The following is a 57,671-nucleotide window of genomic DNA, read 5'->3' on the forward strand; positions in this document are numbered from 1 at the left end:
TCGCTTAAAAAGCTAAATTTAAATAGCAATTTTTTATAAATTTTTACTCCAGTTTCATAAAAGTTATAGTTATAAATATAAAGCAAACAAAAATTTAAAATTCGTTATTTTTCCATAAAATTCTATATGTTTTACGAGAAAAAATTTGTATAATAAACCCTTAAAATCTAAACCAAGGAGGATATAGATGAATTTGCGTAGCATCTTAGTCAAGGTCTCAGCGATCATCGCTTTAGTTCTTGCCATTTGTATGGCTTGCTTTGTATTTTTTATATCACATGTCTTAGAGCGTGAGATCAAGGAGGGAGTAGAAACAACTATTCAGCAAAACGTTGCGCTTGCGATGGACACAGTTGAGCTATTTGATGAAGATAACGAAGATAATGCAAAACTATATATGCATGTCTTAAAAGAGGCTTTAGGTAATATAAGAGCCACTAGCCAAACCATAAAAACAGAAAACGACGATGCTGTAGAGCTTATCTCAGATAAAATGGGCGTGCTAAATAACAACCATGAGATATCTGATAAGATCAAAAAGCTAACAAACGGCGGTATCCCAACCATCTTTGCAAAATCAGGCAATGAATTTGCTGCTGTATCTACCTCACTTTTACTAGATGATGGCAGTAGAGCGCTTGGTATGCTAAATAAAACGATCTATCCAAAGATGATGAACAAAGAGACATATGTGGGTGCTTTAAATATTTTTGGTAGAAACTACATGTGTGTTTATGAGCCAGTCGTTCAAAACGGCGAAGTTGTAGCAGTTTTATTTATAGGTTACGACTTTACTGAAGGCCTAGAAGATCTTCAAAAGACAATGGCACAAATGAAGCTAGGCGAGCGTGGCTACTTCTCAATCTTTAATACAAAGACAAATGTCTATGACATCCACCCAAAACTAGCTGGCAAAGCACCAGAAGGTCAGCTAAAAGATATAGTTGATGACATAGTAAAAACTAAAGAAGGTGTCAAACTCATAAATGTTGATGGAGTTGAGAGAGTAGTTGCCTACGAGCCATTTGATAAGCTTAACTGGATCGTGCTTGGCTCAGCTGTTACTGATGACTTTTTAACACCTCAAAAAGTGGTTAGCAAAAACTTCATCATAGCAAGCATTATAGTTACATTGCTTCTTATCATAGTATCTATCTTCTTGCTTAAAAAGCTAGTTGCAAATCCTATCGATAGACTAGGAGCAAATTTAAATGCTATAACATCTGACTTTACTCTTAAAATCCCGATCTACGGCAAAGACGAGATAGCTAAAATAAGTAATGATATAAATAACTTCATAGAGCGCATAAGAGTGCTTATAAGCGACACTAAAAACCTCTCAAGTGAAAACAGTTCAGTTGCTAACGAGCTAAGCTCTACCTCACTTCAAACAGGCAAACGCGTAGAAGAATCAACCCAGATCGTTGAAGAGACAAATCAAAGATGTAAGTCTATGCAAGAAGCTATGAAAGAGTCACTTTCAATTGCTCAAGCTGGCAAAGATGACCTTCAAAAGGCAAGCACTCATATAAAAACAGCTACTGAGGCTATCAGAGCCCTATCATCTCAGATCATAGACTCTGCTAATGTAGAAAATCAAATGGCTGGCAAGATCGAGCAGCTTAGCCGTGATGCTGAGCAGGTTAAATCAGTCCTTGTTGTTATCAACGACATCGCTGATCAGACAAATTTACTTGCACTTAATGCAGCAATAGAAGCAGCAAGAGCTGGCGAGCATGGACGTGGCTTTGCAGTTGTTGCTGATGAAGTTAGACAGCTAGCTGAGAGAACTCAAAAGTCTCTAACAGAGATAAATGCAACCATCAACGTTATCGTTCAAGCGATCAATGATAGCAGCGAGCAAATGGGCATCAACTCTAAACAAATTCAAGAGCTAACCCATGTGGCAAGTGACGTTGAAAAGACTATAAATGATATGAGCGCAACGATGAATAACGCCATAGCGATGTCTGATAAGACTATGCAAGACTACATCGCAACTGGCAAAAATGTAAATGAGATCATGGATGGCATCTCAGAGATCAATCAAATTTCATCTGAAAATGCTAGAAGCGTCGAAGAGATAGCTTCTGCGGCTGAGCATCTAAATAAGATGACAGATGCGCTAAATACTAAACTAAGTGTCTTTAGAACTTAAGTTTTTACCTCTTAAAATTTAAAATTTAATGTTTTTAGGTCTAGCTTTGGCTAGACCTTTTTAAATTTAAACCAGCTAAATTTAGCTAGCCACACTTTTAAAACTATCTTTAAATTTACACTACTCAAATATATTTTTATGCAAAATTTCTTCTAGCACAACCGTGGCGTATGAGCCCTTTTGAAGTGTGAAATTTAAGCTAAAATGAGCGTTTTCTTCGTTGTATTTGTAGCTTGTATTTTCAAGATACGCCCAGTTAAAGCGCCTTGAGCCAGCGATCTTTGAAGTAAGCAAAACTGCCTCAGCGAAAATTTCATCCTCAAGCTCTTTTGCCACGCCGCTTGCCTCATAGGCCTTTGCGCCGACTATGAGACCAAGGCTTGTGATATCACGCCTAGCAAATCTTTGCGCCTCTTGATCTAAATTTTCACACAAAAAGAGCTTGCCAAATGGATAGTGCCCCAAGACCTCTCCTGGCAAAAGCTTAAAAAAGCTCTCCTGCACCTTCATCGCCTTTAGATCATCCTTGCTAAAGTTTTTATAAATTTCGCCTAGCTCACTTAGGCTAAAGTCGCTTACAAACCTTGAAATTTCAACCCTTTTGCTAAGATAGCGGTTAAAAAGTTCGCTTTGATAGGCTGAGATCAAAAAGTCATTTAGCTTTACATTTTTGCTCTTTTTGCCATTTATCGTGCCGTTTTTAAGTAGCTCCAGCCCAGTTGTAGCATTGTCGCCAAATTTGCCAAAACGCTGATAGCCAAAGTAGTTTGCATAGCCCATCTTATCGATGCTGGTAAATGCCTGCTCTAGCTTTTTAGCGCTACTTGGCAGCACCTTTTTTAGGCGGATGAAAAAGCTATTGCCCTTTAGATGTCCGATGCGAAGCTTGTTTTTGTGCACGTTTAGGTTTAAAATTTTCATCTTTTCATGGCTAAAGTTTGCAAGCACGCTCTCAAATTTACGAGGCATCGAAATAAATTGCGTAGTCATGCCTTGCTTGTCCTTTAGCCCAGCATAGCCAAAGTCTCGCATCTTAGCCCCTGTAACCTCGCTTAAGGCGTGCAAAGCGTCGCTTGTCGTCATATCTTTTTTAGAAATTTCAACGATCAAGTGCTCGCCATCACCGCTAAATTCATAAAGTGGTATCTCGCGCACGACAAAATCATCTGAATTTTTAGAAAAATATGCCTCGATGGGCGCATGAGTGAGCGCATAGAGCGGCTTAAAAGTGGTGGCTTCTTGCATTTTGTCTTAACCTTTTGTGTGAAATTTTGGCAAAAATCGTGATCTTTGTCCTAGTTTTTGCGGCAATCCTTTTTATAGCGCTTAAATTTTTAGGGCTAAAGGTAAATAAAACCTCGTACTCCTCGCCACTACTAAGCTCAAATTTGCTTAGTTTTTTTGTAAATTTAGCACCCTTTTTGCTAGCCTTTAAAAGCTTGCCAAGGTCGGTATTTAGCCCGTCCGATATGTCCATGGCAGAATTTAGCAGATGAGCTACTTTGTAAAAAAACTTATCTCTTAAAACGGGTCTTTTAAAGCGTGAGTTTTTAGAAATTTGAGCTAGTCTTAGAAGCGAATTTAGCCCCTTTTGACTGCCGCCAAGCTTGCCAGTAAATGCGACTAGATCGCCAAATTTAGCATTTTTTCTAAGCACAGCCCTGCCCTTTAGCTCGCCGATCACGCTGACGCTTATGTTTAAAATAGGGCTACTTATCGTGTCGCCGCCTATTATCTTTACGCCAAACTCCTCGCACGCCCTATTTATGCCGCTAGTTAGCTCGCTGATCTGCCGGGGCGTGAAGCTTTTTGGCAGGCTAAGTCCAAGAAGAGCAAATTTAGGCTTAGCATTCATCACGATCGTGTCTGAGAAATTTACGATCATCGCCTTGTAGCCGATCTCTGCAAGGCTTAGCCAACCAAGCTTAAAGTGCGAATTTTGCGCAAATATATCCTTGCTAAAGACCATTTTGTCAGCAACCGCCGCGTCATCGCCGATATATTCGTTACTAAAGCATGCAATCGTAAAATTTTCTTTATCCATTGAGCTATTATAATGAAACTCCTTTTAAATTTAGGATAAAATAAGCCCAAAAAAAGGATACAGATGCAAAGAGTTGAGATTTTTAGATTTGATGCGAAAAGAGATGTTTTGGCATATTTTAAGCCCTATTTTTTAAAGATTTCAGACTTTGCAAACTTAAACGAGCTTTTTGCCCACGTAAAGAGCATAGACCCCTATTTTAGCCCATTTGAAGGCTTTGTCAAGGTAAATGGTGTCGTAGTTAGCACCGCCCAACCACTTGCAGATTTAGCTCAAAAACTTGGAGACGAGCTTTGCATCGCCCCGCTTAGCGAAAAAAGAGCGGTTTTAGACCTTGCCATAAATGATGATGATTTTTGGGCGAAATTTGAGCCATTTGCTAGCTTTTGCAAAAGAGCTGACAAAGAGCTTTACGCTAGCTTTAAGCCCTATTTCTATGCTGATTTTGTGAAAGACTATGAGCCAAATTTTGTTGGCGCTGCTGCGATAATGCTAGCTCATCATCTTTACAAAAACGAGAAAAATGATGAAATTTTAAAGCTTGTTAGCGCTAAAAATGGCGTTTTGATAGCCTGCGAGCTTGATGATCTACTCTTTGAAGGTAGCGAAAAATACACTGAAGCGATTGATTTTTTCAAAGAAGTTTTAGGCGTAAAAGCTGCACAAAAACATGAAAACGAGTTTGAAAAGATAGAAAAACTTAGCAAATTTAATGATTTTAAAATAGCCATAAAAGATAGACTGCCCGCAAATTTAAGCAGTCACAGGGCAAATTTTATAGAGCTAAACGCCAAAACGCCTTGTGGATATGATCTTTTAAAAGTCGATGAAGAGCTAGCTTGCAAGCTTGCTAGCAAGATCATTTTTGCTGCATTTGATAGTGGGGCTGATTTTTTACTAGCTAGCAATGAGACCGAGTTTTATATCTTTGACACGCTAGCAAAAAAGCTTGAGAAGTCTGCTAATAGAAGCTTGCAAGACTTTTACGTCCTAAGAGCGAGCGAGCTAATGGCGCTTGAAAATGGCGAGATACCAAGTGGCCTAAAAGAGCATGTTTTGAAGGTTGGTTTGGTAAATTTGTGAGCTAAATTTACTACGTCAAATTTAATGCCTTATGGCACTTGTGCGATTTTAAATCTTGTATTTAGGGTTTATATTTTTTCTAAAAACAAAAAACAACATCCAAAACAAGCCATTTTAAGCTCTTGCGAGTTTAGACAATGCTTTGATAGCTAGCAAAGATACGCCATGGAGTGATTGCCACCAAAGCCAACAACAAAAGCCAAAAGTACTTAAATCAGAAAGTGTTTTTAAAAGCCAGACAGCAAATTTACAACCTAATTGTAGATAAATCTAAAATTTAAGAGTTTTAAAGCCTCCATAGAGCCTATTAAATTTAAATTTTCAAATGTTTTATTCTAAATTTTAACCTCTCATGCGATCTTTGCATATTTGAAACACAGGTAAAACTTGTAAATTTTATTTTTATTACGAACAACAGAGCTCTCCCCCTAAAAGCAAGACGTCGGTATCTAAAGGTAAATTTTCAAACTAGACTTGTCAAATTTATGATCCATTTTTACTAGCCACTTCTAAAATTTATACTTACATTTCCCTTGCAGTAGCAAAATGGCGAAATTTACTCAAACTAACAAACCATCATTTAAAACTTAATCTAGTAAAATTAATGGCTACATCTAAATTTATAACACCGCAGCCTATCACACCACAATAGCGCGTGCCAAAACAACCAAGCAGATCGCTATTTAATGCCCCTATCTAGCAAATTTATAGCCCAAATTTACTAGCTTTTCTAGGTATTTCTTGTAAATTTGTTCTCTTGCACTAAATTTGTTTTAAAGCAAAAGACCGGCAGGCAAAGTTTTACATTTCAACACAAAACAAGCACGTAGCCTAACTTAAAATACTGTAAATTCCACAAGCTCACTATTTAAATTTAATCCAATGCACTAACTTTAACTATTTAAAAAGTTAAAAATATTTGCAAAAGTCAGCTAGTAAGGCTTTTATTTGCATCCAAAATTGCCAAAAGCAGGCGTAATGTAGCTTTTTAAGGCTTGTAACTTTATTAAATTAAAAAGCTTTCACACTTCTGATTTTTAAATTTAAATGTTTATACGCTCATCACAACAGATCCAATTTAAATTTTACTAGCGCACAACTCTAAATTTTACCTCCAATAAGGCAAAATCATATTATTTTGCATAATTTTATACATATTATTTTTAGTATTTTAAGAAAATTGAAGTGCTAAATTTAAAAATTTGCATTTGCTGGTGTAAATTTTGCCAACCAAGCCAAAAACCGAAAAAAAAACAGATAAATTTAACTAGAAATTTTCATAAAAATGGTAAGAAATTTTATGCTATGATATAAAAATAACCTTAAACTAAGCTATTTTTAAGTGCAAAACCTGATCCATTTTAAATTTAAAAGCAATTTTATCAAGCCAAAACTACTGAATCAAATTTAAAGTCTAGCGATAAAGGGATTCGTCGATACGACTATAAGCGAGCTTGAGCGATCACACCGGCTTTTATGCGCCGATCAAACCATTTTTAGCGATGGCTACGGCCAGCAAACAGGGAGGCAGCATTTCATACGACTGCGACTGGCAAGTAGCCGCTTGAATATAACTACATGGGCTGGGCGACTGAGCGCATTTTCTTGCCACTTTTGCGCACGAGCATGCCAAAAGCCACTAGGCTACAACCCTACCCAAATATCTCAAATTTATGAAATAGCTCTGGCTCATCTTTTACTACGCCACGCCTCACAAGCTCAGCCACCACTTCGCGCTCGCAGTCAGTTTGCATAGGCCAGCCACGAGTATAGCCCTCCAGCTCACTCTTACTCGTCGCATCCACGCAGAAATTTTCGCCATCTGTGTAGATATCACGCAAGGCATCAATGTTATTTGTCACGCGCCAAAGTAGCATATATGGGTTTTCTAGGTAGTTTTGCATATCCACTACGACTAGAAGCTTGAAAAACTCCCTAAATTCCAAAAGCTTAGAAAATAGCTCTTTTACAGGGCGATCTTTCTCAAATTTCACCACACAAATAGGCGTTTTACTCTGCTTTTTAAACTGCCTAAGCTCTTTAATATTTGGCGCAACGCTTTGAAATTTAGCCAAAAGCTCATCATCGCTTAAAATTGCAGGGCTAAATTTACAAAAGTCCTGTGTTGCGTCGATGCCTAGCTTGCCACCAAAGCACGAGTTTGGACTGGCGTGATCGAGCTGGTCGCACACGCCCTGGCTTATCAGCACACTCTCACTACCAAATCTATCAAGCACAAAGTCCGCAAATTTGTCGTATTCCGCTAACTCTGGCGCATCGTTACCCACAAAGAACGCATGCTTTACAAAGCTCATCTGCCCAACTCCCCAAAACGCGTGCATCGCCTGCTTTGCGTGCGCTGGATAAAGGGCGTTGATCTTGGCTAGGATAAGGTTGTGAAAGACGCCATTTTCAGGCATATTGTAGTCTAGTAGCTCTGGCACGGTCGTTCGCAAAAGTGGTAAGAAAATGCGCTCAGTCGCCCAGCCCATGTACTTATCCTCAAGCGGCGGCTTGCCAACCACGGTCGCATGAAATACGGGGTCTTGCTTGCTCGTTATCGCCGTGACCTCCATCACTGGAAACGGCTCAACTGGCGTGTAAAAGCCAGTGTGATCGCCAAATGGCCCCTCAAGCTCGCTCTTAGTCGTATCGACAAAGCCCTCTATAACGTAGTCTGCGTCATACGGGACGTAAATTTCATTGGTTAGCGACTTTACAAGCTTGGCTGGTTCTTTGCGGATAAAGCCATAAAGTAGCAGCTCAAAGACGCCCTTTGGTAACGGCGCTTGAGCGCACCAGATGTAGAGTGGATCGCCACCGATCGCCACTGAAACTGGCATCTTACGACCTGCGCGCTTATACTCGTGAAAGAAATTTGCGCCGTCTTTGTGGATCTGCCAGTGCATGCCAAGGCGATTTTTATCATAAATTTGCAGTCTATACATGCCTAAATTTTGCAGCGCGCCGTCTAAGCTTTGCGTATAGACCTGCCCCATCGTGATAAAAGCACCTCCGTCATGCGGCCAAGTCTTTAGCGCAGGCAGGCTCAAAAGATCGGCCTGCTCGCCCATAAATTTGACCTGCTGGCACTCGCCCTCGCCCTTTAGCCTTTTTGTAAATATCTTTCTCATATTAAAAAGATATGATAAAAAGTCAAGCTTTTCTTTGAAATTTTCAGGTTTTTTAGGCTTTAAAAGCTTTTCTATCTCAGCTGCGATCTCGTTAGGATCACGACCAAAAATAAGCTCAAGCGCCCTTTTTGAGCCGTAGATATTTGTAAGCACTGGGGCAAATTTACGCCCAGTTTTTTTGCAGACTGGATTTGTAAAAAGAAGTGCTTGCGAGCCCTCGCGCTTAACCTCGATGTAGCTAGCGTGCGCGATCTCTAGGTCGATATCCGTTGGCTCCTCGATCACCCTAAGTAGGCCGCTATCTTTTAAAAGCTTGATGTAGTCCATATTTTTCCCTTAAATTTTCAAAGATGATAGCCAAAATTTACTTTATTTATCGCAGGCACCAATGGCTCTTAAAATAGCGATCATACCTTCGGCTGCCACGTCGTTTGTGATCTTGCCGGCGTCATTAAAATAGTAAAAATTCATCGCCCTAGCGCTAAATTTACGCCCAGTCGCCGCAACGCCCGCAAAGTCGTGCTCATGCGTACCCGTGCAGAGCCAATACACCGCCACGCAGCGCTCGTCAGCCACCATATCTTGCATCGCCCACTGCACATCAGGAAAGCTATCTCGCATCATCTTTACTACCGCAAAGTAGCCCTCACCGCCGTAAAGCGGCTTAGGCGAAGCAGGCGTGAGAAACGGCGCTTTTGGATCCACCAGCTCTTTTAGAGCCTCCACATCTGCGCTGTTTATAGCCTTTTCAAAGCGCTTCATTGCAGCTTTATTTTGTGATATTTTATCCACGTTTTGGCTTGCTGCATTTAGCGCGCCAGGTAGCGTCACAGCTCCCGAAATAGCGGCAAATTTTAAGCAATTTCGTCTTTTCATATCTTTCCTTGTAGATTAAATACTATTTGAAATTTAGCAAATTTGGGCTAAATTTGTCGTTTTATTGCGATTTTTAATAAATTTTATAGAGAGATATGCAAAATTTACCAAAAATAGGCGATCACGTCTTCGTAGACAGAAACGTGTTTGGCGTAAAGCTTTACGAACATCACGGCATTTACGTCGGAGATGATATGGTCGTGCATTATAACGGCTTGGCGCGTGGGATCGTGCTTGAAAAGAGCTGTTTTGAGGAGATCTTAAGCAACGTCGTGCCGCTAGATAAACGCAACATCGCAAAGGTAGAGATGACTAGCCTCGAGGAGTTTGTTAGCGGCGATACTTGGCAGATAAAAGAGTACACAAATGCGCCATTTAGCGGCCAGAAGGTGGCACTCCTGGCTAAAGAGCGCATAGGCGAGCAAAAAGCTGCAAGCCAGCCTAGTTATCCTCTACCTGTTCTAAGTCGTCTTAAAAAGATACCATTTTGAGTTTAAAGATAGCCGTTCTAACATTATAAACTCGCTCGGACTCATCTGCGGCAGATTAGATTCGTTTTCCACGCGCATAAAGCCCACTACGTTATCTGTTATGCCGCCTACGGTAAGCTCAAAAACTCCGTCGTCGTACGACGCATGAGATAGATGTAATCGCTTTACGAATTCGTTTGCCGCCACTTCGTCCTTTTGATATAGCGCAAATAGCTCTTCAAATTTTGCCTCATTTTCGCGTCCGAATTTTAGCAATGAATTATCGCTTGCCAAAACCAGCCTTAAATTTTCTATATCCACGTCCATTGCTCTAAGTTGCGCCTTTTCCGCCTCGCTCGCAACTTCATAGCCCTTTATCGTTGCCTCTATGATGCCGGTTTGCGCGAGCGATCTGAGCGCATAAATACCGTCTTCTTTAGCAAAAATGTATAGATCAAGGGATGCGCCGTTTTTAGAAGTGAGCCAAACGCGAAATATCCCACTAAATTCGCTACTCCTGCCGAGTTTGGCGACTTTTATTTCGTCAAATTTGTCGGATGAGTAAAAATTATTTTTTAAGCGATCTCGCATCTCACCCTTAAAATAGACGTTTTTATCGAAATTTTTATCGGTAAAGAGCGAATAAATAAGCTCTAAATCTACCTGTGCAAAAAGCTCTGACATCAAAAACGCCAAAATAAGCGCTTTTCTCATATATTCGCCATCTCTTCAGCGCGCTTTAAAAGCTCTTTCGCCCCTTTTTCTATAAATTTATGCGCTAGCTCCTTGCCGATGCTTTGAAATTTATCTTTGCTAGTCTTTAAGCTATCTTTTATATACTCGCTTCCATCAGGCAGGCCAACGATCGCATCGATAGAAATTTCATCGCCTTTTAGCCTTGCGCTTATGCCTATTGGCACTTGGCAGCCACCCTCTAAAACGCTTACAAAATCACGCTCGATAGTCGTTTCGATGACCGCATTTTCGTCGTTTAGAAAGTCAATCTGCTCTAAAATTTGCTTCTCATCTCTAGCCTCGACGCCAAGAGCACCCTGACCCATCGCAGGTATCATCTCATCAAAGCCAAATGTGTAGATGTGCGCCACTTCAGCCTTGATATTTAGGCGGTTTATGCCAGCCATCGCCAAAATGATCGCGTCAAATTCGCCCTCTTTTAGCTTTCTAAGTCTAGTTTGCACGTTTCCACGAAGCGAGATGATCTCAAGATCAGGCCTCATGATAAGCAGCTGCATCTTGCGGCGCAGGCTCGTTGTGCCGACTTTAGCGCCGTGCGGTAGGTCGCTAAATTTAGCAAATTTCTCACTTATCATCGCATCTCTGGTGTCCTCGCGTGAGCAAATAGCCGCTAGTTTAAGCCCTTCTGGAAAGACTACTGGCACGTCTTTTAGGCTATGCACGGCGATGTCAGTCTCGCCTTTTAGCATGCTATCTTCAAGCTCTTTTGTGAAAAGTCCCTTGCCACCGATCTTGGCTAGTGGCGTGTCAAGGATCACGTCACCCTTTGTCTTCATGCCCTCAAGCACGACCTTCACGCCCTTGTGCTGCGCCTCGATCCTAGCCTTGATATGCTCGCTTTGCCAAAGTGCTAAGATGCTCTTTCTAGTTGCTATTTTTATCTCTTTCATCATCTCTCCTAATTTACTCTTTTTGGCTCTTCGATGACCTCAACGTCGATGATCTCGCCCTCATTTTCTCTTGGGGCGTGCTGGCTAAAATTTTGAAATTTAAACTCCTGATAGCTCTCATTTTTCGCTGCATTTTTCTTAAACACCAAAGAAAAAAAGACCACGGCGATACCAAAAATGTCTGTCAAAATTCCTGGCAAAAAGAGCAGAGCTCCGCCGAAGCTAAGCCCTAGCTGACTAAATAAATTTCCGCCAAGAAAGCTTTTAAATGCCGCTTGAGGCGAATTTAAGCTAGAAAATCCAGCATTAAAAAGAAGTGCGATGCCCACAAATCCAGAGACCAGCACCTCAAGAAAGTAGTTCAAAAAGCCAAATTTATCAACAAAAAGATAGATAAAGACCGCTTCTATCAAAAAAAACAAAAATGCGAAAAATCTCATAAGCTTTCTTTTATCTTTCTAAAGGCGTCGTTTGCGTCGATCGTTTCTTTGCTTAGCCCATCTCTTGTGATAAACTCGACCTTGCCATTTGCAAATTCTTTACCCACAAGCAGCGCATAAGGAAAGCCGATAAGTTCAAAATCATTCATCTTAACGCCAAATCTCTCGTTTCTATCATCAATTATAACGCTAACGCCAGCTTTTTTAAGGCTCTCATAAAGCTCAAATGCAAATTTAACGCCCGCTTCATCTTTTAAATTTGAGATAATGATCTCCACATCAAACGGCGCGCACTCTTTTTTCCAGATGCAGCCTTTCTCGTCGTGGCTAGCCTCTATCATCACAGCGATAAGCCTGCTGATACCAATGCCGTAGCAGCCCATCAAAAATGGCTTTGCCTTGCCGTTTTCATCAAGATATGTCGCGTTCATCGCAGCTGAATATTTATCGCCTAGCTGAAAGATATGACCGACTTCTATGCCTTTGCTAAGTTTTAAATTTCCGCCACAAGCTGGGCATTTATCGCCCTCTTTTACCTTTACAAGGTCTTTAAATCTCTCCTCGTTAAATCCGCTAACACTAACGCCAACAAAGTGATAGTCCTTCTCGTTTGCGCCGCATATCATGTTATTTACGCCCCTTAGCTCGTTATCTATGAAAAATTTCACATCTTTTAGCCCAACTGGCCCGCAAAATCCAGCAGATAATCCAGCTTTCGCCACGTCAGCCTCGCTAGCATCTACTAGCTCAAGCGCCTTGCAAGCGTTTTGCGCCTTTGTCTCTTGAAGCTCGTCATCACCCCTTACGAAAAAGACCACGACCTCCTCTTTATCCTCATAGATCGCCTTTTTCATAACAGCTTTTATGCAGTAAAACTCGCTAACTTTAAAAAACTCAGCGACATCTTTTATAGTTTTTGCATTTGGCGTTAGAAATTTAGCCGCGTCCGCCTCTGGCGCTTCAGCCTCGCTAACTCTTGGTTTGCGTCTTGCCGCCTCGACGTTTGCAGCGTATCTGCAAGCCTCGCAGCAAAGTATGTCGTCCTCGCCGTTACTTGCAAGCACCATAAATTCTTTACTGCCACTTCCTCCTATGGCTCCGCTATCAGCCTCTACGGCTCTAAAATTTAGCCCCAAACGAGTAAAAATCTTACTGTAAGTTGCCTCCATAAGGTCAAACTCACGCTTAAGATCCTCTTTGCTAGAGTGAAAGCTATAACCATCTTTCATCGTAAATTCTCGCCCTCTTAGCAAGCCAAAGCGTGGCCTTGCCTCGTCACGAAATTTAGTGTTTATCTGGTATAAATTTAGTGGTAGCTGCTTGTAGCTAGTCACCTTGCCACGCACCAAAGCAACGGCTGCCTCTTCGTTTGTCGGGCTTATGACAAAGTCATTTTCTTTTCTATCTTTAAAGCGCAAAAGCTCCTTGCCAAAGACGTTGTAGCGGCCACTTTGCTTCCAAAGCTCGCCTGAAGTGACCACGCTAAAGCTCACCTCTAGCGCTCCAGCCTCGTTCATCTCCTCTTTCACCACACGTGAAATTTTATCGTGCATGATCTTTCCAAGCGGCAGATAGTTATAAAGCCCAGAGCCGATCTGCTCGACAAAGCCACCTCTTATCAAAAACTGATGGCTTGGTAAAGATGCATCTTTTGGCGCTTCTTTGGTAGTTGGGGCGTAAAATTTACTAAATTTCATCTATATCTCCTGCTTGAAAATTTTGTTCATCTTTTATGTCAAATAAAAATTTAACTCCGTTTGAAAGCTCGCTCGCTCTCTCCTCGTCTGCAAGCCCTTTTAGCTTCATCGTTGGCTGGTGCAAAAAGGCTTTAAAGACTTGATGAATGAGCTTTTGTGCCTCATCATAATCGCTATGTTTTAAATAGCCCTTTTTCATCGCCTTTTCTAGCTCATTTTTCGCGCAAATTTCAGCCTGCTTGCGGATTGATTTTATAAGAGGCACGCTCATATCTTCTTTTAAAGTCTTTAAAAACTCACTCGTGTCTTGACCGACGATCGAGTAGGCCTTTTGCGCCTGTTCCTCTCTTAGGGCTAAATTTTTACGCACGATCTCCTCTAAGCTATCGACCGTATAGACGCTGATAAGCTCCGTGTTTAAAAGATCGATGTCTCTTGGCACGGCGATATCAAAAAAGTATCTGTGAAATTCTCTTGGCTCGATGATCTCTCCTGTGATGATGGCGTGTGGGGCTGCGGTGCTTGAGAAGATGAGATCGTAGCTATTTACGTATTCTTTTAGTTTTAATATGCTATCCCAGCTCGCGCTATCTCCTAAGCTATCAACTAACTGCTCAACGCGCTCGGAGCTTCTGTTTATAATGATCACCTCTGCGCCACTTGATATGAGGTGCTTTGCTGCTAGCTCGCCCATCTCGCCAGCGCCCACGACGATAGCCGTTTTGCCCTCAAGCGTGCCAAAAATTTCTTTTGCTTTTGCTACGGCGACGCTTGAAACTGAGATTGGGTTTTTAGAAATTTGAGTTTCGTTTCTAACCTTGGCAGCGCACTTACATGCGTAGTGTATGATCTTGCTGATATCTTCGCCACATGAGTTGTTATCATAGGCAAATTTAAAGGCATTTTTTAGCTGACCAACGATCTGTGTTTCGCCAACGACTAGGCTATCAAGCGAGCTTGCCACAGCAAATAGGTGGTGTGCAGCACCGCTGTTTTCGTAGATGTCAGCTCTCTCATAAAGCTCATCTTCAAAAACGCCTGAAAATATCGACATACACCTGATGATATGAGCAGTGGCAGCCTTTACATCCTCCACGCTAGCTATGATCTCGACGCGGTTGCAGGTGTTTAGCACCATGCTCTCTTTTATGTTTTTGTTTGAGTTTATCAGCTTTAAAATTTGCTCTTTTTTCTCGTCACTATCAAATGCAAGCTTTTCTCTGACCGAAATATCAGTGTTTTTATATGTAAAACTTATGTCTAAATAGTGCATCAAAATTCCCTATCTATCATGCTTTTTATGATCCCTTCAAGCTCAGCGTTTTTATACTCTTTTATCGCTTCTATCGCTTCATTTCCAAGCCTTTTTGCCTCGTTTATGGCTTTGCTAACTGAACTAGTTTTATCAAAATTTTCTTTTAACCACGAAATTTCGCCCTCGTCAAGCTTCTTTGTCCAAAGCGATCTAAGCTTTGCTTTGCCAGCCTCGTCCAGGCTCTTATAAAGATAAATGTATGGAAGTGTTGTTTTGCCCTCGACAAAGTCATTAAGTGCTGGTTTGCCAAGCGTTTTTTCATCTTGAGTTATGTCTAAGATATCATCAACGATCTGAAATGCAAGACCTAAATTTTTGCCATAAAGTCCAAATTTCTCACTATCTTTGCCAGCTAGCTTTGCCCCACAAATAGCCGTAGCTTCTATCAAAACAGCTGTTTTATAGTAGATCATTTTTAAGTATTCTTGCTCGTTTTCATTAAAATTTTCAGCCATTTTCACATCCATCATCTCGCCGATGCTTAGCTTGCTGACCGCGTCTGAAACGACAGCTGCGATGCTTGGATCAAATTTTGTAAGCTCAAAATAAGCCTTTGAGTAGAGGATGTCACCTAGCATGACTGAGTTTTTACTGCCAAAAAGTGCGTTTATGCTTGGTTTGCCGCGTCTTATATTTGCCTCGTCTATGACGTCGTCGTGTAGCAAGCTTGCAAGGTGAATGAGCTCGATGATAGCGCAAAGTTTAAGCGAAATTTCACTCTCGCCTGCGATCTTTAATAGAAGTTTTGAGCGAAGCTTCTTGCCTGAGCTTATCTTTAAAAACATCTCAAACGCCTCTTTGTAGCCAAGCTCGTTTATAAATTTGCTCATTATTTCATCGATTTTATCCATTTTTATCCTTCTATTTATCCTCATGTGGATCTCTAAAACCCACATCCACACGCTTGCTCTCATCTAACAGCGCCACCCTAAAATGCGCCTTTTTGTCCCTAAAATCAATAAATGATATATAAAGGCTCACGCTCTCGTTTGGTGGCATCATAAAATCAGGCAAAACTCGCTGCATGTAGGTGTTTTGTCCTTGTCTTAGCGAAAAGACCATCTGCCTTGGATAGCGCCTAAAAAAGCTTTGCACAGTGATATTTGTGCTATCAAATAGCGTCCAACGAAAGTCAAATGTTTCAACTCTTTGAGTTTTTTTCTCGGTTATAAAGACCCGCGCCCACTCATCTTTTTTAAGCTCAAATGTATGCACCGAATTTGGATCAAAATTTGGCTCTTTTGCAAAAAGAAGAGCGGCTAGCAAGGCTATGAGCGCAAAAATTCTACTCATTTTGGCTTAAAATTTCTCCGCTTAGCTCGATATATAGGTCATTTACTCCGTTATAAATTTTATCTTGCTCTGAGAATATAAAATTTCTGATCTCATCTTCGCTAACGCCATGCTTTTCGCAAAGCTCGCTCATAGCTACAAATTTCTCAAAAATTTTATCTATCTCGTTTTTAACCAAAACGGCATTTGCGTTAAACAAAATGTCATAAAATTTATCCCTCGCACTGCCCTCAAATATATCTATCATCGCTGTTTCTTTGAAATTTTCTTAAGATTATAGCCAATTAAAACTAAGTTAAAAATTTAATATTATCTCCCACACTTCGCTGACATTTTTAGCATTATAAGTCGCGGTTTTGCTCTCCTCGCCAAATCCCCAGCAAACTTGCACATAAGGCATATTTGCATTTTTAGCAGCTAGCTCGTCTTTTAAGCTATCTCCAACAAAGATCGCCCTGCTCGCCCCAGTTTTTTTAACAGCCAAATGAAGCATCGCAGGATCGGGCTTTTGCGGTATCTCTTTGCTAGCGCCGATGACCTCGTCAAATAGCTCATAAATTTCATTTTTCTTTAAAATTTTCTCTAGTGTATCGTGCGGTGCGTTGCTTGCCAAAACAACCTTATAGTGAGCATCTCTACACTTTTGCAAAAGCTCTTTTACGCCATTATAGGTAGTCGCACACTCATCGTAAAATTTCTTAAATTTCTCTTCAAAGCCCTCTTTTAAGCTCCTGCTTGGCGTGTCGATGCCGTAAAACTCAAGGGCTAAATTTCTACCTGGCTCGTTGATCGCTTTTATGATAAATTCTTTTTCAAGTGGCGGCAAATTTAGCTCACCTCTTACTTCATTTACTGTTTTATATATCGCCTCACCACTATCGATCACCGTGCCATCCATATCAAAAATAACTACTTTCAATCCTCATCCTTAAATTTATTTTTATGTTTTTCTTTCTTATATGTCTTTTGATTTTTTAGCTTATCAAGTAGATTTGCCGCCTTTAAAAGCTCCTCTTTTGAGGCATTTTTGATAAGCAAATTTATAAAATTTTCTAGCGCCTTTGAGTATGGCTGATCAAGATAAACAGCCTCTACTTTTTCGATGACTTTCGCATTTTTCTCAACTCTTTGGCGAAATTCGCTCTCGTCAAAGTCATCTCTTTTTAGCCCGTTTATCGCTGATTTTGCAAATTTTTCTAGCGCACGAAGATATTTTACACGCTTAAATTTGTCCGTGACTTGGTTCAAATTTTTCCTTTTTTTTGGCAAATTATATCAAAATTTGATTTTATCCCCTAAATTTTGGCTTTGCTAATGTATAATTTACGCCAAAATTACTTAAACAAGGAGCAAAAATGAGGCAAGAAACCGCTGCAATCCACGTAGGCTACGACACAAACGAGGGCTTTGGCACGATGGCTGTGCCTATTTTTCAAAGCACAGCTTATGACTTTGGAAGTGCCGAGACAGCAGCTGCTAGGTTTGATCTAAAAGATAACGGCTACATCTACACAAGACTTAGCAACCCAACGACAGATATCTTTGAAAAAAGGGTTGCCGCACTTGAGGGCGGAGCTGCTGCGATAGCGACTGCAAGCGGTCAGTCAGCTTTGTTTTACAGCATCATAAATTTAGCCCAAGCAGGCGATAATATCATCATCGCTAAGAAAATTTATGGCGGCACGACAGTGCTTTTTACGCACACGCTAAAAAGATTTGGCATAGAGGCTAGAGTCTTTGACAGCGACACTGCTGATGATCTGGAGAGTTTGATAGATGATAAAACTAGGGCTATATTTTTTGAAACGCTTTCAAATCCGCAAATTTCTATCCCAAACATCGAGAAAATCGTAGAAATCGCAAACAAATATGGCATCATCAGCATCACCGATAACACCGTGCCAACGCCTATCATCTTTCAGCCACTTCGCCACGGCGTCGATGTTTGCGTGCATAGTGCGAGCAAATATATGAGCGGTCAAGGCCTTAGCCTAGCAGGTGTCGTTGTAAGTGCAAACCACCTAAACGAAAAACTAAAAGGCAACAAACGATATGAGCACTTTAACACGCCAGATGCAAGCTATCATGACATCGTCTATGCCGATATGACGGATCGTTTTGATATCTACACGCTAAGAATGAGGCTTGCTATCGTGCGCGACATCGGCGCTGTGATCTCTCCGTTTAACTCTTGGCAGCTTATACAAGGGCTTGAAACGCTCGCTGTTAGGGTTGAAAGACACTCGCAAAACGCGCTAAAAGTGGCTAAATTTCTAAACTCTCACAAGCATATAAAAAGCGTGGCTTATCCAGGGCTTGCCGATAACGTAGATCACGCAAAGGCGCAAAAATACTTTAAAGATGGCATGGCAAATGGACTATTTTGCTTTGAGACTGATAGCTTTGAGCGCGCAAAAAAGATGCTAGAGCGCGTAAAACTCTTTAAGATCGTGGTAAATATCGGCGATACAAAATCGCTCATCACGCACCCAGCCTCGACAACTCACCAGCAGCTAAGTAGCGAAGAGCTCATCAAAGCTGGCATCACAAAAGAACTGATAAGAGTTAGCATAGGCCTTGAAAACGCCGAGGATCTGATAGCTGATCTTGCTCAAGCTTTAGAATAAGCCAAAAAGTCAAATTTCTAGCTCGCTTTGGGCTAAAAATTTGACTCATCTTTTAAACCTTGCATATACTCTTACCACAAGAAAAATTGATCTAAATTTTCTTCTACGCTAGAAAATACACCACACTGCAAGCCTTTTGTTAAAGGTCTATCAAATTTTAAAATTTCTTGAACGAGTAATTTCGGCTCTAAAATTTGAGCTAAGCGGCAAGCGAAGTCAAATTTTAGTAGTCAATTCTTGCGAGTGAATGTAATTTTAAAATTTGATAGATAGTAAATTTCTATTTTTGAAATCACGACTTTAAATTTATAAGCTCTTTTATTCAAAAGGGAGGCAAGGGGACTTGAATTTTGCTTCGCAGGCTCGCAACTGCAGGGCAGACACGAAGTCCGTCCCCTTATCCCCCTTTTTAAATCCCCCAAACCCCTCGCACGTTCAAAGGGCATGCGATGGCACTATCGTGCCGCATGTGTTTTTATACCAGATAAGCTCACACAAATTTTAAAATTTTATGAACGAGTAATTTCAGCTCTAAAATTTGTGCTAAGCGATGAGCGAAGCCAAATTTTAGTAGTCAACTCTTGTGAGTGAATGTAATTTTAAAATTTGCAAAATAGTAAATTTCTATTTTTGAAATCACGACTTTAAATTTATAAGCTATTTTATTCAAAAGGGAGACAAGGGGACTTGAATTACGAGGCCGTCCCCTTATCCCCCTTTTTAAATCCCCTAAACCCCTCGCACGTTCAAAGTGGCATGCAATCGTGCTGGCGCACTGCATGTGGCTTAAAAACTCTAGTAAATTTTAATAAATGTTTAAAAGAAATGGTGCAAATTTGTAGCAAAATCTCTTATTAAATTTATCTCAAACGATATCTTCAAAGACTTCAAATTTATCTTGATTTACAAGCATCTCAAGCAAGACGCCGTAGTTGTCTTTTATCTCATCTTGAAGTTTTATAGCAAGCTCTTTTGCGTCTTTTCCATCTTTTGGATAAGTAACTACTAGATCGATCGGCTCAGCGTTTAAAAACTCTTGTATGCCAGTTAGTAGCTCGCTAGCGCCTCTCTCGTTTGTACCGTGAAGTACGACCACGTAGTGTTCGTTTTCTCTTATGACAACGTCTGTTTGCCTTAGGATTTTTTCAAAAATTTCGCCATATTCTTTACTATTTGGCAAAGAAAAATATATCAAAGATAAATTTTTCGCATAGTCCTTTACGTTTTTGTATCGCTTTATAAAAGCTATCTCAAGATCGATTATTGATAAAATATCAACTGCCGAGAAGATTTTTGCCGCCATTTTTACACTCCTTTTTTTTGCGGTTTTGATTTTACGCCGCTATTATATCTTGTAAATTTTCAAAAATAAAGACATTCATTCCATTTTTGTATTCATAGCCAAATTTTAGTCCATGAGCCTCAAGGATGTTGCTAACTATATATAAACCTAGACCAAAGCTCTTTTGTGCATCCTCGCCTTTGATAAATGGCTGGATGTAAAAGTCAAGCTCATTTTTTAGCTTCTCGCCTTGGGTTATAAATTTCATATGATCCTTGCTAACCATGATATTTACGTGCTTATAGGTTGAGTACTTTATGCCATTATCTATCATATTTTTTATAGCTACTGAAAATAGCTTAAAATCAACCATCACCCTAACCTCATCAAGCTCGCTGATACCAACATGCTCTTTTTCGATCATCGCTATATCTATCGCCTCATCGATAAGGTCTCTCATAAGACAAGGCGTCTTGTTTGTAAGTCCTATCTTTGAAGTAATCTGCTCGATCGCCGCAAGCTCGTTTATCAAATTTTCAAGCTTGTGAAAGACAGAGATTAGTCTCTCTTGATTTTTGCTTTTTTCTATCATTTGCGCAGCGATGAGACCTTTTGTGATAGGCGTTTTTAGCTCGTGCATGATATTTCTTAAGAAAAGATGTCTTGAGTCATTTAGTGCCTTGATCTGGCAAACCGCTCCATAAAACGCCTCTGAAACTTCAGAAATTTCATCCTTGCCGTTGCCGACATTTTGCACGCCGTCAAGCTCGCCATTTGCAAATTTAACGATCTGACGCTTTAGCTTTCTAAGCGGTTTTATCTTATAGATGACAAATATATAAGCAGCCAGCAAAATGACCGCAACTACGGCAAATACAGCCTTTATCACCTCATATCTATATGGCTGAAATTCTTTATCCATCAAAAGCTTTAGCTCGTCTAAATGCTCGATCTTTAGGTAGTGATGCTTGTCGTAAAGCAAGATAGCACTAGATCCTAGATCACTTGAAATTTCTTCTAAAACAGCTGCATTTTTTAAAATTTCTTCTTTTTCATTTTTGGCGGTGATCTCTGGCATGTCGATGTTTGAGAGCTGACGATCGTACTGGGCTTTGTTTATGATGCCACCCATGTAGAGCAAATTTGTCCTAGCGACGTTTGAGTATTTGTTATTTAGCTCTCTTGTGTAGTTTTGCTTATCAAAGCCCATAAGCCACAAAAAGGCTAGAAATATCGAAACGAGCGCAAGTCCAAAGATAAACGTTATCGTGATAAATATAGAAGATCTTGGCATCAAAGAACCAACTTATAGCCGATGCCGCGGATCGCGTGGATGTATTTTGGCTCTTTTGGATTTTCATTTAGTTTTTGGCGAATTCTGCCGATGATGACGTCGATACTTTTGTTTGAACTATCTTCATTTATGCTCTCGCAGTTGTAGATGAGCTCCTCTCTAGTGACCGCTCCGCCCTCTTTTTGAAGCAGGTATTTTAAGATGTCATACTCTGCCGCGGTTAAATTTAGCACGCTGCCTTTAAATAAAATTTCTCTCTCAAACTCTTTTAATACCAAGTCTTTGTTTAAATTTCTTGCCTCATTTGCAGGGGCGATACTCTGCCTTCTTAGATGACTTTTGATGCGAGCAAGAAGTTCTTGTGGGTCATAAGGCTTTGGCAAATAATCATCCGCGCCGTTATCTAGGGCATTTACTTTGTCTGTTATATCGTGCCTTGCGCTTGAGATGATTATAGGGATGTTATGCCTTTTTCTTATCTCTTTGCAAACCTCTAGTCCGTCCATGCCAGGGAGCGTAAGATCAAGGATAACTAGGTCAAATTCGCTCGTGTTTAGAGTAGATAGTCCGATATATGGCTCCTCAGCCGTCGTCACTTTTATGTCGTAGTTTTCTAGGTATTCAGTTAAAATTTCAGCAAGCTCCATATCATCTTCTATCATTAAAATTCTAGTCATGATCTTTCCTGTTGTAAATTTAATTTTTAAGGATTATAGCAGATAAAGGTTTTAAAAATTTAAAAGAGTTAAGAGCTGAAATTTCAGCTCTTAAGTGGTTATTTTATAACAAGGCCTTGCATGATGCCACCGCGGTTTATCCACACTAGCGTCTTTTTGCCTTTTGCGTTTTTAACTGTGCTTGCAAATGTTTGAAGATCTTTTATGCTCTCTTCGCCAACTTGAACGATCACATCGCCTCTTTCAAAGCCAAAGTCTTCAGCCTTTGAGCCAGATTTTACGTCAGTTACAAGCACGCCTTGAGTATCTGGGCTGATCTTATACTTAAATCTTATCTCATCGCTTAGATTACTAACGCTAAGACCTTCTATGATGACGCTTTTTGTCGCATCTTTTGCGTTGTGATCCATATTTACAAGCTTGATTTTTGTATTCATCACCTTATTTGATCGCTCGTAAGTTATATCAACGCTGCTATTTGGAGTTAGTGAGCCGATGAAATTTTTAAGATCATTTGCGTTTTTGATAGCTTTGCCGTTTGCAGATATGACCAAGTCACCTCTTTTTAGCCCTGCTTCATCTGCTGGCATGCCCTGCTCTACGCCGCTTATTAAAGCGCCTTCTTTATTTGTGTAAAGCTCTTTTTGCTCATCAGTTAAATTTGCGATCGTAACGCCGATAAATCCACGCTCGATCTTACCGTCAGTTATCAGCTTTTTAGCGATATCTTTTACCATATTTGATGGTATGGCAAAGCCTATGCCGTTGTTGCCACCACTTTTTGAAAGTATGGCTGAGTTTATACCAACTAAATAGCCCCTGCTATCAACCAAAGCGCCGCCTGAGTTGCCAGGGTTTATAGAGGCGTCTGTTTGGATGAAATTTTCATATTGATTAAGTCCGATATCATCTTTATTTAGCCCTGAAACGATACCTTGAGTGATGCTCTCGCCCACGCCAAATGGATTGCCTATGGCAAAGACAACATCAGCATCAAGTAGCTTTGATGAATCAGCAAATGTTATCGCATTTAGCCCATTTGCCTCTATCTTTATGACGGCTAGATCAGTCTTTGGATCGCTGCCGATTAGCTTTGCTTTATACTCTTTGCCGCCCTTAGCCAAGGTCACAACGATCTGGTCGCTATCTTCGATGACGTGGTTGTTTGTAACGATGTAGCCGTCATTTGAGATGATGACGCCAGAGCCAAGAGAGGTTGTTTTTTCTTTCTCTTTTGGTTTTGCAAAGTTAAATCCAAAAAATTCATTAAAAAACGGGTCATTAAACATCTGCTCGATGCCAGCGTTGCTTACTGTTTTTGTAGTCGAGATATTTACAACTGAAAGTTTTGCCTGAGCGATAGAGTCATAGTATGAGAGCACACTATTTTTATCACTTAACGGCGAAACTCTAGTTACATCTTGGTTTGCTTCGTTAAATTTAATATCAGCTCCCATTAGCAAAGAAACCGCTGCTAATGAAATTAGCATAAATTTTTTCATTTTTTTCCTTTAAATTGAAAATGTCTTGAAATTATAAATAGAGCTTAAAAATAAAATCTTAACGCTTTTTTCTCCTTTGTAAATAAAAATAAACTTGACTTGCATAGACTAAAGTTTTGTGATATAATCCGTGTCAAAAAACATAAGGAGAATATATGAGCGAAAGCTTATATGAAACTTTAGGAGTTTCAAAAGGCGCATCAAGCGACGAGATAAAAAAAGCTTACAGAAAACTTGCTAGAAAGTACCACCCAGACATCAACAAAGACCCTGGAGCAGAGGATAAATTTAAAGAGATAAACGCTGCTTATGAAATTTTAAGTGACGAGAAAAAACGTGCCCAGTATGATCAATATGGCGACAATATGTTTGGCGGTCAAAATTTCCACGACTTTGCCAGAGGCTCGGCCGATATGGGCGATCTAAACGATATCTTGAAAAATATCTTCTCAGGCGGCTTTGGCGGAGGCGGCGCTAAATTTAGCGGTGGATTTGGTGGAGGTTTTGAAGGATTTGAAGGCTTTGGCGGAGGCGGATTTGGCTTTGGCGGAGCTGACCTAGATGTAAATGCCAAAATTTCTATACCATTTGACGTGGCTGTGACTGGCGGCGAACACAAGATAAATTTTAATGGCGAAAGCATCAAGATAAAGATCCCAAGCGGCATAGAAGGCGGCGAAAAACTTCGCATAAAAGGCAAAGGCAAGAGTGCTGGCGGTCAAACTGGCGATCTTATACTTGCCATTAGCGTTGAGCCAAGCGACGAGTATGAAAGAGTTGGCGACGACCTTTATAAAGATATAGAAATTCCACTAAAAACTATGCTCTTTGGCGGTAAGATAAATGTGCATACATATAAAAAAGATGTAACCATTAAAATCGCTGAGAACTCAAAAACAGGCACGAAGATCCGTCTAAAAGGATACGGCGTGCAAAATAGAAAGAGCGGAATTTATGGCGATCTTTACTTAAAGGCCAGGGTGAAACTTCCAAACATTAGTGAGCTTGACGAAGGCTTAGTAAAAGAGTTAAAAGAAAAATTACCGGAGTAAAAAATGCAAAATTATGAAGAACCACTTTTTTTAATAAGCGTTGTAGCAAAGGTTTTAAGCATACATCCACAAACTTTAAGACAGTACGAGAGGGAGGGGCTAGTTGAACCCTCAAGAACAGATGGCAAGATGAGGCTCTACTCACAAAAAGACGTTGATCGCGTCAAAACGATACTAAATTTAACCCGAGAACTTGGTGTAAATTTAGCAGGTGTTGATGTGATACTTCAGCTAAAAGAGAAAATTGACGATTTAGGAGCAACTATTGATGATTTAAATAAAAAATTACACGAAGCTACCAGTCAAACTAGCACCAAAAGATCACTAGTAAAGAGAAAAAGTAGCTTTGATCTTGTATTTTACGAAGGCAAAAAATAATATATGGAACAAATTTTAGAAGGCTTCTTGCTTGTCGCTGCGATCTCAGTCGCGTTAAATGTCATTTTTAAGAAATTTCAGATACCAACCATCATCGGCTACATCGTAACTGGCACGCTTATATCTGAGTTTTTCAACCTAAAAAGCAACGATGAAATTTCTCATATCGCAGAATTTGGTATCGCATTTTTGATGTTTACGATCGGACTTGAGTTTAGCTTTAAACACCTGATGAGCATGAAAAAAGAGGTCTTTCTAAATGGCGGTCTGCAAGTTTGTTTAAGCGGCTTTGTGATGGGCGTGATGCTTTACTACGCGCTTCATCTAAAGGACGAGACAGCACTTATCGCTGGTCTTGCCTTTGCTCTATCTTCAACCGCGATCGTGCTAAAAACACTAAATGACAATGGCGATGTAAGTAAAATTTATGGTAGAAAGGCGCTTGGAATTTTACTATTTCAAGATATCGCCGTCATCCCTATTTTGCTTATGATAGATATGTTTAGCTCGCAAGATGCCTCGATAAATGAGCTTTTACTAAAGACATTTACAAGCGCGTTTATCCTTATCGTTGTGCTATTTTTGCTCGGCAAATACGTCATCAACTGGATATTTTACAAAGTCGTTCAGACAAACTCTCAAGAGGTCTTTATCGCTACGATCCTCTTTTTAGTAGTTGGCGCCAGCACGCTGGCTCACTTCTTTGGCTTTTCATACTCTCTTGGTGCATTTTTAGCTGGCATGATGATGGCAGAGACGCAGTATAAGCACCAGATCGAGGTCGATCTCATACCTTTTAGAGATCTACTTCTTGGACTATTTTTCATAACCGTTGGCATGCAAATAAATTTTGTAGTCGTGCTCTCAAATATCTGGCTAGTTCTAGGTCTAGTCTTTAGTATAATGGTCGTAAAAGCTATCGTCGTTTTTGCCGTTTTAAATATCTACTTAAAACGCAGGGTCGCTGCTAAAACCGCACTTAGCGTCTGTCAGATCGGCGAATTTGCACTGGCTGTATTTGGGCTGATGACTACTAGAAATCTTCTTGATGTCCAAACTGCTCAAATTTTCATCGCAGCCTCTGTTATATCGATGTTTGCGACACCTTTTATACTTAAAAAGCTTGACGTCTTAGCTGATCTTGTAGAGCGTGAAATAGTGATCGAGTCAAATGACACCCTAAAGCCACAAAAACTAAAAAATCACATCGTGGTCTTTGGCTACGACAGGCTTGGTCAAGAGGTCGTTTTAAGGCTAAAAGAGACAAAGCTTTTATACATCGTGCTTGATAACGACATCAGCCTAGTTGAACTTGGCAGAAGCCGCGGGGAAAATGTATTTTTAGGAAACGTGCTGCAAAGCGACACTCTTGAAAATGCCTGCCTAAACGACGCAGCCGCTGTCATCATAACAGTTAGCAACGAGCAAAGAGTTGAGCTCATCGCTCAAAAGATAAAAGACTACGGCGCAAATATCCAAACGATCATCAAGGCAAATGGCGAGGGTAACAAAGATATCTTTGGCGAGCTAGGTGCAAATTTCCACCTAATAAGCGAAGAGCGCGTCATGGCAAAAACCCTTGTTCATGAAGCCCTTCAGTGCAAGATCGACCACGACGTAAGAGCGTAGTAAATTTAGCTTTTTAGCTCTTGCACTAAATTTTACTTTTTTAAATGCACCTTTTCTAAATAAATTTAAAAGAATATCTATAAAAAGATCTGTTTTATTGCAATACTTTTTACTTTATTGATTTGGTTTTTATCAAGATGTGACAGCAAAAAGACGGAGCAAAAAACTGGCAAATATTATAAAAAATATATAAGCTCACTTGGGGATATTTTATATAAATAGAAAAGATATAAAAAAATAGAAAGCTATCAAAAGGAAAAATAGAATTTATTACAAATTAAAATAAAAGCATATTAGTCAATAATATGCTTTTAAAACCAAATTTAAAGCCTAGTTTTTCTAGGCTTTATTCATTTCTTAAAGTTTGAAGTACATTTACCTCTGTGGCTTTTTTAGCTGGATAGTAGGACGAGATAGCCACGATAAATACAGCTCCAACGATGATAAGCACAAGATCGATGGTTGAGAGTTCAAGCGGTAGTTTGCTTGAGCCATAAACATCAGCTGGCAGGTCTATGATGTTGAAATTTCCAAGTAAAAATAGCCCCAAAAAGCCAAGCACTAAGCCAAATATAATGCCACCTCCGCCGATAACTAGCCCTTGATAAAAAAAGCTTCTTTTTATCTCGCTTTTACTAGCACCAAGCGCTAAAAGTAAGGCGATCTCCTGCCTGCGGTTCATCACGGTCATTAGTAGTGAGCTTATGATATTTAGCGACGCCACAAGGATAATTAACATCAAAACGATAAAAAGTGCTCTTTTTTCAAGTGCGAGTGCTGAGAAAAAGTTGCCATTTTGCTCCCACCAGCCAATAGCAACCGTGCCAGCTGGAAGCCCCTCGCGCACCCTTTTTATATCATCAAATGGCTTACTTGAAAAGATATGAATGCCGTCATAAACGCCTTTTGGGTAGTCTAAAATTTTCCTTAATGCATCAACCGAAGTATATGAAAAAGCCTTGTCATAGGCGATTAACCCAGATGTAAATGAGCCGCCGATATCAAAGCGCTTCATCTTTGGCGTTAGCGAAAAGCCAGCAGGATCGGCCTTTGTAAAGATAAGCGTTAGTTTTTCATCATTTCTTAGTCTAAATTCATTTGCGATACCGCTTCCTACAAGTATCTCAAAGCCGCTTAACTCTTTTTCTTTTAAGGCCTCGTTTACGACCGAGTTTATCTGCTTTTCGTCTTTAAAATTTACACCATAAACCAGCCCGCCCTCAAGTGCATTTGCCGAGCGGTAAATGACCTGCGTGCTGATAAATGGACTAAATTTAAGGTCGCTAAATTTAGCCTTGAGCTCATTTACAAAGTTATCATCGATCGAGCCTTTAAAGGCGCTTTGAACGGTTATAGGATAGTTCATCGTAAAAAGTTTGCGCTCAAATTCTTTATCAAATCCGTTCATGATCGCCATAGCAACTATTAAAACCATAAGTCCTATGCTCACACCAAGAAAGGCGAGCAAGGCGCTTAGTGCGATAAATGGCTGAGTTTTATCAAATCTTAAATATTTAAAAAGTAGGTACTTTGGTAAGCTTGTCATCAAATAGCCTTTAAAAGATTAAGGCGCTTTAGCGCCTTAAAAGTAGAAATTTTAAGCAAATATGCCTTTTTTAGGGCCACTTTTGCCGTGGCAATCTTTATATTTTTTACCGCTTCCGCAAGGGCATGGGGCGTTTCTTGGTATCTTTTTTTCAGGCGTGAAATTTTCTTCTTCGCCTTGGTTATTATAACTTAGGGGCTCATTTTCAGCATTTTGGCTAGCTTCTAGCATCATCCTGGCTTGCTCTTCTTGCTCCTCACGGCTCTTAAATCTAACGATTTGAAGCGTCTTAACGCTCTCAGTTTTTAGCCTACCAACTAGCTCCATAAAGAGGTTGTAACTCTCTTTTTTATACTCCACTAATGGATCTTTTTGATTATATCCTCTTAGACCGATACCAGTTTTTAGGATATCCATCTGATAAAGGTGCTCTCTCCACGCATTATCAAGCACTTGAAGGTATAAAATTTTCTCTATATCTTTTCTTTGCTCTTCATTTAGCACGCTCATTTTTTCATTATATCTAGCCTCTAAAATTTGAGCTATTTTTTCTACTAGTTCATTATACTCTAGCCCTTTTAGCTCGCTCTCGTCGATCTCTTCGCCACAATCTGCAAGGATAATAGAGCATAAATTTTTAATGTCATAGTCATCTTTTAAGCCGCCATGGAAAATTTCAGCCGTATCAAGTAAATTTGTAGCATATTCAACTCTATTTTGAGCTATTTTTTCGCTCATATCGTAGTTTTTATCAAGTAGTTCATCGCGGTATTTATAGATGGTCTTTCTTTGTTCATTTGCCACGTCATCATACTCAAGCAAGTGCTTTCTAGCCTCAAAGTGCAAGCTCTCGACTTTCTTTTGAGCATTTTCAACAGCTCTTGTCACCATGCGGCTCTCGATGCTTTCGCCCTCGTCGATACCAAGTCTATCCATGATCGCTTTTATGCGGTCGCTACCAAAAATCCTTAAAAGATTGTCCTCTAAGCTTAGATAAAATCTACTCATACCAGGGTCGCCCTGACGTCCAGCACGGCCACGGAGCTGATTATCTATCCTTCTGCTTTCGTGCCTTTCGGTGCCGATGATGTATAGACCACCAAGGTCTCTCACCTCGTCATTTATCCTGATATCAACACCACGTCCAGCCATGTTTGTAGCGATAGTCACAGCGCCTTTTACACCAGCTTGCGCGATGATCTCGGCCTCTTTTTCGTGATTTTTAGCATTTAGCACAGAGTGTGGGATGCCAGCTTTCTTAAGCATCTCGTGAAGCACCTCACTACGCTCGATACTTGCGGTTCCCACAAGCACTGGCTGACCTTTTTCGTGAGCCTTTTTGACTTCGTCGATGACAGCTTTAAATTTCTCGTTTTGAGTCTTATAGATAAGGTCATTTTGATCGATCCTCTTAACTGGCACGTTTGTTGGGATTGAGATAACTTCAAGATTATAAATTTGAGAAAACTCAGTAGCCTCAGTCTGAGCCGTACCAGTCATGCCTGCAAGCTTTTTATACATCCTAAAGTAGTTTTGATATGTTGTATCAGCTAGCGTTTGGCTCTCTTCTTGAATTTTCACTCCCTCTTTTGCCTCAAGTGCTTGATGAAGTCCCTCGCTAAAGCGTCTGCCCTCGCTTAGACGTCCTGTAAATTCATCAACGATGACAACCTCACCATCTTTTACAACGTAATGAACGTCTTTTTCAAAGAGATTGTGCGCCTTTAGAGCTTGATCTAAGTGGTGGCTTAGCACTGCGTTTTCAAGGTTGTATAAATTTTCAACGCCAAATAGCCCCTCAGCCTTGCTTATGCCAGCCTCTGTGATCATTATCGTTCTATTTTTTTCATCTACTATAAAGTCGCCAGTTGGCTTTGAGCCTGGCACGTTTGGATCAGCTGGAGTGCCTCTGGTAAGCTGTTTTGCGACTTGATCGGCTCTTATATAGCCATCAAGCGTGCGGTTTGTTGGACCAGAGATGATAAGTGGCGTTCTAGCCTCATCTATCAAGATACTATCGACCTCGTCCACGATAACGAAGTTATGGCCCCTTTGCACCTTTTGGCTAGCTTCAAATTTCATATTATCACGCAGATAGTCAAAGCCAAATTCTGAGTTTGTGCCGTATGTTATGTCGGCGTTATAGGCAGCTTGTCTTACCTCGTCGTCATATCCGCCGCTTAGTATCACATCGACGCTTAAGCCCAAAAAGTTATAGAGCTCGCCCATTTGCGTCGCGTCACGCTTTGCAAGGTAGTCATTTACGGTCACTACATGCACTCCCTTGCCACTCATCGCATTTAAGATAACTGGCAAAGTCGCCACCAATGTCTTACCCTCACCTGTTTTCATCTCGGCGATCCTGCCCTCGTTTAGCACCATGCCGCCGATTAGCTGCACGTCAAAATGGCGCATCTTAAGCACCCTTTTGCTAGCCTCTCTAACGATCGCAAAGACATCATTTAAAATTTGATCTAAAGTGACTTTTTCTTCGACGACTTGGGCTTTAAGCTCGTTAAATTTAATCTTAAGCTCATCATCGCTCATCTTCTCATAAGTTGGCTCTAGCGCATTTATCTGCGCCACACGTTTTATATATTTTTTGACTTCTCTATCGTTTTTCGTGCCAAAAATCTTTCTAAATACCGATGAAATCATTACTTTACCTTCCTAAATTTTTAAACTTTGGATCTTAGCATAGTTTAACTATTTATTTAATTAAACTGGGCTAGAATACGCCAAAAAAGGATAAAAAATGAGAAAATTTTTGATAGCTTCTCTTGTCGCAGTTTGCTCATTTGGCGCTGGCTTAAATTTTAAAAGCCTGCAAAGTGACTTTACGCAAACTGTCTTTAGCGAGGGCAAAAGTGTAAATTATAAGGGTAGATTTTACGCTAAAAGCGACAACACCGCGCTTTGGATATATGAAAGTCCAACACCAAAGAGGATTTATTTCGACAAAGACAAGGTGGTCGTGATCGAAGATGAGCTTGAGCAAGCCATCATTTCAAGACTAGATGACACGCCAAATTTGACGCAGGTTTTAGCTCACGCAGAGCAAATTCAGCCGACTCTTTATAAGGCGATATATGACGGAGTTGAGTATTTTATAACGATCAAAAATACGCTTCCAACGACGATTGACTATAAAGACAAGCTTTCAAATAAGATAAAAATCACTCTAAGCAACCCAGTAAAAGACGCACTCATCCCAAAAGAGACGCTAACTCCAGTCATCCCACAAGGTTACGACATCGTAAATCAATAAATTTGGCTAGCTTTTAGCCAAATTTACTCACTTCTCTCCGAAGTCTTTTCCAAATTCTTGCACATTATTTAGATCGATCGGCTTTTGCACCACATCATTTGGATCGGGCGAGATGATGATCTCATTGCCCTTTTTCTTCTTTTCTGGCTTTGTCATCACATCTTCATTTACGCTTGGATCAGAGCATAAATTTTGGCTTTTTATCGCTTTTATGATCTCGCTTAGCTCTAAATTATTTATCACTTTGATGTTTAAAATAAGCACGTCGTCGATGTCAAGCGAGTGCTTTTTGGCTGCATATTTCATAAAAAGCTCTTTAAATTTCTCTTTTCCCATTGAGGTGAGGATGTCCTCCACGTAAAAGCTGCCAACCACGACGTTTAGCGCATCAAGCACGTAAGCTTCGTTCTCCTCCACGTCACGTCCGACAACTTCTAGGCTCATATTTATCTTTTTTGTTAAATTTTGTCCAGCTTTTGAGTAGATATCTGTTTGAAAGTCACTCACTTTTAGCACGTCAGCAAATGCAAAAACGCCAAAAATAAGGCTTAAAAGTAGCTTTTTCATAAACTCTCCTTAATATGCAAAAATACGTTTTCTTGGTAAAATTTCTTAACTTCGTCGTCAATTTTAACCACTTTTCTTAAATGCTGCCTAAAATCACTTTTCTTATCATAAAAAAGTTTTAAATTTTTAGGATTTACCGCGCGAGAAAGTGCGACGTAGAGCTGTCCTTTGGCAAAGATGTGGTTGATGTTGCAAATGAGCGAGTTTATACTCATGCCTTGAGACTTGTGGATAGTTAGCGCATAGGCTAGCTTAAATGGAAACTGATAAAGCGAGGCCTGCACGTTCTCCTCGATCTCATCTTCGTTTAAATTTAGCGCGCAAAAGTTGTAGGCGCACTTTTCTATCTCGCATATCTCGCCACTATCTTTTTGCACGATGACGCTTGAGATCACGCCTTTTTCTTTTAAAATTTGCATGATCTTGCCCTGCTCGCCGTTGCAGTATTCACCCCATTTATTTGAAGTAAAGATGATCTTAGCCCCTATCTTCATCTCTAAATTTCGCGAGATATTTAGTGTATTTGCCCACTTTTCAAACTCTTTTTTATCTAAATTTTCATCCATAACAAGCACGTCTGAGTTTGAAATTTCAAGCGGAGTATTAAGTGCAAAAAGCCTCTTTTGATTTAGCATCTCAGCCTCTGCATTTCTGCCAAAAAGCACGCTTGTCTCGCTATCTGGCTCTATGACATCCACTCGCAAGCTCTCGATATAGGCCATCATCTCATCATCTAGCTCGCCAACTCTAAGACGAGAGAGAATTTCATAAAATTTAAGATCATTTGTGCGTTTTGATACTAAAAGCTCGACATTTGTAAATTTCATATCCTCCCACGCACTGGAGTTAAAAGCGTATAAAAAGTTAAAAAGTTTGCTTTCATTTTGCTCTTTTTGCACGGGTGGGAGCTGGTAAAAGTCGCCAACTATAAGCACCCTGCCCTTAAATTTAGAGGTAAGCAAGCGGTATCTTATCATCTCCATCACGTTTGAGCTAACCATCGAAATTTCGTCTATTACAAGCAGATCGCAAGCATCTAGCATATTTCGTAGCTTGCTTAGCTTATCTTTTTGGCGGTAGTCAAGCCGTCTTAGCTCCTCGTAGTCCTTGCAGTAGCCAAATTTAAAAAAGCTATGCAAGCTAACTCCTCCAAGGCTAACGGCGCTTATGCCAGTTGAGCCAAGGATGACGACGTTTTTGAAATTTTCTTTGTAGTGTCTGATGATGGAGGCAGTTAGATAGCTCTTGCCTACACCGCCACCGCCAGTTAAAAAGACATTTGAGCGAGATAAAATTTCTAAAATTTGATCTTTCATCTACTCAAACATCTCTGGGCGATACTCAAAATGCATCGTATCAAAGTGCTTCCAGCGTCCGCCCCAGACAAATTTATGCTTCTCAAAAACTCGCACGATCTTTTCAGGGATCAAGTTTTCATAGCCCTTGCTCCACTGCCAGTAGTGGCTCTTTTTTACATTTATATCGATCGCGATGCCGTAGCTGTGCGCGCTTAGGCGGTTTGTGCCAGCGATGATGCGCCACTTAAATGTCCCGCCTGGATCTTTTAGGTATTCAAGTAAATTTGGATCGCTCTTTACCATCTCATTTAGCTCGTTGCTCACATCTTGCAAGGCAGCTGCAGCGCCATTTTTAGAGTTAAATTTTAAAGGTAAATTTAAAAAATCCTTTAGCCAGATGACATCAACTAAATTTGCTTTTACCGCGCTCTCGCTTGAGCCATAAATTTTGCCTAAAAGCTCGTAGTTTCTGCATCTGCCAGCATCACTTAGAGCTGCGCTTAGTGGCGAAAATGCAGCGTAATCAAGTGCGTTCATATCCTCTATGTCAGCGCCAGTGCTGCACTCTTCATCTTTTTGTTTAAAATCATCATAGACTAAACTCGTGCCATCACTAAATTTAACCAAATTTTCTTCGATCTTTACGCCATAAGCTCTTTGCAAAGCTGAGATCTTTCTAGCCTTATCTAGCATCCCTTGCTCAGGTCTCATCACATTTATAGAATCAACCTTAGAAATTAGCAAATTTGCACTTTGTATGTCGCTTCTGTTTTGTCCGATATTTAGCGTAGTTATCGCGGTCGCTCCGATTAGCGCGCGGCCGTTGTTTGCAGTCTTTAGCCCCCAAGCATCATGCACGACGTAGATATCATCGCCCTTATATCCAGCGTAGAGCATGATGTGACCTGGCAGATGCACGAGAGTGAGATATGGCACGCCCTTTTCTTTTATCTCTTTGCTCTTTGCAGCGTTGCTAAGACCTTTTAGATTGATCTTCTCTCCCATATTTGCCTGCGCCCTTGAGTTCCTAGGCAACCACACGCCAAAGCTTGCTAGCAAGTCTTTTGTAAAAAGCGAGCAGTCTCTTAGCTTATCCACCCCGCCCCAGCCATAAGGCTGAGTAAGAAGCGAGCTAAGAATTGTCTTTAAATTTGAGTCATTAAATTTAAGTGGAAAAAGGGCGCTAAAAGACTTTGGGAGGACAAACTCCCTAAGCATATTTCTTACATAAATTTTGCCGTAGTAGTTTTTGTCATCTTGTGCTAAAACTGGCAGTATCGCGCCGACACGCGAGTAAAATAAAAAGTTTCCGCCTTTATCATAAACTGGCATCTTGTCGGTTTTTATCGTGACAAAGCTTGATTTTTGATAGGCAAGCGCCTCTTCATCGCTTATAAATTTGATATCTTCAACCTTCACCCAGCCCCAAACCGCATCATCACTCACAAACGCCCACGCCCTATCTTTTGAGAGGTGCGATACAAAGAGAGGATGAGCGATGCTTAGGGTTGATTCTTGCAAATAATCAAACGGATAGCCCTCACCTGGAGTTTGCGGGTTTAAAAATATCGGCTCGTCGGTTGGGAAATTTCTCACAGCTGTGTTTGCTGAAGTTAGAGCGTAAGCTGAAATTTGCAAAAAGCCAGCGAAATTTGCATTGTCCTTTTGTGCGTCAAACCAGCTTTGAGGTATCTGCCTAAAATTTGAGCCAAAATACTTTCTTTTCTCACTCGGTTTATATACATTAAACGCCCAAAAAGCGTCATTTGAGTTAAATTTCACGCCTCTTAGAGTAAAAACCTTAAACCTTCTTTTTAAAATTTCATCCTGAGTAAAGCTCGCACTTTGCATATTTTGAGGTAGCGACGAGGCGTCTTGTTTTACTTCAAATTCAAGCAAGCTGATGCGCTCATTTGGCTTATAGACATTTTCGTCTGGCAGGGCATTTTGCTGCTTGTTTGGCTCTGGTTTTGTTGTCTGCGAACAACCCAAAAACAAAGCAACACTAAGTGCTAAAAATATACCTTTTTTCAAATTTCTTCCTTATCCTTAAATATAGCTTCGACGATCAAAACAAAGATATAAAACATCTTTTCATCGTTGTTTTTGCAAATTTGCTTCATCGTCTCGTTTTGATCCTTGACCTTTATATCGTTTGATCTTAAAATTTCTACAACATCTGAGCCAAATTTCTTTGAAAGCTCGCCCACTTTGACATCATTTAGTGCGTTTAAAAACCTTGTCGTGTTGCAGTCCATCTGCACTGGCTTATGCTTTAAGATATTTTTAAACTCAAGACTTAGCTTTTTTAGTTTTTTCTTTTTGACGTAGCTGTGGATTATGGTGAGGACAACCAAGCTAAAGCCAAAGAAAATGTGCAAATTTAGCGAATTTTCGCTCATCTCTCCCTTTAAAAATAGCACGCCGCTTGCAAAAAGTCCCACCACGCAGGCAAAAAGTAGCAACAAGATGATGTATTTAAAGATCACCTCGACCATGACGTTATCTTTTAGCCTCTCAAACATCAAGCCGCCCTATCTCATCTTCGCTAAAAACTAAAATTTCATTTTCTTTTAGCAGTTTTGCCGCTACGCCGTCGCCAAAGATTAGCTTTTTAGTGAAGCTTCCATCATAAATTTGCCCGCTCCCACAGCTTGGACTTCTAGCTTTTAAAATAGCCTTTTTGCAGCCATTTAGCTTAGCTATCTTTAGGCAAATCTCAGCCCCAAATTTAAAATTTTCGCTCACATCTTTAGCGGTTTTTGTAACGACTAAGCCACCTTTCATCTCAGCTGGCTCTCTTGGCGTGCTAAGTCCGCCAAAAACCTCTGGGCAGACAAAAAGCAGATGATATTTTTTTGAAATTTCATCTAAAATGCCACTATCTAAAAGGTTATTTTCGCCATTAAATTTGCAGTTTATGCCAGCAAGACAAGCGCTTATTAAGACCTTTTCTCTCAAAGTCTAGCTTCTTTTAAAAGCTCTCTAGCATAAATTTCACGAAGTTTGCTTGAAATTTCGCCCACTTTTGCGCCGTTTATCGCCTTGCCGTCAGCGTATACGACTGGCAAAAGTATGAGCGTAGCAGCCGAGATAAAGACTTCATCAGCGTTATAAACCTCGTCCATGCTAAATTTACGCTCCTCTATCTTTAGGCCGATATCTTTAGCTATCCTTAAAAGCCTCATACGGCGTATCCCTGGCAAAATTTCATTTGAAAGTGGCTTTGTGATAAGAGTTTTATCCTTGATGATAAAAGCGCTCGAGCTACAGCCCTCTGTGACAAAGCCGTTTTCGACCATAAAGCCCTCGTCTGCGCCCTTTTTGTGAGCCTCATTTTTAGCGTAGCACTGAGCTAGAAGCGAGATCGACTTTATGTCGCGCCTTTTCCACCTTATGTCCTCGACGCTTACCACTTTTATGCCAGTTTTTGCGGCTGGGTTGTTTAAAATTTCGCTCTCATAGCAAAAGATAAAGACGCTTGGGGTTAAATTTTCCATAAAGTAAAAATTTCTAAACGCCACGCCCCTTGTTACTTGCATGTAAATTCCACCCTCTTTTAAGGCGTTTTTGGCGATCATCTCATTTAAGATCGCTTCAAATTTATCTTTTTCGTAAGGCAGGCTTATATCTATCTCGTTTAAGCTTCTCTCAAACCTCGCCCAAAAGCCCTCTTTATCGACCATTTTTGAGTTTATCACAGGCACGACTTCGTAAATTCCATCGCCAAATATAAACCCCCTATCAAACGCACTAACTTTTGCCTCATCTTTTGGCAAAAACTCGCCATTTAAAAAGACCGTTTCTAAAGCTTTATCTGCCATTTTTAGCTCCTTAAATTTTAGGCAAATTGTATCTAATTTTGTTTGAATTTATAGATTTTTAGATACAATGAGCTGAAATTTTTAAGGTAAAAAGTCTATAAAAAATGAAAGAAAATTTAAGAAACACTATCATTAAAAACGTTTTTTTCGTATCAAAACAGCCAGTTTTATTTAGAGATTTACTTGAAGCAAATGCCCTTTTTAACGAAGGTATGCTAGTTGATGGCGCAAAGCTAAATTTTAGATTTAACCACGTAAAGCTCTATCAAATTTACACACTTATCTGCTTTGTAGTCTTGTTTCCGCTTCTTATCATCACGCACCACTTTTTAGCAAAGGCTGACGCGCACATCTCGATAATCGCAACCACCATCGTCACTTCAGCTGTCTTTATCGGCTTTGATATGTTTAAGGTTTGGGCAAGAAGAGAGATAAGCCTAGATCTTATAAAAAAGGCTTGGAGCGTGCATTTTCCATATTTTGGATATGAAAAATATTCAAGCAAGGTTGAAGAAATTTACAACACCGCTCTTAAAAATGACGTTTCAAAAAAAGATTTAGAACAATATATATATGAAAAGCTAATCTCTCAAAAAGAGAGCGCTGAGTAAATTTCACTTTGCCCTAAAGCAACTCTCAAAATTAGCTTTTTAGCGTTTTCGTCCTTGCAAAGCAGTTTCGTTTCTATCTCGCTTATGAAATAATATGGAAGCTTCCTCATCTTTTTATCTAGCATCAAAAACCTATCTGAGATGATTTTTATATCATTTTGCAAGGCGTTTTTCTCTTTTAACTCATCTAAATTCAGATAATTTCTAAGCTTAACCAGATCGCTATTTATATCATCAAGCTTGCTAGCTATAAATTTTGCATTTTTCATATTATCATCGTCTAAATTTTTACTAACTTTTATAGCGTAGTTTAGCTCATTTAGCGAACCTAAAACCCTTTTTTCATCCGTGCTAAAAGCATCTTTGTTTGACTCATTTAGAGAAATTTGCACTAAATTTCTAAAACCTATCAAGGCACTGCTTAAGCTATTTTTTATCGCTGTATAGTCATTTTTCTTAGTTAGCATATATGTAAGAAAAACTATCAAAAAGCCAGCTGCCACGTCAAGCAGTCTATCGACCATAAGAGCTAAAAAGTCTCTTTTTATAAGCGAAAAAATAACTGTGAATTCAAACATAAAAGCCGTTGCAAAGACGATTTGTTTGTATGATTTTAGATAATAAACCAAAAACATACCGATAAAGACAACCACGTAAAATGCGTATGATTCACCCATAAATTTCACAAAAGCAAGCGCGATAAAAAAGCCGATAACTCCGCCAAGAAGGCTATCTCTGCCAGCATTTTTTAAAGCATCTTCGTCGCTTTTGTTTAGACTCATCACTGCTATGGCTATCCAAATTCCATGATTTATATGCATCGCCTGCGCTATAAAAATGGCTATCGACATGCAAATGGCAAGCCTTAAAGACTCTTTTAATATTTCATTTTTTAAATTTAGCTTTTTAAACGCCTCTTTTAGCGTGATCTTTTTTGTCTTATTAAACGAGAGTTTGTCCTCGCCGCCCTCTTTTATAAGCAAAAATTTATCATAAAGCACACCAAGCGAGCTTGCAAAAATTTTAAAATTTGAGTTTTTAGCTAAATTTAGCGCATCAAATTTTAGCTTTGGAGTTTGATTTTTGAAAATTTTTTTAAGCTCAAAAAGGTTGTAAGCGATCTCATTTTTTACCTCATTTAAAAGCGCTTTGTCATCGATCCTTTCAAACGAAGCGCCTAATGTTCGAAGCAAAAGAGCGATCTCTTCAACTTTATAAAAATAAAATAGAGCCCTAGCTTGATTTCTAACTAGCTTAACATCTTTTATCTTTAGGCTTTTGTTTGCAAAAATTTCTTTTGATTTGTCAATCGAGCTCATCAAATCTGCAATACTTGCGTAAAAATGGCTCGTGCCAAGCGCCTTGCTCGACAAGATGGCGTTGTCTAGTAAAAAGCTGATGCTCTTTTTAGTAAATTTGCCGTATTTGCCAAAGTTTTCAAATTTTATGATGATGCTTAGCACGCCAGCAAGCACCAGACCACCGATGCTATCAATCACATTTAGCCCAACTGCGGCCTTTGTTACAAAAGCAACTAGCCCTGTTGCATTTACGGCAAGCAAAATTTTGTTTAAATTTGAGCTATAAATTTGGCTAATACCTACCACAAATATCCAGACAAATACGATAAGCGAGAGCCAAATGCCAAGGCTGATAAAAGGATCAACAAAGGGCATAAAAGCGCAAGAAAGCGCAATATAAAGTAGTAAAAAGGCAAATTTGCTCCTATCTTTGCACTCAAGCTCGCCAAGAAAGAAGATGCCCATCGTGATATTTACAGCCATGATGGCGCCGCTTAGATGAAAGAAGTAAAAGCACAAAAAGCAGTTAAAGGCGATAGTCGTGGCAGCTTTTAGCGAGTAGATGAGCTGGAAATTTGCAGGGTCGTAGTAATGGATGAAGCTTTTAAATTTCTTGATTATTTCCATTGACGCTCTTGCATATTGTTTAAAATTTGATTTTTATAACGCAAATTTTCAAGCTTTATGCTAAGAGCTCTGTTTTCCTCAAGGAGCATATCTCGTTTGCCGCTGATATCGGCAATATCTCTACTTATATAATAAATTTGATTTGCTATGTAAATTTTTGGCAAAAATAGAGCCAGCGCTATAAAAACCGCAAGATAGACCATCACTAGCGTCTTAAAGCTTAAATTTACCTCACGTTTTTGCTCCTCGTCGTGAAGTGTTAGCAGCTCTTCTTTTTCTTGCATCTTTATCCTTTTATCTTAAAAACACGCAGTTTTGCGCTCTTGCTTCGTGAGTTTTGTGCTAGCTCACTTTGGCTTGCCGTTAGTGGCTTTTTGGTTAAAATTTCGCCCAGTTCGTGGTTATTTCCGCACTCACATCTATAGACGCCAGGCGGGCAGATACAGCTATTTGCCCACTTTTTAAAGCGCTCTTTTACGATCCTATCTTCAAGCGAGTGAAATGTAATAATCGCCACCAAGCAATTTTTAAAACCGCCCTTTTCTATACTATCAAGCAAATTTGTTAGCTCGTCTAGCTCGCCATTTACCTCTATCCTGATCGCCTGAAAAGCTAGTATCGCAGGGCTAACGCCACGCCCTTTTATCTGGGCTGTGCCTATTATATTTGCAAGCTCTTTTGCGCTTGTTATCTCGCCTAAATTTCTAGCATTTATTATCTTATTTGCGATCCCAGAGGCATTTTTTAGCTCGCCGTAATCCCTAAAAATCCTAACTAACTCATCAAACGAGTAGCCATTTACCACGTCATAGGCGCTAAATCCTCGCTCTTTATCCATGCGCATATCAAGCGTGCTTGAGCCAAGACTAAAGCCCCTATCATCTTTATCTATCTGCAAAGAGCTAACGCCAATGTCAGCTAAAATCCCTCTAACATTTGAAATTTCATCGCTGCTAAGTTTGCTAATAAGCTCAGAAAAATTGCTCTTATAAATTTTCACTCTGCTGCCAAATGGCTCAAGTTTTTTGAGCGAGAAATTTATAGCTTCGATGTCTTTGTCGCAAGCGATCAAATTTAAATTTTTATTTTGAGACAAAATGGCACTAGAATGTCCAGCATATCCAAGCGTGCAATCTATAAAATTTCCACGCAGGTCTTTAAAAAATGATAAAACTTCGTCAAGTAAAACGCTAATATGCGGACTTTGCAACACTGCCTCTTTAATGAATTTAGTGTGAAAATTTATCGAAATTTTACTTAAAAAGCTATCATTACATAAAATTTTACACAAATTTTAAGATAGCTTAAATATAATCACCCAAACATAGGAGAAAAAATGGACTTATTGCACTCAACAAATGAGATAAAAAAGATATCTCTTTCGATGTTTAGAAAGAATTTTTTTGGTGTTTTTCATGGTTCTATCTCAGCAAGGGTAGAAAAAAATCAATTCATCATCAACAAGCAAAGTGCCATTTTTGACGACTTGCAAGATAGTGATCTAACGCTTCTTTCATCTAAAAAAGACTACCGCTGGAATGATGCGAGCTTGGATGCTGATATACACTTAAACATCTACAAAAACATAAATGAAGCAAAATTTGTCTGCTACGCCATGCCTCCATACGTGACAGCTTATGCAATGAAACATGAAAAGATCGCACCAAAAGACTATTTTGGATGCATGAGATTTAATGAAATTTTAGTCTATGATCCAAAGCAGTTTGACGACTGGTATGAGCGTGCTGAGACAGAAATTTATAGAGCGATGATAGAGAAAAATACTAACGTCGTCGTGATCAAAGGATACGGCGTTTACGCGTATAGCAGGAGCCCTCAGCTACTTGCAAAAGATATAGCTTTGTTAGAAAATAGCTGCAAACTGCTTCATTTTACTGGTGATTACAGCGATTTTAGCATTTAAATTTTTGCTAACAAAGATAAAAAATGTTAGTAAAAATTTAGCAAGAAACGTTTTTATAAAGCCCCATTTTAAGCTTATTTAAGCCAAATTTATATAAAATATCGCACAAGCTTTGTTAGTATTTTAAAGGAAGAACTTAATGTTATCTTGGATGCAAAAACATAAAAAATACCTAGTCGTGACAATTTGGGTAAGCACGATAGCTTTTGTCGGTGCTGGTTTTGTCGGCTGGGGCGCATACGATCTAAACAGCAACAGAGCTACTTCAGTAGCTAAAGTAGGACATAGAAACATAAGCGTTCAAGAGTTGCAACAAAAATACGATAGACTTTATCAGTACTACAATAACATATTTGAAGGCAAACTAACTCAAGAGAAAGCTGAAGAACTAGGCTTAGAAAATGCTGCACTTCAAGCTGCTATCCAAGAAAATTTATTGCTAAATTTTGCAGACGATATCGGTCTTAGTGTTAATAAAGATGACGTTTTAAAATATATAATCGTCGATCCAACATTTCAAAAAGACGGCGTTTTTGACAAAAATTTATACTATGATGTGCTAAGAAGAGCCAGGATAAACCCAACTGATTTTGAAGATAATCTAAAGCTAACTATCTTACTAGACAAACTTAGAACTATTTTAAATTTGCCTGCAAGCAAAGAAGATATTGCGATGATGGAAGCTAGCTTTTTCATGCAAGATAAATTAGCTGTGCAAGTAGTAAATGCTGATCAAAGCGAGATCAAAGTAGATGAGAAAGAGCTAAAAGATCTTTGGGAGATAAACAAAAATAACTATATGACAAAGACACTTTATGGCATAGATACATACTTTGTCGAGTCAGAAAAAAGTGATGCAAACGAGAGCGTTTTAAAATCTTACTATAATGAAAACCAAGATAAATACAAGGGATCTGATGACAAGATAAAACCTTTTAACGAGGTAAAAGCTGAGGTTAATAAAGACTATAACATAGAACAAAGCAAAACTAACGCTTTAGAAAAGTATGTCGCTGTAAAAAAAGCTGAACTTGCAACCAATGGTTTTATAAGCGTAAATGAAGACAATGCTACTTTTTCACTTGATGAGATCAAGGGTGCAAAAGTTGGCGAAGTTATAAAACCATTTATCTACAAAGATGGCTATTTAATAGCTAGAATAAAAAGTATAACTCCTCCACAACCTATGAACTTTGAACAAGCAAGAGCTAATGTGCTTGAAATTTATAAAAATAAAAAAGAAAAAGAAATTTTAACAGCAAAAGCAAAAGAGACTCTACAAAACTTTAAAGGCACAGATGTTGGCTTTGTTAGCAGAGAGGTAAATGGCTCTATTGCGGGCTTAAATGAGAGCGATACAAGAGCTTTTGTATCTCAATTTTTTGATACTAACAATACAAAAGGTTATGTTATATTAGATGACAAAGCCGTAGTGTACGATATTTTGGAACAAAAATTGCTTACTAACAATATAAATAACAACTATAAGCAAATAACACAACAAAATGTTGCAATGCTTAAAAACAATGAGTTGATAAAAGATTTAACAAATAAACTTCTAAAATATTATGAAGTTAAAGAATATGTCAAAAGGTAAAAATTTTGAGTACTAGAATTTTAGGCATAGATGTCGGATCATTTCAAATTTGTGCTGTTATAGCAGAACAAAATGATGATGGCATAAAGATAATAGGAATAGGCACAGAAAAAGCACAAGGTATAAAAAAGGGCGCTATAAACAACATTGAACTAGCTGCAAAGTCTATAAAAAATGCACTCATAGAAGCACAAAAAGTTGCAGGCACACACTATGAAAGAGTAGTAGTTTCGATATCTGGCAAATATACTAAAAGCGTAAATAGCAGTGGCGTAGTAAATATACCAAATCATGAAATAGGCATAAAAGAGATAGAGCGTGCTATGCAGATGGCAGATCACAATGCCGAGACTTCACCAGAATATGAAAAACTTCATGTCTTACCTTACAACTTTAAAGTAGATGGACAGGAATTTATAGAAGATCCTATCGGCATGAATGGCACTAGGCTTGAAGTGCAAACACATATCATAAGCATTCAAAAATCACAACTTAGCAACCTAAGAAAAGCTGTAAATTTAGCAGGCGTGCAAGTTGATAACGTAGTTCTTTCTGGTTACGCTTCAGCCATAGCAACACTAACAAAAGACGAAAAAGAACTTGGTGCTGCGCTTATAGATATGGGCGGCGAGACATGTAATATGGTAGTGCACGCTGGAAACTCACTAAGATACAACTCATACCTACATGTTGGCTCGGCAAATATAACCATAGATCTTTCAATGGCACTTCATACTCCTTTACCAAAAGCTGAAGAGATAAAACTAGAATATGGCAAGCTAGTAAATAAATCAGTAGATCTTATCGAGCTTCCAAGACTTGGTGATGAGCAAAAAACTCACGAAGTTTCACTTGATGTTATATCAAATGTCATCTCAGCCAGAGCAGAAGAGACTGTGATGGTACTTGCAAATATGCTTGAAGATAGTGGATACAAAGATCTTGTTGGTGCTGGCATAGTACTAACTGGCGGCATGACAAAGCTTGATGGGCTAAAAGACCTAGCTTCTGCGATATTTGACAACATGCCAGTTAGGATCGCTAGACCAAAAGAGATGGATGGTTTATATGAGATTTTAAGAGATCCAGCAAATTCTTGTGCCATAGGACTTTGTATGTATGGCGCTGGAGAATTTACGCCTTATGAGATAGACTCAGAAAAAAAGATGAGATATAAAGGTGAATTAAGATCAAAGCCAAAAACAAATTTCAACATTTTTGAAGAAGAGAAAAAAGAGAAATTTGAAGCAAAAAAACAGGAAAAAGATGATTTTGAAGAGGGCATTGAGCTTGTAAATATGGATATAAATTTAGAGCAAACAAACAACAAAAACGAGCTTGCAAATATCGCTGATATAAGTAAGCAAGAAAAAAAACCAAGTGCTTTAAAGAAATTTTGGCACAGCATGACACAACTATTTTGAGGAGAATTTTTACAATGAGCAACAGTTTCACAATTGAAGAGAACAAGAGCCTATATAGCGCAAAGATAAAGGTAGTAGGCGTAGGTGGTGGTGGTGGTAATATGATAAACCACATCATAAGAGAGAATCCAAATTTAGACATCGATCTAATGATAGCAAACACAGATGCTAAGGCACTTGACAATTCTCCTGCACACACAAAGATACAGCTTGGTGAAAAAAAGACAAAAGGTCTTGGCGCTGGTATGAGACCAGAGATTGGCAAAGAAGCTGCACAAGAGAGCTACGAAGAGATAAAAAGTGCTCTTGAAACTTCTGATGTTGTGTTTATCGCTTCAGGTCTTGGCGGTGGTACAGGTACAGGTGCTGCTCCGGTTGTTGCACAAGCTGCAAAAGAGATAGGTGCGCTCACAGTTGCTGTTGTGACTATGCCTTTTTCATTTGAGGGCAAAAAGCGCAGCAAGCTAGCTGATATCGGTCTAAGTGAGCTTAGAAAAGAGAGCGACTCTATCGTTATCATACCAAACGACAGACTTTTAACTTTGATAGATAAAAAATCAGGCATCAAAGAGAGCTTCAAGATGGTTGATGAAGTGCTTGCAAGAGCGGTAAATGGTATGTGTTCTATCGTGCTTGACTCTGGTGTCAGCGATATCAACCTCGACTTTGCTGACGTAAAAACAGTTATGAGCCACAGAGGTCATGCTTTAATGGGCGTTGGCGAGGCTTATGGCGAGGGTGCAGCTCAAGAAGCTATCAAAAATGCTATCCAATCACCACTACTTGATAACATGAACATAAACGGAGCGCTTGGCGTTTTAGTTCATTTTAAAATGCATCCAAACTGCTCACTTGATGATCTTCATAGCGCGATGTCAATGATCGAGGAGGCATCTGATGATGATGCTGATGTGATCTTTGGTACAACAACTGATGAAAACATAGAAGACAATAAAGTCGAAGTTACTATCATCGCAACAGGTTTTAAAGGTGCTGAAAAAGAAAGCGAAGAAAAAAAAATAGCCCAAGAGCCTGAAAACGATCTTTTAAATAAAAATATAGTTTTAAAAAGAAGAGTAAGCGGTGGATATAACAGTGATGAGTATATCTCTCAGCTAGATATCCCATCATATCTTCGTCACCAAATGGACTAAGTCCTAACCAAAAATTCTCCTGTTAAATTGCAAGTTTATCTTGCAATTTACCTTTTCATATATTCAAATTTTAACCATTACCTAGCAAATGCCTAAAATTATATTCTATAACTCGCATTTTTAGTTTTTACTTGCGTAAATTTATTTGTGAATTTATTAAATACTTTAAGCACTCCCAAACAAATTTAACTATGCTTTTATGATATTTTTAAAATTTAAAGTAGAAGCTTAAGAAGAAAAGCTAGAAATTTGCCAGCTAAACTAAATTTCTAGCCAAATTTATTATTGCACTCCAAGTTGTGCTTTTACAAAGTCACTTGCCATTTGGATATTCCACTCTGGCTCCCAAACTAGGTCGATCTCGCACTCTTTCACACCCTCCACGCCAAGCACAGCCGTTTCAACCCAGCCAAGTATCATCTCATGAAGCGGACAAGACTTGGTTGAAAGCGTCATCGTTACCTTTGCTTTGCCGTTTTCATCGCAGCTTACGTCGTATATCAGTCCAAGCGAAACGATATCAAAGCCAACCTCGGGATCGACGATATTTGATAGAGCATCATAAATTTTTTCTTTCATTTTTTATCCTTTAAAACCAGTAAATTTAAAAACATTTATCATATTTACAGCAAGCAAAATGATGCTTAAAGCCATAAAAATCATACTTGCATAGACCAAATTTCTAACTTCAAAGCTAACCGCCAAAGGATAGCACACAAGCGAAATAGCATTAAATGCTATGGCAAAATATGCAGCTTTTTTTAATATCATCGCATCAAGTAGAGGCACTTTTGCCTTGCCAACAAAGGGTGCTACGTAGTGATACCAGATAAGAAATGGCGCGATCTTATAAAGATGAGCCACGATAAAGGCAAACAAAAAGCCATATATCATAAAAAATGCAGCCAAATTTAGCTTTTCAAAAATCATAAATATAGCAGCCATAAACAAAGCAAGCAGTGAAAGAGCGATATTTACATTCCAGTAGTCATACGCCTTTCTCACGCGCTTTTTCAGGATATAAAACGCCTGAGCTATAAAAAGCAAAGCTGCAACAGCCACCGCAAAAATGGCTAAATTTTCATCAACCGCCAGCAAAACTCCAGCAAAAATATAAAAGGCAAGAGATGCTTTGCTGAGTGTAAATTTAAGATCATGCGCCAGCGCAAACATCGGTAAAAGCACGCTTGCAGCCCCAAGTATCACGAAAAATACAAAACCCAGCACAAAATATACGTGAAATTTTAGCGTCATAGCAAAATCAAGCATAAGCGTGCCACCAAGTATCATCACTAGGCAAAATCCAAGCGTTATGCCAACTAGCAAAAATATCGCCGAGACAAAGAGTGCAAAGGCAGCGAAACTTCTTTTTTCATTACCCATAAAGCTTAGCGCATAGGTCGAGCCAAAAAAGAGAAGTGTGCCAAAGAGAAAAACTGCGCCGATTTGCAAAATTTTAGCCTCGCCAAATATCATCGCATAGCTCATAGCAAGCAGCGACAGACAAAAGATGACTAAATTAAAAATTGCCCCTTTGACCGTAAAAAACGGCTTTTCTAGTATGACCGAGGTTAGCTGATAGAGCGCTCCGATGATGATGCTCATCACAAAGCCCACGAAAAATATATGCAAAAAGCCAGCCGTATTTAGCGAGCTAATCGCCTCAAAATCAGCGTAGAAAAAGGCCGGAACGCTAAGCGCTAAGAAAAAAATGCCAGCGATAAAGTAGCCGCCAACTAGCTTAAATGGCGGCGCATAGGTGTTTAAAAGCATTTTAGTGGCAAAGGCTAGTGTCTATGTTTTCTATGCTCGCACCCTCTTTTAGGCTAAAAGTCATCTTCACAGCCCCGCCCTCAAGGTCCTCGCGCTTAATGTCAAAGCTCTTTTCTATCTTTGGGATGAGCCCAGCTGGAAATTTGTGATTTACCATCACGATCTTTGTGTTTTTATCAGCAAATTTTATTGCCAAAAGCGCGTTCATCATGGGCTCTGGCGGCACGCAAGGACGTGAGTCAAAGCCTACAAAATTTGCTCCATTTTCACTAAATTTATAAAATGGCACCGTCGCACCCTCTACGTCAAACTGCTCTGCGTTTTTGAAAAATTCACTCATTTTTTCTCCTTTTGATTTTGGAGAATTATACTCTGATTAAACTTTTCAAACCATTGATTTGCTTCAACAAAAGCTATTTTACGTAGGGGATAAACTCCTCGTATCCAAGCCTAGCCATATCTTCAAGCGGTATAAATTTCAGACTAGCTCCGTTTATGCAGTATCTTAGCCCGCCCTTATCGCTTGGTCCATCGTCAAAGACATGCCCAAGGTGCGCATCGCTGTTTTGCGACTTCACCTCGACCCTTTTCATCATAAAAGAGTTGTCTTCTTTATACGTAAGCGCCGTTGTCGTGATAGGCTTTGTAAAGCTTGGCCAGCCACACCCTGCGTCAAATTTATCAGCGCTTGAAAAGAGCGGCTTGCCACTTGTGATATCAACATAGATGCCCTTTTTGTCAAATTTATCATACTCACTGCTAAATGGCCTCTCAGTCGCCGCTTCCTGCGTCACGGCATACTGCTCGCTACTTAAAGTTTTCTTTAGCTCCTCTTTGCTAAGTGGCTTAAATTTAGCCTCATCATAAAGCGGTTTGTCGGCTAAATTTAGATCTATATGGCAGTATCCAAAAGGGTTTTTGTCAAGATAGTCTTGGTGATACTCCTCGGCAATGATGAAATTCTTAAGTGGTGCTACCTCAACCACGATCTTATCTTTAAATTTCTTTTGCTCTATCTTTATAAAGCTCTCAATAACTGGTAGATCGTCCTTGCTAACATAGTAAATCCCACTTCTATACTGCCTGCCGACGTCATTGCCCTGTTTATTTAGCGAGGTCGGGTCGATCACTCTAAAAAAATGAGCCAAAATTTCAGCCAAAGCAACCCTGTTTTCATCAAATTTCACATAAAGTGTCTCGGCGTGATCGCTCTCGTGCAGCTCACGGTAGCTAGTGCTTTCACTCTTACCATTTGCGTAGCCCACTTTCGTATCCACCACGCCAAATATCTTTTTAAAATAGCCCTGCATGCCCCAAAAGCAGCCACCTGCTAAATAAATTTCTTTCAAATTTTGCCCTGCCATCGTCTGCTCCTTTAAAAACTCATCTTTTGCCATCAAATTTACACCCAAAAGTACCGCCAAAACCAAGAGAAAATTTAATATCTTTTTCATGTGAGCTCCTTTTTTGAAGGATTATATAAAATTTAAAGTTATAAAGTGTGAAGTAAGGGGCAAAGCGCCCCTAAATTTTAGTGTAAGAAGTGTCTAACGCCGGTGAAATATAGCGACATGCCGTGTTCATCGGCAGCCTCTATCACCTCATCATCTCTGATGCTACCGCCTGGCTCGATGACGCATTTTACCCCCACTTTGCTAGCGATGTCGATGCTGTCTCTAAACGGAAAGAACGCCTCACTTGCAAGCACGCAGCCGCTTAGATCGATCTTTAGCTCTTTTGCCTTTGCTACGGCCGCACGAGCAGCATCCACACGGCTAGTCATACCCATGCCAATAGCCACCATAGCGCCATCTTTTACATAAACTACGCAGTTACTCTTCGTTAGTGCAGCCACTTTCCACGCGATCTGAGCGTCTTTTAGCTCGCTGCCAGTTGCAAATTTCTTACTCATTTGCTTCATATTTTCAAGCTCTTCGTCTTTTACGAAGTCTCTTTCTTGAAATACAAATCCACCATCGATGTGCTTAAAGTCAAATTTATCATTTGCACGGACTAAAAATTTATTATCCTGAGTGAAAATTTTGATGCGTTTTTTGCTCTCAAATACCTTAAGTGCGGCATCATCTACATTTGCAGCGATGATTACTTCAACGTAAATTTCATTTATCTTTTTAGCTAGCTCCTCATCAAGCGTGCCATTTATCGCGACTACACCGCCGTATGCCGAGATCGGATCGCACTTAAGCGCTGCCACGTAGCTCTCTAGCAGCGTATCTTTTACCGCAAAGCCGCAAGGGTTAGCGTGCTTGATGATAGCCACAGCAGGAGCGTCATCAAAGCTAGTTGCAAGCATTAGCGCGCCATTTATATCGGTCATGTTATTGAAACTTGCCTCGCCTTTTAAGGCTCTAAAGTTGTTTGTGAAGAAATAATCAAACTCATAAAGCGCGCCTTTTTGGTGTGGATTTTCGCCGTATCTGGTGTCAAAAACCTTGCTTCCCACGATAAATCTAGCATCACCAAAACCACCATTAAATCTATCATTCATATAGTTTGCGATCATGCTGTCATAGGCTGCTGTGTGCTCGAATGCCTTTATCATCAGCGATCTTCTAAAATCACAATCATCGCTTTTCTCTCTTAGGCGCTTTAAAATTTCATCGTAGTCAAGCACGCTTGTGACTATAAGCACGTCTTTAAAGTTTTTAGCAGCGCTTCTTACCATGGCTGGGCCGCCGATGTCGATATTTTCGATGATCTCGGCAAAGTCATCAGTCCTGATGGTAGTCTCTTTAAAAGGATATAAATTTACGCAAACTAGGTCGATGCCCTCGATGCCATGCTCTTTTGCCTGAGCCACGTGCGTAGCGTCATCGCGTTTGTGCAAGATGCCACCATGTATCTTTGGATGAAGGGTCTTTACCCTGCCTTCAAACATCTCAGGCGACGCCGTAAATTCGCTAACCTCAGTGGCTTTTACCCCCTCAGCCTTTAAAAGTTTGTAGGTGCCACCAGTTGAAAGTATCTGCCAGCCAAGCTCTTCTAGCCCCTTTGCAAACTCTACAATGCCCTCTTTATCGCTAACGCTAAGCAACGCTCTCATTTTTTCTCCTTTATTAAATTTTTTATCTTTTTGTTAAACACATACCTTTTACAAGCAGAAGCTGCCCCATTTTTATATCCTTTGCGATATTCTTTATCGATAAAGCTTCTAGCGTCACCATAACATTTGCAGCTGCATCTATATAATAGTCTTTTCTATCTACAAAGTTTTCACGCTTTTGACCAACAATATCAACGCTAAAGGCATAGCTTGAAATTTGATTGCCATCAAAGTAACTCGCATCTAATACGCTTAAATTTACAGGTTCCTCTTTCTCAAACGCCTCGCATATCGGCTTTTTCGAGCTAAATTTCATCACCTTTATGCCGCGATCATACGAAAAGATATACTCACTAATTTCGTTTAATTTTTTTGCTTGAACTGACATAATGTCACTCTTGTTGCCATCTTTATCGACAAATATTATGCTCACATTGCTATCTTTAACATCGTAGTTGCTGATGAGCAACCTTTGATCTTGATAAAGCTCGCTTTGCGTAAGCTTAAATTTTATCTCTTTTCCATCGACATTTACCACTTTAAAATCATTACAAAAGCCAGCCACCGCTAACAATAAAATAATAAATTTCTTCATCTAAACTCCAAATTTCTCTTTTAATCGCCCATAAGCCTCATTTATCTCCTGAAGCTTTTTGGTTGAACGCTCTATCACCTCTTTGCTCTCACCTCTGCCCATCAAAATATCAGGGTGATACTGCCTCACTAATTCTTTGTATCGCTGTTTGATCTCATCGAAACTAGCATTTTTATCAACGCCTAAAACCTCATAAGCATCCTTATCGTTTAAATTTAAATACAAATTTGTGTTAAATTCTTGCCCATAGAAATTTGCAAAGTCTGCTATGATCTCATCTAGCGTCTCTTTGCCTATGCCAAATCCATAAGCGATATTTGTGATCACCTTTCGCTCGCTCTCGTTTAGCTCGCCGTCGATGTAGGCTAAATTTAAAAAATAAGTAAGTCTTGCGATGCAAATTTTATAGCTCAGCCTAAAGCTTTGTTTGTAGTTTCTGGCGGTTTCATAGGCGTTATCTACATTTTCTTTTTGGCTCTTATATACCTCTTTTAGATACTCACGCACGCCGCTAACACCGCTAACTTTTTGGCTTAGATCGTCAAGCACTTGAGTGATCAGCCTAGCCTCTAGCTCGCTAACTCTGCCGTCACTTTTAGCGACTTTTGCAAGCAGTGAGACTAGAAATTTAGCCTCATCTACATTTGCTTGTTTCTTGCGGTTATTGCCTATTTGCACGCTCATAAAGAAAAATATCGCACCGCCTAATATCAGTAAAAACAAAACTCCAGACATATTACCACAAGTGATAGATCGTATTTTTTATCTTGCCATTTACTAGCTCATTTTTACGCCATGAGCTCTCGTCGTTCATAACATTCCAGCGGCGCTCCTCAGGGCGATAAAACCAGTCTTTATCGATCTGATAGTAAATTTGCTTGCCGTTTGTCTCGATGATGTTTGCGATGTTGTTATCGTGATAGCTGTTCTCATCGTAGTCTGTAAAGGCACGCTGTCCCATCTCTGAGTAAAGCAGCGTTAGCTCCTGAAGCATCTCGTTTAGATCATCGTCCATTTTTTTGACATGCAGGCCGATCTCCTGCGCCTCACGAAAGAGTATTGGATACTCGTGCGCTGGGTAGTCTGCGTTTAGTCGCTCTGAAATTTCAACGATCTTTTTGTCATCATCTATGTGATATCTAAGCAGCTCAGAGCAAATTTTAAGTGAGAGCGAGCTAGCGCGATCAACCGCACCAAAAACTAGCGGATGTATGTACTCATATAGCGAGTTATAGGGGTTTGTGTCGTTTGGTCTATCCTTGTCCTGCTCTTTCCAAAGCTTCACCACACGGCTAAGCTCGTCCATCGATACACTAACTAACTCGTTGCCCTTATTTGTAGGGCTAAGTTCATGCTTGAGCGATGTATCAACTGGCGTTAGATATGCTAGTGGCCCCATGACGATCTCATTTGCGCCAAGCGCCATCATCGTAGCAGCTGAGGCGCAGTTTGATGGGATCAGTGCTATTAAATTTTTGCAGTAGTTTCTAAGGGTGCTAATGATCCTAAGTGCGGCTATACCGCTTCCGCCGTCACTTTTTATGAAAAGATAGGCAGTGTCTATCTTTTTACCCTTTAAAATTTCATACATTGCACTGGCATCGTTGCCGCAGACATTACCAGCGTTTGAGTTGTAGTAGGTTATCAAAGGGGCATTTAGCCTTTTTTCGATCGTACTTATCAAATTTTGAGTATCGCTAAAGAGCACTGGCGGTTTTGCCACGCCCTTTTTCTCGTTTTGCTCTACTTCCTTTTCCCCGCTTGCTTTTTGAGACTTTTTAGAAAACATCTCTTAGTCCTCCTTTTTTACGATTTTCGCAAACTCTTTTAGATAAATTTCTCTTACGTCCTCTAAGCTCTCATCGATATCATTTAGTTTAAATCTCTTGCCTCCGCTAACGCCAATCTTTTCAAATCTCACACCAAATTTAGCCGCAAGCGTTTCAAATTTAGCTTCGTCTTTTACACCCACGACCGCCCTTGAAAAGCTCTCGTCAAAGATGAAATTTGGCTCTTTAAATTTAACTTCACAGTTTGCGCCGATGTTTGAAATACTAGCCATTTTTGCTAGCGTGATAGCAAGACCGCCTACGCCTACGCTATTTGCAAACTCTAAAATTTGCTCTTTATTCGCCTCTATCACTAGCTCCCAAAGGGCCCTTTCAGCTTTATAATCAACCTCTTTTAGCTTGCCACCAACCACGTTAAATAGCGACTTTGCGTAAAGTGAAGCCGCAAATTCTCCGCTTGTCTTGCCAAGTAGATATATCGCTCTACCCTCGCTTGAAAATGTGCTTTTTAGATTTAAATTTGCATCTTCATTTACGCCCACAGTGACGATGGCTGGCGTTGGATAGACGCTAACACCGTCAGTGTCATTATAAAGGCTCACGTTACCGCTAACGACTGGCGTATTTAGCTCACGGCAAGCCTCTTTTATGCCCTCGCAGCCCTCTTTAAACTGCCACATCACCTCTGGATTTTGCGGGTTGCCGTAGTTTAGGCAGTCGGTGATAGCAAGTGGCACAGCGCCGCTCATCGCTACCTTTCTACCAGCTGCCGCGACGGCTCTTGCAGCGCCGATCTTTGGATCAACAAAATTTGCTCTAGGGTCGCACTGCGCAGCCATTGAGACAGCCTTTTTAGTGCCTTTTACTCTGATGCTTGCAGCACCTAAGTGCCCTGGCTGTTTTATCGTATTTGTCTGTATATTTGCGTCGTATTGATCGTAGATAAAGCTTTTATTTAGCACTTCTGGCTCTTTTAAAAGCTTAAAAAATGCCGTTTTATTATCAACATTATTTGGAATTTCTAAATTTGCTATCTCATCAAGGTATTTTGGACGTGCGACTGGACGATCAAGCACAGGAGCTGCCTCGCTAAGTGGGCCGATAGGGATTTCGCCTGCAAGCTCGTCGTGCCAGTAAAGCTGCATCACACCGCTACTTGTGACCTCGCCGATGATCTCAGCGTCAAGGTCCCACTTTCTAAAAATTTCAAGTACCTTTTGCTCATAGCCTTTTTTAGCACATATCAGCATTCGTTCTTGAGACTCGCTTAACATCAGCTCATAAGGCGTCATGCCAACTTCGCGCATAGGTACGCGGTCTAGATACATCTTCATGCCGCTGCCACTTCTGCCAGCCATCTCAAAGCTAGAGCTTGTTAGCCCTGCTGCACCCATATCTTGGATGCCGATGATGTAGTCTTTTTTAAAGAGCTCTAAGCAAGCTTCCATAAGCAGCTTCTCAGCAAATGGATCGCCCACTTGCACCGTTGGGCGAAGTGATTTATTTTCGTCATTAAAGCTATCGCTCGCCATCACAGCGCCGCCAAGTCCGTCCCTGCCAGTCTTTGAGCCTACATAGATGACTGGGTTGCCCACACCTTCAGCCTTGCCGTAGAAAATTTCATCACTTTTGCAAAGTCCAAGCGCGAAGGCGTTGATTAGGATATTGCCATTAAAGCTAGGATCAAAGGTGGTTTCGCCGCCGATCGTTGGGATGCCCATGCAGTTTCCGTAGTGTCCGATACCAGCTACACTTCCTTTTAGCAAATATCTATGCTTTTTGGCTAGCTCACCCTCGCCTCTTATCTCACCAAAACGAAGTGAGTTCATGTTCGCAACGACTCTTGCGCCCATCGTAAAGACGTCTCTTAAAATTCCACCAACGCCAGTTGCAGCGCCCTGAAACGGCTCGATAAAGCTTGGGTGGTTGTGACTCTCCATCTTAAATACAGCTGCAACCCCGTCGCCAACGTCGATGACGCCGGCATTTTCACCAGGTCCTTGGATGACCCAAGGTGCCTTTGTCGGAAAGCCGTTTAGGTATTTTTTGCTTGATTTGTAGCTGCAGTGCTCGCTCCACATCGCTGAAAATATGCCAAGCTCTAGTAAATTTGGCTCACGGCCTAGGATTTTTAAGATCTCCTCATACTCTTCATCGCTGATTTTATGTGCTTGTATGGTAGCTTTATCCATTGATGTAACCTTTTAAGAATTTTAAGCTATTTTACAACCTTGCTTATAAAAAGTTACTAAAAAGCCTTTTGAAATTTACTAAAACAAAGCACATTTGAGAGAATTTCACCTTGTCTCACGAGGTCACTTTCGATAAATGTTTTGTAAAAATTTTGCGTTAGCGTCTCAGCCTTAATCTTCTCTTCATCTTCGCTTGAAAGGTTGAAATAATACCTCGTCTCTCTTAGAAAAAAGCCTTGATCATTAGATATATCTGAGTTTAGGATCACTGCAAAAAAGCCATTTTTCAAAGGGTGATTTGTCACGCTTTTTACTTTTATCGCCTCTTTGCCGCTTGCAAAAGCTTCGCAAACTGGCATGCTCTTTGTGCTATAAACCACGCTCTTTATAGCGCCATTTGAAATTTCATAAAATTTGATATTTTTAGCCTTTATTAGCTCATCTATATCGTTAGAATTTGATAGCACAGCGTCCTTGCTAGTGTCTAGGTTTTTAGCGATCATCGTTTTATTTGCGTCGCCACTTTGCATTAGCTCGCCAAGAGCGCTAAATTTGCCATTTTCGCCAGCTACTTTTATCTCAGCCTTGCCGACAATGTTTGCAAATTTATTAAAGTCATCTAGGCTGTTTTGCAGCTTATAAAATTTCATCTCGTGCAAGGTTTCGTTATTTTCAAGATAGAGTAAATTTGACTTTTCGCTTGGCTTTAGAATTTGCTTGCTAGCACACCCAATAAAAAAGATAACAGCAGCTAAAAATAGAAATTTTGTCCTCATTTTCCCCACACAAGATAGATATAAATTTAAATGCCCTCTAGCGCAAATGGCTAGAGAGCGGTAGAAATTTGTTTTTACGCTTTGAAAACTTTTTCAAGATGCGCTTCATACTCTTTTAGGTATCTTGGCACATCTGGCATCTTGATAACATCGCAGCAGATAAAGTGCGGAAGCGACTTTAGGCCCATAAATTCATTTGCCTTTCTAAAATGAAAATAAACTCCATCAACGCCGCGCGCCTCAAAAAACTCATTTGGATCGCTAAATGCCTCGGCTGGGGCATTCCAAGTAAGGCTTAACATAAATTTCTTGCCATTTAGCAAGCCGCCCTTGCCGTAGTTTTTCGCTGGATCTACCCTGTGCCTGCCATCACTCGTATAAAGCTTGCCATGACCTGCTGTAAAGACCTCGTCGATATATTTTTTCACTATCCAAGGCTCGCCCATCCACCAAGCTGGCATCTGCCAAACTACCGCATCCATCCAGAGAAATTTCTCAACTTCAGCCTCGATATCATAGCCTTGATCTATCACGGTTTGCTTTACCTCGTGACCCATTTTCGCTAGTTTTTCGCACGCAAGATCGTGAAGTGTTTGATTGAGCCTGCCATCTGAATGGCCAAATTTTTTGCCACCATTTAAAAGTAAAATTTTCATATTCTCTCCTTTAAAAAGCTCAGATTTTAACCAAAAAAAGTATCATTTTCCTAAACAAAAATGGCTAAACATCTCGTCTAAAATTTCGCTTCTCTCAAATGGCTTTGTGATGCTTGCAAGTGCCTTTACCGCGGTATTTAGCTCATAAGCAAAAATTTCTAGTTCCTCTTCATTTAGCCTAAAAAACGCTCTTTTTAAAGCCTCGCTCGCCTCTTTGCAGCTTAAAATTTGGCGGTTTGAGCTTAGCATGATCTCGTCGGTGTCTTGTGTCTTGAGATAGCCCTCAAGCTCTTTTAAAACTACGCTCGTATCATTTTTTGCTGAAATTTTGATAGCGCCCTCTAACTCTATGTCAAATTTAAACGCTAGATCACTTTTATTTAGGATAAAAAAGGCTTTTTTGTTTGAACTAGACACAAGCCTAATTATCTCTTTATCTTGCTCGTCACTTGGGCAAGAGCCATCAAAGACAGCTAGGATGATGTCGGCCTCGTTTATGGCTGAGATCGAGTAGTTTATGCCGATTTGCTCGATCTTTCCAGCATCTTTTCTGATGCCCGCGGTGTCTATTATGCGAACTAGATGTGAGCCGATCTTGAAATTTTCTTCTATCCTATCTCTAGTTGTGCCAGCCTCGTCGCTGACAATCGCGCGCTCATAAGCCAAAAATGAGTTTAAGATAGAGCTTTTGCCAACATTTGGCTTGCCGACGATAGCGATCTTAAAGCCATCTATGAGCCCTCTTCTTTGCTCGCTAAGAGTTGCTATGCGTTCTAGCTTCTCGCTATTTTTTAAAAGCATCTGCTTAGTCTGCTCTAGCAAATTTGCAGGCAGATCATCATCAGCATAGTCGATCATAGTCTCTACAAAGGCAAGAGTTTTGACAACTTCACCCCTGATCTCGCCTACAAATTTACTAAGATCACCTTGCATTTGACGCGTTAAAATTTTAGCAGCGATCTCACTTTTTGAAGTGATGAGCCCTTGCATCGCCTCGGCCTTGGCTAGATCCATCTTGCCATTTAGAAATGCTCGCTTACTAAACTCACCAGGCATAGCAAGCCTAGCACCAGCTCTTATTAGCTCA

Annotated in this window: 53 protein-coding genes and 2 pseudogenes (1 of these 55 cut by a window edge); 13 read left to right on the forward strand and 42 right to left on the reverse strand. The window is 39.9% G+C overall.

What is annotated here, in order from left to right; genetic code table 11:
- Positions 1-250: 250 nt before the first annotated feature.
- On the forward strand, positions 251-2,158 hold the full coding sequence (locus F3G88_RS04495; protein ID WP_411160870.1) for a methyl-accepting chemotaxis protein: 1,908 nt from the start codon (positions 251-253) through the stop codon (positions 2,156-2,158).
- Between the two features lie 120 nt (positions 2,159-2,278).
- Here F3G88_RS04495 and truD read toward each other — a convergent pair whose 3' ends face one another.
- Together truD and F3G88_RS04505 are read right to left on the reverse strand one after the other, a co-directional pair.
- Positions 2,279-3,403, reverse strand: a complete 1,125-nt coding sequence (gene truD, locus F3G88_RS04500) for a tRNA pseudouridine(13) synthase TruD (protein ID WP_103616755.1) — start codon at positions 3,401-3,403, stop codon at positions 2,279-2,281.
- Positions 3,381-4,202 carry a thiamine-phosphate kinase gene (locus tag F3G88_RS04505; protein ID WP_103616756.1) on the reverse strand — a complete coding sequence of 274 codons (822 nt, stop codon included), beginning with the start codon at positions 4,200-4,202 and terminating at the stop codon, positions 3,381-3,383. The genes truD and F3G88_RS04505 overlap by 23 nt, the downstream gene beginning before the upstream one ends.
- Before the next feature lie 63 nt (positions 4,203-4,265).
- Between F3G88_RS04505 and F3G88_RS04510 the strand changes: the two genes are divergently transcribed.
- Complete coding sequence (locus F3G88_RS04510; protein ID WP_149715476.1) at positions 4,266-5,285, forward strand: HdrB C-terminal domain-containing protein; 1,020 nt, start codon at positions 4,266-4,268, stop codon at positions 5,283-5,285.
- Positions 5,286-6,937: 1,652 nt separating this feature from the next.
- Here F3G88_RS04510 and F3G88_RS04515 read toward each other — a convergent pair.
- Positions 6,938-8,746, reverse strand: coding sequence for a menaquinone biosynthesis decarboxylase (locus tag F3G88_RS04515; protein ID WP_149715477.1), 1,809 nt, complete (start codon positions 8,744-8,746; stop codon positions 6,938-6,940).
- Between the two features lie 42 nt (positions 8,747-8,788).
- Positions 8,789-9,295, reverse strand: a complete 507-nt coding sequence (locus tag F3G88_RS04520; RefSeq protein ID WP_223228730.1) for an ester cyclase — start codon at positions 9,293-9,295, stop codon at positions 8,789-8,791.
- A 95-nt stretch (positions 9,296-9,390) separates the two neighbouring features.
- Between F3G88_RS04520 and F3G88_RS04525 the strand changes: the two genes are divergently transcribed.
- Positions 9,391-9,786, forward strand: a complete 396-nt coding sequence (locus F3G88_RS04525) for a lecithin retinol acyltransferase family protein (RefSeq protein WP_223228731.1) — start codon at positions 9,391-9,393, stop codon at positions 9,784-9,786.
- Here the strand turns inward: F3G88_RS04525 and F3G88_RS04530 are convergent.
- From F3G88_RS04530 to F3G88_RS04575, 10 genes are read right to left on the reverse strand one after another with little or no spacing between them, the layout of a single operon-like run.
- Positions 9,757-10,479 carry a hypothetical protein gene (locus tag F3G88_RS04530; RefSeq protein ID WP_149715478.1) on the reverse strand — a complete coding sequence of 241 codons (723 nt, stop codon included), beginning with the start codon at positions 10,477-10,479 and terminating at the stop codon, positions 9,757-9,759. The two genes, F3G88_RS04525 and F3G88_RS04530, sit on opposite strands and share 30 nt — an antisense overlap.
- Positions 10,476-11,411: a hydroxymethylbilane synthase gene (hemC, locus tag F3G88_RS04535; protein ID WP_149715479.1), complete on the reverse strand. Its 936-nt coding sequence runs from the start codon at positions 11,409-11,411 to the stop codon at positions 10,476-10,478. Before hemC ends, F3G88_RS04530 begins: the two co-directional genes overlap by 4 nt.
- 8 nt (positions 11,412-11,419) lie before the next feature.
- A complete protein-coding gene (locus F3G88_RS04540) occupies positions 11,420-11,851 on the reverse strand; it encodes an FxsA family protein (protein WP_149715480.1) in 432 nt (143 codons plus the stop codon).
- On the reverse strand, positions 11,848-13,548 hold the full coding sequence (locus tag F3G88_RS04545; protein ID WP_149715481.1) for a proline--tRNA ligase: 1,701 nt from the start codon (positions 13,546-13,548) through the stop codon (positions 11,848-11,850). The genes F3G88_RS04540 and F3G88_RS04545 overlap by 4 nt, the downstream gene beginning before the upstream one ends.
- Positions 13,538-14,821, reverse strand: a complete 1,284-nt coding sequence (gene hemA, locus F3G88_RS04550; protein ID WP_103631231.1) for a glutamyl-tRNA reductase — start codon at positions 14,819-14,821, stop codon at positions 13,538-13,540. The genes F3G88_RS04545 and hemA overlap by 11 nt, the downstream gene beginning before the upstream one ends.
- Positions 14,821-15,714: a polyprenyl synthetase family protein gene (locus F3G88_RS04555; protein WP_149715482.1), complete on the reverse strand. Its 894-nt coding sequence runs from the start codon at positions 15,712-15,714 to the stop codon at positions 14,821-14,823. Before F3G88_RS04555 ends, hemA begins: the two co-directional genes overlap by 1 nt.
- A gap of 10 nt (positions 15,715-15,724) precedes the next feature.
- The gene (locus F3G88_RS04560) at positions 15,725-16,156 is read right to left on the reverse strand and encodes a hypothetical protein (protein ID WP_149715483.1); all 432 of its coding nucleotides are present in this window, start codon (positions 16,154-16,156) and stop codon (positions 15,725-15,727) included.
- A complete protein-coding gene (locus F3G88_RS04565; RefSeq protein WP_103621346.1) occupies positions 16,149-16,403 on the reverse strand; it encodes a DUF2018 family protein in 255 nt (84 codons plus the stop codon). Before F3G88_RS04565 ends, F3G88_RS04560 begins: the two co-directional genes overlap by 8 nt.
- Before the next feature lie 48 nt (positions 16,404-16,451).
- A complete protein-coding gene (locus tag F3G88_RS04570; RefSeq protein ID WP_149715484.1) occupies positions 16,452-17,075 on the reverse strand; it encodes an HAD family hydrolase in 624 nt (207 codons plus the stop codon).
- Positions 17,072-17,404: a hypothetical protein gene (locus F3G88_RS04575; protein WP_103569806.1), complete on the reverse strand. Its 333-nt coding sequence runs from the start codon at positions 17,402-17,404 to the stop codon at positions 17,072-17,074. The genes F3G88_RS04570 and F3G88_RS04575 overlap by 4 nt, the downstream gene beginning before the upstream one ends.
- A gap of 107 nt (positions 17,405-17,511) precedes the next feature.
- Between F3G88_RS04575 and F3G88_RS04580 the strand changes: the two genes are divergently transcribed.
- Complete coding sequence (locus tag F3G88_RS04580; RefSeq protein ID WP_149715485.1) at positions 17,512-18,783, forward strand: O-acetylhomoserine aminocarboxypropyltransferase/cysteine synthase family protein; 1,272 nt, start codon at positions 17,512-17,514, stop codon at positions 18,781-18,783.
- Between the two features lie 865 nt (positions 18,784-19,648).
- Here the strand turns inward: F3G88_RS04580 and F3G88_RS04585 are convergent.
- The 4 genes from F3G88_RS04585 to F3G88_RS04600 all read right to left on the reverse strand — a co-directional run bounded on the left by F3G88_RS04585 (position 19,649) and on the right by F3G88_RS04600 (position 23,538).
- Positions 19,649-20,086, reverse strand: a complete 438-nt coding sequence (locus F3G88_RS04585) for a nucleotidyl cyclase domain-containing protein (RefSeq protein ID WP_021085477.1) — start codon at positions 20,084-20,086, stop codon at positions 19,649-19,651.
- Positions 20,087-20,117: 31 nt separating this feature from the next.
- The gene (locus F3G88_RS04590; RefSeq protein ID WP_149715486.1) at positions 20,118-21,359 is read right to left on the reverse strand and encodes an ArsS family sensor histidine kinase; all 1,242 of its coding nucleotides are present in this window, start codon (positions 21,357-21,359) and stop codon (positions 20,118-20,120) included.
- A complete protein-coding gene (locus F3G88_RS04595; protein ID WP_103608858.1) occupies positions 21,359-22,036 on the reverse strand; it encodes a response regulator transcription factor in 678 nt (225 codons plus the stop codon). The genes F3G88_RS04590 and F3G88_RS04595 overlap by 1 nt, the downstream gene beginning before the upstream one ends.
- A gap of 98 nt (positions 22,037-22,134) precedes the next feature.
- On the reverse strand, positions 22,135-23,538 hold the full coding sequence (locus F3G88_RS04600; protein WP_149715487.1) for a Do family serine endopeptidase: 1,404 nt from the start codon (positions 23,536-23,538) through the stop codon (positions 22,135-22,137).
- Positions 23,539-23,693: 155 nt separating this feature from the next.
- On the opposite strand from F3G88_RS04600, the gene F3G88_RS04605 reads away from it, so the two are divergent.
- The 3 genes from F3G88_RS04605 to F3G88_RS04615 are packed head-to-tail and all read left to right on the forward strand — an operon-like array spanning position 23,694 to position 26,597.
- Entirely contained in the window at positions 23,694-24,590 is an 897-nt protein-coding gene (locus F3G88_RS04605; RefSeq protein WP_103559064.1) for a DnaJ C-terminal domain-containing protein, read from the forward strand.
- Positions 24,591-24,593: 3 nt separating this feature from the next.
- Complete coding sequence (locus F3G88_RS04610; protein WP_149715488.1) at positions 24,594-24,968, forward strand: heat shock protein transcriptional repressor HspR; 375 nt, start codon at positions 24,594-24,596, stop codon at positions 24,966-24,968.
- A 3-nt stretch (positions 24,969-24,971) separates the two neighbouring features.
- Positions 24,972-26,597, forward strand: a complete 1,626-nt coding sequence (locus tag F3G88_RS04615; RefSeq protein ID WP_149715489.1) for a cation:proton antiporter — start codon at positions 24,972-24,974, stop codon at positions 26,595-26,597.
- Positions 26,598-26,943: 346 nt separating this feature from the next.
- On the opposite strand, the gene F3G88_RS04620 is transcribed toward F3G88_RS04615, so the two are convergent.
- From F3G88_RS04620 to secA, 3 genes and pseudogenes are all read right to left on the reverse strand, one after another.
- On the reverse strand, positions 26,944-28,143 hold the full coding sequence (locus tag F3G88_RS04620) for an ABC transporter permease (protein ID WP_149715490.1): 1,200 nt from the start codon (positions 28,141-28,143) through the stop codon (positions 26,944-26,946).
- Between the two features lie 51 nt (positions 28,144-28,194).
- Positions 28,195-28,296 (reverse strand): annotated as a pseudogene (locus F3G88_RS10720) (SEC-C metal-binding domain-containing protein); the annotation flags it as partial.
- 108 nt (positions 28,297-28,404) lie between these two features.
- Positions 28,405-30,801 (reverse strand): annotated as a pseudogene (secA, locus tag F3G88_RS04625) (preprotein translocase subunit SecA); the annotation flags it as partial.
- A gap of 97 nt (positions 30,802-30,898) precedes the next feature.
- Here secA and lolA point away from each other — a divergent pair.
- Entirely contained in the window at positions 30,899-31,411 is a 513-nt protein-coding gene (lolA, locus tag F3G88_RS04630; protein ID WP_002940204.1) for a LolA-like outer membrane lipoprotein chaperone, read from the forward strand.
- Positions 31,412-31,438: 27 nt separating this feature from the next.
- On the opposite strand, the gene F3G88_RS04635 is transcribed toward lolA, so the two are convergent.
- From F3G88_RS04635 to F3G88_RS04660, 6 genes are read right to left on the reverse strand one after another with little or no spacing between them, the layout of a single operon-like run.
- Positions 31,439-31,978 carry a hypothetical protein gene (locus F3G88_RS04635; RefSeq protein WP_103573358.1) on the reverse strand — a complete coding sequence of 180 codons (540 nt, stop codon included), beginning with the start codon at positions 31,976-31,978 and terminating at the stop codon, positions 31,439-31,441.
- On the reverse strand, positions 31,975-33,294 hold the full coding sequence (locus tag F3G88_RS04640) for an ATP-dependent DNA helicase (RefSeq protein WP_149715492.1): 1,320 nt from the start codon (positions 33,292-33,294) through the stop codon (positions 31,975-31,977). Before F3G88_RS04640 ends, F3G88_RS04635 begins: the two co-directional genes overlap by 4 nt.
- Positions 33,295-35,310, reverse strand: a complete 2,016-nt coding sequence (locus tag F3G88_RS04645; RefSeq protein ID WP_149715493.1) for a bifunctional C40 family peptidase/M15 family metallopeptidase — start codon at positions 35,308-35,310, stop codon at positions 33,295-33,297.
- Positions 35,307-35,801 carry a chemotaxis protein gene (locus tag F3G88_RS04650; RefSeq protein ID WP_148822706.1) on the reverse strand — a complete coding sequence of 165 codons (495 nt, stop codon included), beginning with the start codon at positions 35,799-35,801 and terminating at the stop codon, positions 35,307-35,309. The genes F3G88_RS04645 and F3G88_RS04650 overlap by 4 nt, the downstream gene beginning before the upstream one ends.
- On the reverse strand, positions 35,794-36,237 hold the full coding sequence (locus F3G88_RS04655; RefSeq protein WP_149715494.1) for a 2-thiouracil desulfurase family protein: 444 nt from the start codon (positions 36,235-36,237) through the stop codon (positions 35,794-35,796). The genes F3G88_RS04650 and F3G88_RS04655 overlap by 8 nt, the downstream gene beginning before the upstream one ends.
- Entirely contained in the window at positions 36,234-37,100 is an 867-nt protein-coding gene (locus tag F3G88_RS04660) for a D-amino acid aminotransferase (RefSeq protein ID WP_149715495.1), read from the reverse strand. The genes F3G88_RS04655 and F3G88_RS04660 overlap by 4 nt, the downstream gene beginning before the upstream one ends.
- A gap of 104 nt (positions 37,101-37,204) precedes the next feature.
- Between F3G88_RS04660 and F3G88_RS04665 the strand changes: the two genes are divergently transcribed.
- The gene (locus tag F3G88_RS04665) at positions 37,205-37,711 is read left to right on the forward strand and encodes a hypothetical protein (RefSeq protein ID WP_149704921.1); all 507 of its coding nucleotides are present in this window, start codon (positions 37,205-37,207) and stop codon (positions 37,709-37,711) included.
- On the opposite strand, the gene F3G88_RS04670 is transcribed toward F3G88_RS04665, so the two are convergent.
- Genes F3G88_RS04670 through rsmH form a run of 3 tightly spaced genes read right to left on the reverse strand, consistent with a single transcriptional unit; the run spans position 37,690 to position 40,849 of the window.
- Complete coding sequence (locus F3G88_RS04670) at positions 37,690-39,639, reverse strand: FUSC family protein (protein WP_149715496.1); 1,950 nt, start codon at positions 39,637-39,639, stop codon at positions 37,690-37,692. The two genes, F3G88_RS04665 and F3G88_RS04670, sit on opposite strands and share 22 nt — an antisense overlap.
- A complete protein-coding gene (locus tag F3G88_RS04675) occupies positions 39,630-39,923 on the reverse strand; it encodes a hypothetical protein (protein WP_002940285.1) in 294 nt (97 codons plus the stop codon). Before F3G88_RS04675 ends, F3G88_RS04670 begins: the two co-directional genes overlap by 10 nt.
- Before the next feature lie 2 nt (positions 39,924-39,925).
- Positions 39,926-40,849, reverse strand: a complete 924-nt coding sequence (gene rsmH / locus F3G88_RS04680; protein WP_149715497.1) for a 16S rRNA (cytosine(1402)-N(4))-methyltransferase RsmH — start codon at positions 40,847-40,849, stop codon at positions 39,926-39,928.
- Positions 40,850-40,975: 126 nt separating this feature from the next.
- Here rsmH and F3G88_RS04685 point away from each other — a divergent pair, with 126 nt between their 5' ends.
- The 4 genes from F3G88_RS04685 to ftsZ all read left to right on the forward strand — a co-directional run bounded on the left by F3G88_RS04685 (position 40,976) and on the right by ftsZ (position 45,738).
- Complete coding sequence (locus F3G88_RS04685; protein ID WP_002940326.1) at positions 40,976-41,563, forward strand: class II aldolase and adducin N-terminal domain-containing protein; 588 nt, start codon at positions 40,976-40,978, stop codon at positions 41,561-41,563.
- Between the two features lie 139 nt (positions 41,564-41,702).
- Positions 41,703-43,160, forward strand: a complete 1,458-nt coding sequence (locus F3G88_RS04690; RefSeq protein ID WP_149715498.1) for a peptidylprolyl isomerase — start codon at positions 41,703-41,705, stop codon at positions 43,158-43,160.
- A 5-nt stretch (positions 43,161-43,165) separates the two neighbouring features.
- Positions 43,166-44,584, forward strand: a complete 1,419-nt coding sequence (gene ftsA, locus F3G88_RS04695) for a cell division protein FtsA (protein WP_149715499.1) — start codon at positions 43,166-43,168, stop codon at positions 44,582-44,584.
- 14 nt (positions 44,585-44,598) lie between these two features.
- Positions 44,599-45,738: a cell division protein FtsZ gene (gene ftsZ, locus F3G88_RS04700; protein WP_103566946.1), complete on the forward strand. Its 1,140-nt coding sequence runs from the start codon at positions 44,599-44,601 to the stop codon at positions 45,736-45,738.
- Positions 45,739-46,020: 282 nt separating this feature from the next.
- On the opposite strand, the gene F3G88_RS04705 is transcribed toward ftsZ, so the two are convergent.
- From F3G88_RS04705 to mnmE, 12 genes are all read right to left on the reverse strand, one after another.
- Positions 46,021-46,317, reverse strand: coding sequence for a metal-sulfur cluster assembly factor (locus F3G88_RS04705; RefSeq protein ID WP_021093003.1), 297 nt, complete (start codon positions 46,315-46,317; stop codon positions 46,021-46,023).
- A 3-nt stretch (positions 46,318-46,320) separates the two neighbouring features.
- Positions 46,321-47,511, reverse strand: coding sequence for a peptidase M50 (locus F3G88_RS04710; RefSeq protein WP_149715500.1), 1,191 nt, complete (start codon positions 47,509-47,511; stop codon positions 46,321-46,323).
- A 1-nt stretch (position 47,512) separates the two neighbouring features.
- Positions 47,513-47,851, reverse strand: coding sequence for a hypothetical protein (locus F3G88_RS04715; RefSeq protein ID WP_149715501.1), 339 nt, complete (start codon positions 47,849-47,851; stop codon positions 47,513-47,515).
- 73 nt (positions 47,852-47,924) lie between these two features.
- On the reverse strand, positions 47,925-48,965 hold the full coding sequence (msrB, locus tag F3G88_RS04720; protein WP_149715502.1) for a peptide-methionine (R)-S-oxide reductase MsrB: 1,041 nt from the start codon (positions 48,963-48,965) through the stop codon (positions 47,925-47,927).
- Positions 48,966-49,042: 77 nt separating this feature from the next.
- Positions 49,043-50,575, reverse strand: a complete 1,533-nt coding sequence (gene purH / locus F3G88_RS04725; protein ID WP_149715503.1) for a bifunctional phosphoribosylaminoimidazolecarboxamide formyltransferase/IMP cyclohydrolase — start codon at positions 50,573-50,575, stop codon at positions 49,043-49,045.
- Between the two features lie 22 nt (positions 50,576-50,597).
- Positions 50,598-51,170 carry a hypothetical protein gene (locus F3G88_RS04730; RefSeq protein ID WP_149715504.1) on the reverse strand — a complete coding sequence of 191 codons (573 nt, stop codon included), beginning with the start codon at positions 51,168-51,170 and terminating at the stop codon, positions 50,598-50,600.
- Positions 51,171-51,905 (reverse strand): DnaJ domain-containing protein, encoded by a 735-nt coding sequence (locus tag F3G88_RS04735; RefSeq protein WP_149715505.1) that lies wholly within the window; start codon positions 51,903-51,905, stop codon positions 51,171-51,173.
- A 1-nt stretch (position 51,906) separates the two neighbouring features.
- Complete coding sequence (locus F3G88_RS04740; protein ID WP_103598235.1) at positions 51,907-52,959, reverse strand: SDH family Clp fold serine proteinase; 1,053 nt, start codon at positions 52,957-52,959, stop codon at positions 51,907-51,909.
- Positions 52,960-52,962: 3 nt separating this feature from the next.
- Positions 52,963-55,152: a phosphoribosylformylglycinamidine synthase subunit PurL gene (gene purL / locus F3G88_RS04745; protein ID WP_149715506.1), complete on the reverse strand. Its 2,190-nt coding sequence runs from the start codon at positions 55,150-55,152 to the stop codon at positions 52,963-52,965.
- A gap of 56 nt (positions 55,153-55,208) precedes the next feature.
- Positions 55,209-55,928, reverse strand: coding sequence for a DUF8095 domain-containing protein (locus tag F3G88_RS04750; protein ID WP_149715507.1), 720 nt, complete (start codon positions 55,926-55,928; stop codon positions 55,209-55,211).
- A 74-nt stretch (positions 55,929-56,002) separates the two neighbouring features.
- Complete coding sequence (locus F3G88_RS04755; RefSeq protein WP_149715508.1) at positions 56,003-56,584, reverse strand: NAD(P)H-dependent oxidoreductase; 582 nt, start codon at positions 56,582-56,584, stop codon at positions 56,003-56,005.
- A 42-nt stretch (positions 56,585-56,626) separates the two neighbouring features.
- Positions 56,627-57,671, reverse strand: the 3' portion of a protein-coding gene (mnmE, locus tag F3G88_RS04760; protein WP_149715509.1) for a tRNA uridine-5-carboxymethylaminomethyl(34) synthesis GTPase MnmE. The gene runs 281 nt beyond the window's last position; the window shows 1,045 of its 1,326 coding nt (coding positions 282-1,326); the start codon falls outside the window, past its right edge; its stop codon occupies positions 56,627-56,629.

It is taken from the genome of Campylobacter concisus (assembly GCF_902460675.1).
GTDB classification, from domain to species: Bacteria; Campylobacterota; Campylobacteria; order Campylobacterales; family Campylobacteraceae; genus Campylobacter_A; species Campylobacter_A concisus_AJ.

Bases quoted from the DNA above. Each gene is read 5' to 3' on its own strand.
- F3G88_RS04690 (WP_149715498.1), top strand. From the start codon at position 41,703: ATGTTATCTTGGATGCAAAAACATAAAAAATACCTAGTCGTGACAATT.
- hemA (WP_103631231.1), bottom strand. From the start codon at position 14,821: ATGCACTATTTAGACATAAGTTTTACATATAAAAACACTGATATTTCG.
- F3G88_RS04755 (WP_149715508.1), bottom strand. From the start codon at position 56,584: ATGAAAATTTTACTTTTAAATGGTGGCAAAAAATTTGGCCATTCAGAT.
- hemC (WP_149715479.1), bottom strand. From the start codon at position 11,411: ATGAAAGAGATAAAAATAGCAACTAGAAAGAGCATCTTAGCACTTTGG.
- F3G88_RS04635 (WP_103573358.1), bottom strand. From the start codon at position 31,978: ATGAAAAAGCTACTTTTAAGCCTTATTTTTGGCGTTTTTGCATTTGCT.
- F3G88_RS04555 (WP_149715482.1), bottom strand. From the start codon at position 15,714: ATGGATAAAATCGATGAAATAATGAGCAAATTTATAAACGAGCTTGGC.
- F3G88_RS04735 (WP_149715505.1), bottom strand. From the start codon at position 51,905: ATGTCTGGAGTTTTGTTTTTACTGATATTAGGCGGTGCGATATTTTTC.
- truD (WP_103616755.1), bottom strand. From the start codon at position 3,403: ATGCAAGAAGCCACCACTTTTAAGCCGCTCTATGCGCTCACTCATGCG.
- F3G88_RS04510 (WP_149715476.1), top strand. From the start codon at position 4,266: ATGCAAAGAGTTGAGATTTTTAGATTTGATGCGAAAAGAGATGTTTTG.
- F3G88_RS04505 (WP_103616756.1), bottom strand. From the start codon at position 4,202: ATGGATAAAGAAAATTTTACGATTGCATGCTTTAGTAACGAATATATC.
- purH (WP_149715503.1), bottom strand. From the start codon at position 50,575: ATGAGAGCGTTGCTTAGCGTTAGCGATAAAGAGGGCATTGTAGAGTTT.
- F3G88_RS04530 (WP_149715478.1), bottom strand. From the start codon at position 10,479: ATGAGAAAAGCGCTTATTTTGGCGTTTTTGATGTCAGAGCTTTTTGCA.
- lolA (WP_002940204.1), top strand. From the start codon at position 30,899: ATGAGAAAATTTTTGATAGCTTCTCTTGTCGCAGTTTGCTCATTTGGC.
- F3G88_RS04710 (WP_149715500.1), bottom strand. From the start codon at position 47,511: ATGCTTTTAAACACCTATGCGCCGCCATTTAAGCTAGTTGGCGGCTAC.
- F3G88_RS04580 (WP_149715485.1), top strand. From the start codon at position 17,512: ATGAGGCAAGAAACCGCTGCAATCCACGTAGGCTACGACACAAACGAG.
- F3G88_RS04640 (WP_149715492.1), bottom strand. From the start codon at position 33,294: ATGAAAGATCAAATTTTAGAAATTTTATCTCGCTCAAATGTCTTTTTA.
- F3G88_RS04675 (WP_002940285.1), bottom strand. From the start codon at position 39,923: ATGCAAGAAAAAGAAGAGCTGCTAACACTTCACGACGAGGAGCAAAAA.
- msrB (WP_149715502.1), bottom strand. From the start codon at position 48,965: ATGAAAAAGATATTAAATTTTCTCTTGGTTTTGGCGGTACTTTTGGGT.
- F3G88_RS04715 (WP_149715501.1), bottom strand. From the start codon at position 47,851: ATGAGTGAATTTTTCAAAAACGCAGAGCAGTTTGACGTAGAGGGTGCG.
- F3G88_RS04605 (WP_103559064.1), top strand. From the start codon at position 23,694: ATGAGCGAAAGCTTATATGAAACTTTAGGAGTTTCAAAAGGCGCATCA.
- F3G88_RS04525 (WP_223228731.1), top strand. From the start codon at position 9,391: ATGCAAAATTTACCAAAAATAGGCGATCACGTCTTCGTAGACAGAAAC.
- F3G88_RS04750 (WP_149715507.1), bottom strand. From the start codon at position 55,928: ATGAGGACAAAATTTCTATTTTTAGCTGCTGTTATCTTTTTTATTGGG.
- F3G88_RS04670 (WP_149715496.1), bottom strand. From the start codon at position 39,639: ATGGAAATAATCAAGAAATTTAAAAGCTTCATCCATTACTACGACCCT.
- F3G88_RS04620 (WP_149715490.1), bottom strand. From the start codon at position 28,143: ATGACAAGCTTACCAAAGTACCTACTTTTTAAATATTTAAGATTTGAT.
- F3G88_RS04590 (WP_149715486.1), bottom strand. From the start codon at position 21,359: ATGCCAAGATCTTCTATATTTATCACGATAACGTTTATCTTTGGACTT.
- F3G88_RS04595 (WP_103608858.1), bottom strand. From the start codon at position 22,036: ATGACTAGAATTTTAATGATAGAAGATGATATGGAGCTTGCTGAAATT.
- purL (WP_149715506.1), bottom strand. From the start codon at position 55,152: ATGGATAAAGCTACCATACAAGCACATAAAATCAGCGATGAAGAGTAT.
- F3G88_RS04515 (WP_149715477.1), bottom strand. From the start codon at position 8,746: ATGGACTACATCAAGCTTTTAAAAGATAGCGGCCTACTTAGGGTGATC.
- F3G88_RS04585 (WP_021085477.1), bottom strand. From the start codon at position 20,086: ATGGCGGCAAAAATCTTCTCGGCAGTTGATATTTTATCAATAATCGAT.
- F3G88_RS04665 (WP_149704921.1), top strand. From the start codon at position 37,205: ATGAAAGAAAATTTAAGAAACACTATCATTAAAAACGTTTTTTTCGTA.
- F3G88_RS04540 (WP_149715480.1), bottom strand. From the start codon at position 11,851: ATGAGATTTTTCGCATTTTTGTTTTTTTTGATAGAAGCGGTCTTTATC.
- F3G88_RS04495 (WP_411160870.1), top strand. From the start codon at position 251: ATGGCTTGCTTTGTATTTTTTATATCACATGTCTTAGAGCGTGAGATC.
- F3G88_RS04520 (WP_223228730.1), bottom strand. From the start codon at position 9,295: ATGAAAAGACGAAATTGCTTAAAATTTGCCGCTATTTCGGGAGCTGTG.
- F3G88_RS04560 (WP_149715483.1), bottom strand. From the start codon at position 16,156: ATGAGTAGAATTTTTGCGCTCATAGCCTTGCTAGCCGCTCTTCTTTTT.
- F3G88_RS04740 (WP_103598235.1), bottom strand. From the start codon at position 52,959: ATGTTTTCTAAAAAGTCTCAAAAAGCAAGCGGGGAAAAGGAAGTAGAG.
- ftsZ (WP_103566946.1), top strand. From the start codon at position 44,599: ATGAGCAACAGTTTCACAATTGAAGAGAACAAGAGCCTATATAGCGCA.
- F3G88_RS04545 (WP_149715481.1), bottom strand. From the start codon at position 13,548: ATGAAATTTAGTAAATTTTACGCCCCAACTACCAAAGAAGCGCCAAAA.
- F3G88_RS04685 (WP_002940326.1), top strand. From the start codon at position 40,976: ATGGACTTATTGCACTCAACAAATGAGATAAAAAAGATATCTCTTTCG.
- F3G88_RS04565 (WP_103621346.1), bottom strand. From the start codon at position 16,403: ATGATAGATATATTTGAGGGCAGTGCGAGGGATAAATTTTATGACATT.
- F3G88_RS04705 (WP_021093003.1), bottom strand. From the start codon at position 46,317: ATGAAAGAAAAAATTTATGATGCTCTATCAAATATCGTCGATCCCGAG.
- F3G88_RS04660 (WP_149715495.1), bottom strand. From the start codon at position 37,100: ATGGCAGATAAAGCTTTAGAAACGGTCTTTTTAAATGGCGAGTTTTTG.
- F3G88_RS04730 (WP_149715504.1), bottom strand. From the start codon at position 51,170: ATGAAGAAATTTATTATTTTATTGTTAGCGGTGGCTGGCTTTTGTAAT.
- F3G88_RS04600 (WP_149715487.1), bottom strand. From the start codon at position 23,538: ATGAAAAAATTTATGCTAATTTCATTAGCAGCGGTTTCTTTGCTAATG.
- F3G88_RS04610 (WP_149715488.1), top strand. From the start codon at position 24,594: ATGCAAAATTATGAAGAACCACTTTTTTTAATAAGCGTTGTAGCAAAG.
- F3G88_RS04650 (WP_148822706.1), bottom strand. From the start codon at position 35,801: ATGTTTGAGAGGCTAAAAGATAACGTCATGGTCGAGGTGATCTTTAAA.
- F3G88_RS04615 (WP_149715489.1), top strand. From the start codon at position 24,972: ATGGAACAAATTTTAGAAGGCTTCTTGCTTGTCGCTGCGATCTCAGTC.